General features: G+C 67.0%; 49 protein-coding genes. 22 read left to right on the top strand and 27 right to left on the bottom strand.

From position 1 onward, the window contains the following. Positions 1-75: 75 nt before the first annotated feature. The 8 genes from EII42_RS07575 (at position 76) to EII42_RS07540 (ending at position 7105) form a co-directional block, all read left to right on the top strand. On the top strand, positions 76-630 hold the full coding sequence (locus EII42_RS07575; protein ID WP_125171518.1) for a hypothetical protein: 555 nt from the start codon (positions 76-78) through the stop codon (positions 628-630). Between the two features lie 112 nt (positions 631-742). After that, positions 743-1075 carry a hypothetical protein gene (locus EII42_RS07570; RefSeq protein ID WP_125171517.1) on the top strand — a complete coding sequence of 111 codons (333 nt, stop codon included), beginning with the start codon at positions 743-745 and terminating at the stop codon, positions 1073-1075. After that, positions 1072-2253 (top strand): hypothetical protein, encoded by a 1182-nt coding sequence (locus EII42_RS07565; RefSeq protein ID WP_125171516.1) that lies wholly within the window; start codon positions 1072-1074, stop codon positions 2251-2253. The genes EII42_RS07570 and EII42_RS07565 overlap by 4 nt, the downstream gene beginning before the upstream one ends. Beyond that, the gene (locus tag EII42_RS07560) at positions 2253-2648 is read left to right on the top strand and encodes a hypothetical protein (RefSeq protein WP_125171515.1); all 396 of its coding nucleotides are present in this window, start codon (positions 2253-2255) and stop codon (positions 2646-2648) included. Before EII42_RS07565 ends, EII42_RS07560 begins: the two co-directional genes overlap by 1 nt. Positions 2649-2806: 158 nt before the next feature. After that, the gene (locus tag EII42_RS07555; RefSeq protein ID WP_125171514.1) at positions 2807-4192 is read left to right on the top strand and encodes an extracellular solute-binding protein; all 1386 of its coding nucleotides are present in this window, start codon (positions 2807-2809) and stop codon (positions 4190-4192) included. 1 nt (position 4193) lies between these two features. Continuing rightward, positions 4194-5063 (top strand): carbohydrate ABC transporter permease, encoded by an 870-nt coding sequence (locus EII42_RS07550; RefSeq protein WP_125171513.1) that lies wholly within the window; start codon positions 4194-4196, stop codon positions 5061-5063. Between the two features lie 10 nt (positions 5064-5073). Then, positions 5074-5883, top strand: coding sequence for a carbohydrate ABC transporter permease (locus EII42_RS07545; RefSeq protein WP_125171512.1), 810 nt, complete (start codon positions 5074-5076; stop codon positions 5881-5883). 10 nt (positions 5884-5893) lie between these two features. After that, on the top strand, positions 5894-7105 hold the full coding sequence (locus EII42_RS07540) for a glycoside hydrolase family 32 protein (protein ID WP_125171511.1): 1212 nt from the start codon (positions 5894-5896) through the stop codon (positions 7103-7105). Between the two features lies 1 nt (position 7106). Here EII42_RS07540 and EII42_RS07535 read toward each other — a convergent pair whose 3' ends face one another. Both EII42_RS07535 and EII42_RS07530 read right to left on the bottom strand, forming a co-directional pair. Further along, a complete protein-coding gene (locus EII42_RS07535; protein WP_125171510.1) occupies positions 7107-8189 on the bottom strand; it encodes a LacI family DNA-binding transcriptional regulator in 1083 nt (360 codons plus the stop codon). A gap of 146 nt (positions 8190-8335) precedes the next feature. Then, a complete protein-coding gene (locus tag EII42_RS07530; RefSeq protein ID WP_125171509.1) occupies positions 8336-10132 on the bottom strand; it encodes an ABC transporter ATP-binding protein in 1797 nt (598 codons plus the stop codon). 145 nt (positions 10133-10277) lie between these two features. Here EII42_RS07530 and EII42_RS07525 point away from each other — a divergent pair, with 145 nt between their 5' ends. Both EII42_RS07525 and EII42_RS07520 read left to right on the top strand, forming a co-directional pair. After that, entirely contained in the window at positions 10278-11423 is a 1146-nt protein-coding gene (locus EII42_RS07525) for an acyltransferase family protein (RefSeq protein ID WP_125171508.1), read from the top strand. Then, on the top strand, positions 11416-12009 hold the full coding sequence (locus tag EII42_RS07520) for a TetR/AcrR family transcriptional regulator (RefSeq protein WP_125171507.1): 594 nt from the start codon (positions 11416-11418) through the stop codon (positions 12007-12009). The genes EII42_RS07525 and EII42_RS07520 overlap by 8 nt, the downstream gene beginning before the upstream one ends. Positions 12010-12053: 44 nt before the next feature. Here EII42_RS07520 and EII42_RS07515 read toward each other — a convergent pair whose 3' ends face one another. The 10 genes from EII42_RS07515 to EII42_RS07470 all read right to left on the bottom strand — a co-directional run bounded on the left by EII42_RS07515 (position 12054) and on the right by EII42_RS07470 (position 22947). Continuing rightward, positions 12054-13172, bottom strand: a complete 1119-nt coding sequence (locus tag EII42_RS07515; protein WP_125171506.1) for a glycosyltransferase family 2 protein — start codon at positions 13170-13172, stop codon at positions 12054-12056. After that, positions 13166-14146, bottom strand: a complete 981-nt coding sequence (locus EII42_RS07510; RefSeq protein WP_125171505.1) for a 3-oxoacyl-ACP synthase III family protein — start codon at positions 14144-14146, stop codon at positions 13166-13168. Before EII42_RS07510 ends, EII42_RS07515 begins: the two co-directional genes overlap by 7 nt. 3 nt (positions 14147-14149) lie before the next feature. Further along, positions 14150-15466, bottom strand: coding sequence for a F390 synthetase-related protein (locus EII42_RS07505; RefSeq protein WP_125171504.1), 1317 nt, complete (start codon positions 15464-15466; stop codon positions 14150-14152). Then, on the bottom strand, positions 15447-17279 hold the full coding sequence (locus EII42_RS12915; protein WP_158676438.1) for an NAD-dependent epimerase/dehydratase family protein: 1833 nt from the start codon (positions 17277-17279) through the stop codon (positions 15447-15449). Before EII42_RS12915 ends, EII42_RS07505 begins: the two co-directional genes overlap by 20 nt. A 241-nt stretch (positions 17280-17520) precedes the next feature. Continuing rightward, a complete protein-coding gene (locus EII42_RS07495) occupies positions 17521-18804 on the bottom strand; it encodes a citrate synthase (RefSeq protein ID WP_125171503.1) in 1284 nt (427 codons plus the stop codon). Positions 18805-18959: 155 nt separating this feature from the next. Then, the gene (locus tag EII42_RS07490; RefSeq protein ID WP_125171502.1) at positions 18960-19310 is read right to left on the bottom strand and encodes a hypothetical protein; all 351 of its coding nucleotides are present in this window, start codon (positions 19308-19310) and stop codon (positions 18960-18962) included. Beyond that, the gene (locus EII42_RS07485; protein WP_125171501.1) at positions 19307-19627 is read right to left on the bottom strand and encodes a hypothetical protein; all 321 of its coding nucleotides are present in this window, start codon (positions 19625-19627) and stop codon (positions 19307-19309) included. The genes EII42_RS07490 and EII42_RS07485 overlap by 4 nt, the downstream gene beginning before the upstream one ends. After that, entirely contained in the window at positions 19624-20883 is a 1260-nt protein-coding gene (locus tag EII42_RS07480; RefSeq protein ID WP_158676436.1) for an amidase domain-containing protein, read from the bottom strand. The genes EII42_RS07485 and EII42_RS07480 overlap by 4 nt, the downstream gene beginning before the upstream one ends. A gap of 490 nt (positions 20884-21373) precedes the next feature. Next, on the bottom strand, positions 21374-21691 hold the full coding sequence (locus EII42_RS07475) for a hypothetical protein (RefSeq protein WP_125171499.1): 318 nt from the start codon (positions 21689-21691) through the stop codon (positions 21374-21376). Then, positions 21688-22947, bottom strand: a complete 1260-nt coding sequence (locus EII42_RS07470; RefSeq protein ID WP_125171498.1) for an amidase domain-containing protein — start codon at positions 22945-22947, stop codon at positions 21688-21690. Before EII42_RS07470 ends, EII42_RS07475 begins: the two co-directional genes overlap by 4 nt. Before the next feature lie 181 nt (positions 22948-23128). On the opposite strand from EII42_RS07470, the gene EII42_RS07465 reads away from it, so the two are divergent. Further along, the gene (locus tag EII42_RS07465; protein WP_233558311.1) at positions 23129-24469 is read left to right on the top strand and encodes an MFS transporter; all 1341 of its coding nucleotides are present in this window, start codon (positions 23129-23131) and stop codon (positions 24467-24469) included. Positions 24470-24597: 128 nt separating this feature from the next. On the opposite strand, the gene EII42_RS07460 is transcribed toward EII42_RS07465, so the two are convergent. The 3 genes from EII42_RS07460 to EII42_RS07450 all read right to left on the bottom strand — a co-directional run bounded on the left by EII42_RS07460 (position 24598) and on the right by EII42_RS07450 (position 28840). Continuing rightward, entirely contained in the window at positions 24598-25770 is a 1173-nt protein-coding gene (locus tag EII42_RS07460; protein WP_125171497.1) for a Fic family protein, read from the bottom strand. Between the two features lie 172 nt (positions 25771-25942). Continuing rightward, positions 25943-26866, bottom strand: a complete 924-nt coding sequence (hemH, locus tag EII42_RS07455) for a ferrochelatase (RefSeq protein WP_125171496.1) — start codon at positions 26864-26866, stop codon at positions 25943-25945. 36 nt (positions 26867-26902) lie between these two features. Continuing rightward, positions 26903-28840, bottom strand: a complete 1938-nt coding sequence (locus EII42_RS07450) for an alpha-glucosidase (RefSeq protein WP_125171495.1) — start codon at positions 28838-28840, stop codon at positions 26903-26905. A gap of 148 nt (positions 28841-28988) precedes the next feature. Between EII42_RS07450 and EII42_RS07445 the strand changes: the two genes are divergently transcribed. From EII42_RS07445 to EII42_RS07430, 4 genes are all read left to right on the top strand, one after another. Then, entirely contained in the window at positions 28989-29882 is an 894-nt protein-coding gene (locus EII42_RS07445) for an ABC transporter ATP-binding protein (protein ID WP_125171494.1), read from the top strand. Then, positions 29863-30834 (top strand): hypothetical protein, encoded by a 972-nt coding sequence (locus EII42_RS07440; protein ID WP_125171493.1) that lies wholly within the window; start codon positions 29863-29865, stop codon positions 30832-30834. Before EII42_RS07445 ends, EII42_RS07440 begins: the two co-directional genes overlap by 20 nt. A 2-nt stretch (positions 30835-30836) precedes the next feature. Beyond that, complete coding sequence (locus EII42_RS07435) at positions 30837-31697, top strand: hypothetical protein (protein WP_125171492.1); 861 nt, start codon at positions 30837-30839, stop codon at positions 31695-31697. 154 nt (positions 31698-31851) lie between these two features. Continuing rightward, a complete protein-coding gene (locus EII42_RS07430) occupies positions 31852-32247 on the top strand; it encodes a glyoxalase (RefSeq protein WP_125171491.1) in 396 nt (131 codons plus the stop codon). A gap of 273 nt (positions 32248-32520) precedes the next feature. On the opposite strand, the gene EII42_RS07425 is transcribed toward EII42_RS07430, so the two are convergent. From EII42_RS07425 to EII42_RS07410, 4 genes are all read right to left on the bottom strand, one after another. Beyond that, the gene (locus EII42_RS07425; protein ID WP_125171490.1) at positions 32521-33921 is read right to left on the bottom strand and encodes an ATP-binding protein; all 1401 of its coding nucleotides are present in this window, start codon (positions 33919-33921) and stop codon (positions 32521-32523) included. A 95-nt stretch (positions 33922-34016) separates the two neighbouring features. Continuing rightward, positions 34017-37046, bottom strand: coding sequence for a glycine--tRNA ligase (locus tag EII42_RS07420; RefSeq protein ID WP_233558313.1), 3030 nt, complete (start codon positions 37044-37046; stop codon positions 34017-34019). 64 nt (positions 37047-37110) lie between these two features. Beyond that, positions 37111-38415 carry a nitrate/nitrite transporter gene (locus EII42_RS07415; RefSeq protein WP_125171488.1) on the bottom strand — a complete coding sequence of 435 codons (1305 nt, stop codon included), beginning with the start codon at positions 38413-38415 and terminating at the stop codon, positions 37111-37113. 216 nt (positions 38416-38631) lie between these two features. Further along, entirely contained in the window at positions 38632-39024 is a 393-nt protein-coding gene (locus EII42_RS07410) for a hypothetical protein (protein ID WP_125171487.1), read from the bottom strand. A gap of 584 nt (positions 39025-39608) precedes the next feature. Here EII42_RS07410 and EII42_RS07405 point away from each other — a divergent pair. From EII42_RS07405 to EII42_RS07395, 3 genes are read left to right on the top strand one after another with little or no spacing between them, the layout of a single operon-like run. Next, positions 39609-40673 carry a peptidoglycan-binding domain-containing protein gene (locus EII42_RS07405; protein ID WP_125171486.1) on the top strand — a complete coding sequence of 355 codons (1065 nt, stop codon included), beginning with the start codon at positions 39609-39611 and terminating at the stop codon, positions 40671-40673. Positions 40674-40675: 2 nt separating this feature from the next. Beyond that, positions 40676-41314 carry an ABC transporter ATP-binding protein gene (locus EII42_RS07400; RefSeq protein WP_125171485.1) on the top strand — a complete coding sequence of 213 codons (639 nt, stop codon included), beginning with the start codon at positions 40676-40678 and terminating at the stop codon, positions 41312-41314. Beyond that, entirely contained in the window at positions 41311-42408 is a 1098-nt protein-coding gene (locus EII42_RS07395; RefSeq protein ID WP_125171484.1) for an FtsX-like permease family protein, read from the top strand. Before EII42_RS07400 ends, EII42_RS07395 begins: the two co-directional genes overlap by 4 nt. 65 nt (positions 42409-42473) lie before the next feature. Here EII42_RS07395 and EII42_RS07390 read toward each other — a convergent pair whose 3' ends face one another. From EII42_RS07390 to EII42_RS07370, 5 genes are all read right to left on the bottom strand, one after another. Then, positions 42474-43517 carry an NAD(P)-dependent alcohol dehydrogenase gene (locus EII42_RS07390; RefSeq protein WP_125171483.1) on the bottom strand — a complete coding sequence of 348 codons (1044 nt, stop codon included), beginning with the start codon at positions 43515-43517 and terminating at the stop codon, positions 42474-42476. 16 nt (positions 43518-43533) lie between these two features. Beyond that, positions 43534-44283 (bottom strand): succinate dehydrogenase/fumarate reductase iron-sulfur subunit, encoded by a 750-nt coding sequence (locus tag EII42_RS07385; RefSeq protein ID WP_125171482.1) that lies wholly within the window; start codon positions 44281-44283, stop codon positions 43534-43536. After that, the gene (locus tag EII42_RS07380) at positions 44280-46271 is read right to left on the bottom strand and encodes a fumarate reductase/succinate dehydrogenase flavoprotein subunit (protein WP_125171481.1); all 1992 of its coding nucleotides are present in this window, start codon (positions 46269-46271) and stop codon (positions 44280-44282) included. The genes EII42_RS07385 and EII42_RS07380 overlap by 4 nt, the downstream gene beginning before the upstream one ends. Beyond that, positions 46268-46981, bottom strand: a complete 714-nt coding sequence (locus tag EII42_RS07375; RefSeq protein ID WP_125171480.1) for a succinate dehydrogenase cytochrome b subunit — start codon at positions 46979-46981, stop codon at positions 46268-46270. The genes EII42_RS07380 and EII42_RS07375 overlap by 4 nt, the downstream gene beginning before the upstream one ends. Positions 46982-47057: 76 nt before the next feature. Beyond that, entirely contained in the window at positions 47058-47888 is an 831-nt protein-coding gene (locus EII42_RS07370; RefSeq protein ID WP_125171479.1) for a hypothetical protein, read from the bottom strand. Between the two features lie 259 nt (positions 47889-48147). Between EII42_RS07370 and EII42_RS07365 the strand changes: the two genes are divergently transcribed. After that, positions 48148-49224 (top strand): branched-chain amino acid aminotransferase, encoded by a 1077-nt coding sequence (locus EII42_RS07365; RefSeq protein WP_125171478.1) that lies wholly within the window; start codon positions 48148-48150, stop codon positions 49222-49224. A 7-nt stretch (positions 49225-49231) separates the two neighbouring features. On the opposite strand, the gene EII42_RS07360 is transcribed toward EII42_RS07365, so the two are convergent. Beyond that, complete coding sequence (locus EII42_RS07360; protein WP_125171477.1) at positions 49232-49687, bottom strand: hypothetical protein; 456 nt, start codon at positions 49685-49687, stop codon at positions 49232-49234. A gap of 21 nt (positions 49688-49708) precedes the next feature. Further along, on the bottom strand, positions 49709-50611 hold the full coding sequence (gene mshB / locus EII42_RS07355) for an N-acetyl-1-D-myo-inositol-2-amino-2-deoxy-alpha-D-glucopyranoside deacetylase (RefSeq protein WP_158676434.1): 903 nt from the start codon (positions 50609-50611) through the stop codon (positions 49709-49711). Between the two features lie 123 nt (positions 50612-50734). On the opposite strand from mshB, the gene EII42_RS07350 reads away from it, so the two are divergent. From EII42_RS07350 to EII42_RS07340, 3 genes are all read left to right on the top strand, one after another. Then, the gene (locus EII42_RS07350) at positions 50735-53056 is read left to right on the top strand and encodes a glycogen-debranching protein (RefSeq protein ID WP_125171475.1); all 2322 of its coding nucleotides are present in this window, start codon (positions 50735-50737) and stop codon (positions 53054-53056) included. 85 nt (positions 53057-53141) lie between these two features. After that, the gene (locus EII42_RS07345) at positions 53142-55418 is read left to right on the top strand and encodes a transglycosylase domain-containing protein (protein WP_125171474.1); all 2277 of its coding nucleotides are present in this window, start codon (positions 53142-53144) and stop codon (positions 55416-55418) included. 28 nt (positions 55419-55446) lie between these two features. Continuing rightward, on the top strand, positions 55447-56769 hold the full coding sequence (locus EII42_RS07340) for a hypothetical protein (protein ID WP_125171473.1): 1323 nt from the start codon (positions 55447-55449) through the stop codon (positions 56767-56769). Positions 56770-56800: 31 nt separating this feature from the next. Here the strand turns inward: EII42_RS07340 and EII42_RS12910 are convergent. Then, positions 56801-57309: hypothetical protein (locus tag EII42_RS12910; protein WP_199729828.1), on the bottom strand; the 509-nt coding region annotated here is incomplete at its 5' end.

Raw genomic sequence — 57309 nt, 5'->3', positions numbered from 1 at the left:
GGACACGCGCTGAAGTCTCCCACCTGACGCGATGTCAGCCGCTAGAGTGGGTCAGAGGCGACCGGAGGCAGGTAGATGAATCGAAAAGTCTTCAATTCTGAAGGCTGGGATGCATCCCGTAGCGTCGCCGTATCTGTGAACGGTAGCCAGGTGTTGGATGTGTTGATCCGCCGGTTGCCAGAGACCCCGCAAGCACAGGACCAGTTCGGCGTCTCAGTGATGGATGCGTTCTACAACGCTCTGGAGACCCACTGCGATGCGTTGATGGCCGACGTGGAGGTACCCCACGGCGACGATCGCCTGCTCGCGGAACTGGACTCGCTGATCGGGGATGTGTTCGGGGAGGCTGCGGAGCAGCCGCAGCCGGTTGCGGCGACGACGCCCGTCGCACACAGCGACGGTGTGATCGTCTACGGTGGAAACGGTGTGGTGAGCGGCATCGGATTCGGGCGGCAGATCGACTGGACCCAGCGTCGCGCCCTTGAACGATCCATTAAGGAAGCGCTCAACGACTTCCTGGCCAGCGTTCCGCCGCTGCCCAGGATCGAGGTGGCGTCCAGCGACGTGGACCCGCTCGACGCCATGCTTGCGGAACTGAAGGCTACGGGGGGATTGTGGCTGCCCAGCTGATTAACGGACACGATTGGCAAAAATCCTGCCCATTTGGCCGGGGTTGGTGCACTGATCGTCTTGTAGTGTCAGTTCGAGGTAATGAGTTGCGCTGTGTTGTGGCGTACTCAGCATGGGAAAGAGAGTTAAGGTGACCGTCGAGTTCAACCCCGCATCCTGGGAGAACGCCTCCCAGGTGATGGCCGAGCTTGCCGCTCGGCTGGAGGGTGCCTCGGGTTGCTTTGCTGTCCCCGGCGTCGGCGGCCCCTCGGCCACGGATCGGGCCGCGCTGCAAGGCAGCGATCTGGTTTTTGAGCGCGCCGCGGAGGTGCTACCCATGCTGAGCGAGACCGTGTCGTCGGAGAGCCAGAGAATGGCTGAGACGGCACGCTCCTACCAGGCAATTGAGGACGTCAACCAGCGCATCGCCCACATGGTTCAACAACTGATGGGGGAGCAATCTTGAGTGTGATACTTCAGCTCACCGGGGTGAGTCTCCCCACGACCGCAGACCTGCTGTCCGCGCGCGCATCGGCTCTCAACTCGGCCCTCCAGGTGGTCAACGAGGTCAAGCAGGGGGTTCGAGGGGTAGGCGGGAGCCTACTAGCGAACAACAGGGGCCCGACGGTTGATGCCTTCACCCGGTACTTCGGCACGGGAATTGCGTCGCCGGCCAGGCTGGAACGGTTTGCCCGCGAGTTGGCGCGCGCAGCCGAGGCCGCTCGGCAGGCGGCAGCGATTATCCGGCAGACTCGGATCACGATGCTGGCGGTGGCGGCGCGGGCGGAGATTCAGCTTCGCCGGATGCTCAGCGCCCCGGCCCCCGAGGTGATGCAGCGCGCGCTCATCCACCGCCTGGTGGAGCGCACCCAGCGGGAGTTGCACGCGGTCGACAACCTGGGCGCGGCGAAGGCTGCGCAGGCTCTCTCTGCGGCCCCGGTCACGCTTCCGGGGGAGGCCGGCTCCGAAGATCAGAACGGTTATGGCGGGTTCAAGTTTGGTCCGCCGGAGCGCCCCGACATCGAGTGGCCCGAGGACTACGAATACGGGGTGCGTATGCCCACCAGGGCGGATGAGGATAGGTGGCTGGCCGCCGGGGAGCAGCGTCGTGCCTTCCAGTATGTGCCGCCCGGCGCGGCCGAGACATTGAAGTACTACGACCACTTCATCGCGAACGTGGGCGGCGAGGAGCAGTTCGATTACGAGAGCGGGGCTCGCCAGGATCCGGCGTTGGCGCGCAACATCGAATCGGAGGTGGTGCGCACCGCTGCGGCTGCCGATCGCATGGTTGCGGAGGGTGGCGCATCGTTCAGCATCACCGGAGTCGACAACCCCACCCCGCACTATCCGGCGACGGAGGACTGGCAGAAGGTCATCGGCGGGTATCGGCAGTGGAGTTCCGCCGACGTCAAGGTGGAAAATGGCATGGTCAACATGAGGGTGACGGTCCATGCCGAAGACCGGTACCGCTTCGTGCGCGGGGACGAGTTGCGTGTGGGTGGCGGCGACGCCGTCAACGGACGCTTCCAGGAGCTGGGCTGGGCGAAGCCCTATAATCTGCGCGGTCAGGTTACCCGCGAACTGTCCTGGCCGGTGGGCCACCCACCCGGGGAGTATTCTTTCGACCCCAATCCTCAACGCTGATGGAAAGGATCACCGTGTGCGCACCGGTGAAGAACGGTGGCTCCGCTCTGAACATTGATCTCGGGCCACTTCGGCAGGCGATCCCTGCGCTGGAGCGGATGGAGCGCGCGAGCTGGACCTCCGGCACGCTGGGCGACGACCGGCTCCCGGGGCGCGCGACCTATTGGGTGGATGCGGTCGTGCAGCTGGATCCGGAGATGGCGGTTCAGGCCCGGGCACTCGCGGATACGCCTTCGGAGCCCGTGGTGCATCCGACGCTTGAGCGACGGTTGCCGTCTGCGACTTTCCTCACCTCGCCGAAGTTGGATCAGCTATTCGGTGGCCCCAACTGGTGGGCGACGGCCCACCTGGTCGAGGGGCGGCCCATCCTGGTGCTGAATCTCGTCGGGCGCTGAGCCCTCCCTCGCTGGCGATCCCGGCTATCGACGGTGGGGCGGCGCGGCTGGCTGGTTCTCCCCGGACGGACAGCGATTTTGTGGCATACCCCTTGACTGGAGCCCACGTCGGGCGCAGACTAGGTGCTACCTAAATCGAATTAGGCCGGAGGTCAACGATGACTCAGATCACCCGACGCGGAGTGCTGACGGGAGCCGTTGGTGTGGGTACGCTCGCGCTCATCGGCAGTCAGTGGCCCCGCCTCAGCGGCGCAGACATCCCGGGACGTCATGACGACTCCCTGTCCATCGCCATACTAGGCACCAACCAGGACGCCGAGGCCCGGCAGTCGCTGGTCAAGGCGTTCAACGTCCATCATCCCGACATCCCCGTCCGGCTCCAGGCCATCCAGGGCACGGACTGGGCTGACTTCTTCGCCAAGATCCTCACCATGGTCGCGGCAGGCACTCCACCAGATGTCTGCGTCGTCGCCACCGAGGGCGCCCAGCTGTTCGCCGAGCGCCTGGCCGAACCCCTCGACGCCTATATCCGGCGCGATGCCGACCAGGTGCGGGACTACTTCGACGACGTGCACCCGAGCCTCATCGAGGCATTCATGTACAAGGGATCCTTCTACCAGATGCCCATCGACTTCAATGCCGCAAACATCTACTTCAATACTCAGGCGATGAGGCGTGCTGGAGTGGAGTATCCCCCCGACGACTGGACCCATGACGACTTCCTCACCGTGGCTCGTCGGATGAGGCAGGCCAGCGTCGGCAACTTCGTGCCATTCTACTGGACGAACCGCCTGTGGGGTGGCATCGTCCCTTGGCTCTATATCAACGAAACAAGCTTCCTCACCGAGCAGAAGTCTCCCGGCGGCGAGTGGCTGTGGGAACGCTTCTACCCCGATCGTGTGGGTCAGCTCTCCGGCGGTTTCCTCTGGGAGCACTCGAACGCCACCGATCCGAGAGTCGCGGAATCGTTCGAGTTCGTCCGGGCGCTGGTCGAGGAAGGCCTCGGCACCAGCCCCGCCCAAGGCGGTGGCGGAGAACTCGTCGGCCAGTTCTCCGGCGGCTCCATCGGCATGACCCCCGCTGGCGGGTTCTGGGTCCAGGGACTCAGCGAAGCCGGGCTGAAGCCCGACGACTACGACGTCGGCTACTTCCCGAAGTGGCGCAGCCAACGCCACCAGTTCGGCGCAGCCGGATACGCCATCCTCAAGACCTCGAAACGCAAGGACGAGGCCTGGGAATGGGTGAAGTTCTGCACCTCGCGGGAGGGCATGCGGCTCGCATTCCCTGGCCCAAACACCACCCCGACCCGCCGATCGATGTGCAACGAGGCCCTCTACTCCGAAAAAGGGCCCAAACACTGGAAAGTGTTCTACGACACCTTGGAGAATCACCCCTGCGCCCCGATCCCGGCCCCGCCGCAGCAGGCCGCCGTCGAGACCGCCCTCATCAAGAATGTCCTCGGCGCCGTCACCGGCTCCGCTGCGGCGCTGCCCGCTGCACTCGCGCGCCTCGACGAGGACCTGACCCGCGCCCTGGAGGTGTGACATGCAACGTACGGTTCTGACCTGGTTGTTCCTGACCCCCACCCTCATCGGGCTCGGGCTGTTCACCTTCCTGCCCATCCTGGCCTCCATCGCCCTGGCCTTCTTCCAGTGGGACATCATCACCGACCCGCAGTTCGTGGGCCTCCAAAACTTCGCAGAGATCGCCTCGGACCCGACGATCCGCGTCTCCTTCCTGAACACCATCGGCTTCGTCGTCGTCGCGGTAACGCTGCAGCTGGCGCTTGCGCTGGGGCTCGCGGTGCTGGTCAACACGAAAATGCCTAATGTGCTGAAGTCGTTCTTCCGCTCCGTGCTGTTCTTCCCGCTCATCCTGTCCGCCGCTTCAGTGTCGATCATTATGAGCTACCTGTTCAACGAGAACTTCGGGCTGGTCAACCATTTCCTGAACAAGCTGGGCATCGGGGACGTGCCGTGGCTGACCTCCTCCGGTGGAGCGACGGCCGTCGTGGTGCTGGTCTACGTGTGGCAGAATTTTGGGTTCTCGTTCCTGCTGTTCCTCGGCGGGCTGGCGTCGATCCCCAAGGAGGTTCACGAGGCCGGGCAGGTCGACGGAGCGACGAGCTGGCAGCAGTTCTGGCGGATCACGTTCCCGCTGGTCAGCCCCACCACCCTGGTGGCCTCGGTGATGGCGATCATCTCCGCCCTGCAGATCTTTGACCAGCCCTACGTTCTCACCCGGGGCGGGCCGGGCGATTCCACCCGCACCGCCGTCATGGTGATCTACGAGTCCGCATTCAAGCAGTTGGAGTTCGGGAAGGCATCGGCCATCGGCATCATCCTGACCATTCTCATCATGCTGGTCACTGCGCTGCAGTTCCGGCTGTCCCGTCGCTTCGTGTTCTACGGCTGAGGAGCCAGAGATGAAGAAGATCGCAACCTACGTCGTGCTGGCCCTGGCCAGCCTCCTGACCCTGGCACCGGTGATCTGGACCGTGCTGTCGTCAATGCGGCCCCCGGCCGAGTCCCTGTCCGCAGATGGCTCGTTCATCCCGACCAGCCTCGACCTCTCCTCCTACCCTGCGGTGTTCGAGGAGGTGGATATGTGGCTGCTCATCCTCAACTCGGTGCTGGTGACGGTCATCATCGCCGTGGGACAGATGCTGTCCTCGGCGATGGCCGGATACGTGTTCGCCCGCTTCGAGTTCCGGGGCAAGAACCTCTTGTTCGCCCTCATCCTCGCGACGATGATGGTGCCGATGCAGGTCACCATCGTCCCGGTCTTCATGCTGATCCGGGGCATGAACCTGGCCGACACCCTCCTGGCCCTGATCCTGCCCGCCATCCCCACGGCTTTCGGCACCTTCCTGATGCGTCAGTATTTCATGGGCCTGCCGGTCGAGCTGGGGGAGGCCGCCGAGATCGATGGTGCGAGCCCATGGCGGACCTTTTCCTCGATCTACGCGCCGCTCGCCACTCCGGGCATGGCCATCGTCGGAATCCTCGCGTTCAACTACCACTGGAACGAGTTCTTCCGCCCGCTCATCCTCACCATCAGCGAGCAGAACTTCACCCTCCCGCTGGGGCTCGTGTCGCTGCAAGGCAACATGGGGACCGGGTCAGTGGCGACGGTTCTCGCAGGCGTGGTCATCTCGATGATCCCCGCTTTCCTCGTCTTCGTCTTCGGGCAGCGGACGCTGCGCGAGGGCCTGACCGCGGGCTCGCACCGCTGAAAGGAGTGTCATGACCGCGCCCACCACCTCCTACCACCTGCGGCCCGTCCACGGCTGGCTCAACGACCCCAACGGCATGACCCGCGTCGACGGGGCGTGGCATGTGTTCTTCCAGCACAACCCGGCCGCACCTGCCCATGCGGCGATTGCCTGGGGGCACGCCAGCAGCGACGACCTCGCCCACTGGCGGCTCCACCCCGTCGCCTTTTCCCCGACCCCCGGTGGTCCGGATGCGTTCGGCTGCTGGTCGGGGGTGTACGTCCCCGGCCACGACCGCCCCGCCGTCGTCTACTCAGGGGTCGCGGATGCCTCCGGCCAGTCGACGGTGTGCCTGCGCTGGGGCAGCCCCGACCTGAATCAGTGGGGGCCGCCCGTCGTCGTCGGGGCGACCCCGTGGGACGACGGAGTCGCCATTATGCGGGACCCGTTCGTATTCGAGCATGGGGGGCGCAGGTTGGCGGTGCTGGGCGCGGGACTCAGTGACGGGTCTCCCGCAGTCCTCCTCTTCGACCGCTCCGACGAGCTGGCGTGGCGCTACCTCGGGGTGCTCGTCGCGGGGAATGCGGTCCTTTCTGATGCCGGAGCGGCGGATGTCTGGGAGTGCCCGCAGTTGTTCCCCCTGCAGGAGAAGTGGGTGCTGGTGCTCTCCCTCCACGACCGCGGGGTGCTCGGTCAGGTCATCGCGGCGGTTGGGGACCTCGTGCCCGACGGGGAGGGGCTGCGGTTCGTCGCCGAGTCCGTCCACTCCCTCGACGACGGCACCGACTTCTATGCACCCCAGGTGACTCTCGCCGACGGTGAGCCGCTGCTCATGGGCTGGGTCAGGGAGGCCGATCAGGACCCTGCGGTTCGGGATCATGCCGGATGCCTCACGCTGCCGCGTCGCCTCGGGCTGGCTGATGGGGTGGTGGTGAGCCGCGTCGACCCGGTCGCCGCAGAGGCCCTGACGGGGGATGTCAAGCATGTGAGGGCAGGGGAGACGCTGCTGGCGGATCGTCGCTGGTTGGTGAAGGTCGTCGGGGACGGGGTGCGGCTGACACACCCGGATCTCGGCGAGGTGCCAGTCGCGCCCGGGGATGAGCTGTGGGTTGACGGCGCGGTTCTGGAGCTGTACCGCCCCGACGGGATCCCGGCGACCTGGCGTCACGACGAGCCGTGGACCCTCACCGTCGAGGACGAGGGGGCGGTGGAGATCAGGCAGGTGGTGGCTTCGGTGCCGTGAGTCAGCGCTCGGTGCGCGGTGGGGCCGTCGAGTCCCGGACCACCAGAGGACAGGGCAGCACCAGCTGCTCCGCCGGGGTCGGGGCGTCCAGAGCCAGCCGCACGGCCGCCTCACCCATCGCCGCGTGCGGGAGGGCGATGGTGGTGAGCGCCGGGACCAGACGCTCGGCCAGCGCCTCCTGGTCGTCGAAGCCGATGATGGAGAGGTCACCGGGGACGCCGAGGCCCAGTTTCGTGGCGGCCAGCAGCGCCCCCGTCGCGACCCGGTCGCAGACCGCGAACAGCGCCGTGGGTCGCTCATCGGGGGGCACGTCCAGCACGTCGAGGGCCGCGGCATACCCTTCGTCGATCTCCCAGCCCCGCGTGTGGAGGCGAGCCGCGACGCCCCGTGTTGCTGCAGCCTGCCGGAACGCCGCCCAGCGGATCGGGCCGGACACGTTCCCTGCCTCGGCCTCCGGCAGGGTCGGCTCGTGGTGGCCGCCTAGCATGACGACGTCGCGGTGCCCGAGATCCGCCAGGTGCTGCAACGCGGCGACGGCGCCCCCCGCGTCGTCAGGGCGGACCGAACTGGTGTCGGGATCGGGTGAGGTGCAGTTTGCCAGCACCAGCGGGATGCGCGAGGTGGGGGCCTTCAGCAGCTGGGTGAACCCCATGGTGGCGTAGATGATGGAGTCAACCTGGCGGTGTTCGAGGTCGGCGATGGCATCCGCGACGCGTCCCGTGCGATGGCCGAGGTCCATCACGAGGAGCACGTGGCCGATGGCTTCGGCGGTCTCGGTGGCGGCGGCGAGCAGGCGACCACCGAAGGGCGACGAAGCGACCCCGTCCGTGACGAGGCCGATGGATGCGGTGCTGCGTTGCCTGAGGCTCCGCGCGACGTGGTCGGGGCGGTACCCGAGCTCCTTGGCTGCTTTGAGGACGTGGGCGCGGGTCTTGGCGGAGATGTTTCCGGCGTCGCGGCCGTTGAGGACGAGGGACACGGCGGTGGTGGACACGCCAGCGGCTGCAGCAACGTCGGCTGCCCGCACCCTGGAACGTCCCTTGTCTACCCGCACATGGTCATAGCACCAGCCGTCACGCGCCATGTCAATTCGGTTGCTCCCGACCTGGCGCACGGGTACGGGTCCCAGGGGCGATGCGCGACGTTTTTGCCGATTGCGCATCTAACCCGGCGGACGGGGACGGGCCGCGCCCGGGCTGCCGATGCCTCGGCGAGCGCTGGGTGCTCGCTTCAGGACACGAGGCCGAAGCGCTTGAGGATCTTGCGTCCCGCAGCGGAGTCGGTGGCCTGAAGGGCGAGGAGTTGTGCGTAGATGCCGTTAGTCCGGGCGAGGTCGGCGGGGCTGCCCACCTCGTCGATGCGGCCGTCGCGCAGCGTGACGATGCGGTCGACGGAGGAGATCGTCGACAGGCGGTGCGCGATGATCAGCGCCGTCCGGCCGCGCATCAACTCCTCCAGTCCGGCCTGTACTTGGCGCTCCGCCTTAGTGTCGAGCGCACTAGTGGCCTCGTCGAGGACGAGGATGGGGGCGTCCTTCAGCAGGGCCCGCGCGACGGCGAGCCGCTGCTTCTGCCCGCCGGATAGCTTCACGCCGCGCTCGCCGATCTCCGTGTCGAAGCCGTCCGGCAGCCGCTGGATGAAGCTCAGCGCGTTCGCGCGGCGCGCGGCGGCGCGCAGCTCGTCGTCGGTGGCGTCGGGTTTGCCGTAGCGGAGGTTGTCGCGGATGGTGCCGGAGAAGAGACTGGCTTCCTGGAAGACCATCCCGATCTGGGAGCGCAGCGCGCCCAGCGGCACGTCGTTGACGTTCTGGCCGAGCACTTCGATCTCGCCGGAGTCTGCGCGGTAGAGGCGCATGAGCAGGTTCACGATCGTCGATTTACCGCCGCCGGACTCGCCGACGAACGCTATTCTTTCGCCGGGGGCCACGTCGAGGCTGAAGTCGTGGATCACCGGGGCATCGTCGTAGCCGAAGGTCACGTCCCGGAATGCGACGACGGGTCCGGTCTGCGCCCACGCCGGCTCCGGTTGGTCTGCGGTGGCGAGGGCGTTGCGCGGCTCGTCGGGCTCGTCGAGCACCCGGAAGTACTCCCGGCTGCCGGTGATGGCGCGCTGCATGGAGTCAACGTAGTAACTCATTGAGGAGACCGGCTGCTTGGCGATGTGGATCAGCTGGATCAGAAGAACCATCGATCCGATGGTGAAGCTTCCGTCTAGGGTAAGCAGGAAGATCAATAGGTAGATGCCGAAGAAGACCAGGTCGAGCACGGAGCAGCGGGCCACATCCATCCAATGCCAGGCGGTGGATTGGCGTCGCGTGATTCGGATTGCTGCATCGTAGTGCTCGTCGAAGTGGGCCAGTTCGCTCGCCTCGGTGGTGAAGCTTTTCACCACTCTCGCCTGTCCCACCACCTCGGCGAAACGGCCGCCGGCGATGTCGTGATGCTCGTTCTTGAGCGTCTCGTAGCGCTGCCAGCGTCGGCTGGTGAGCGTTGTCAGGTAGGTGAAGACGGGATAGATGACGATGAGCAGCAGTGCCAGCCAGGGCGAGTGCCATCCGGCGACGAGCAGGGTGACCAGCACAGTCAGCGCCGTGGTGAACAGCGCATTGGAGAAGAACTGCAGGAAGTTCGTGATGCTGGTGATCGACCGGTCCAGTTTCGAGATGATCGTGCCGGTCAGCGTGGAGTCGAAGTAGTTCTGCGGTAGCCGCAGGAGTTTCTCGAAGTAGTTGTGGGACATCAGGCGGCGCACGCGTGCGGCCATCTGGTCGCCGAGGAAGCCGCCCACGTTCGTCGCGACGGTGTGGGTGAGCATCGTCGCGAGCAGGCCGATGGCCAGCCAGACGAGCGGCGGTGCCGCCGGGTCGCGTGCTCCGGAGGTCATGGCGACGACGGTTTCGGTGGCTTGGGCGATCAGGAACGGCGCCAGCAGCGTGGTTGCGGTGGCTGCGAATGCGGAGAGCACGATCCCCAGGTAGAGCGGCCAGAGCTGGCGGGCGTCGGACAGGATTCGCAGGATGCTTCTCACCCCTCGACTCTAGGCCCTGGTATGGAGGTCGTGCTGGGCTGCGGCGTGTGGGGCCCGTCGGTGGGGGTGGCCGGGCGCGTGGGTGGTTTTCGAAAATCTCGGGGAAAACCTCCCGGCCTGACCAGTTGCACAGTAAACTGACTGTATGGTCAAGAATCTTGGTTTGGTAAGCAGCTCCCGGGTGCACGGGCTCGACGCGCTGCGTGGCTTCGCCCTCCTGCTCGGCGTCGTGCTGCATGGGCTGCTGCCCTTCGCGCCCGGCGAGCTGTGGCTCGTCAACGACCGCTGGGAGTCCTTCTGGGCGGTCGCGGCCATCGGCCCCATCCACATGTTCCGCATGGCTCTGTTCCTGATGCTCGCCGGCTACCTCGGGCGAGGGGCGCTGCGGCGTCGCGGCCCGAAGGGCTACTTCTGGGACCGATTCCGCAGGCTGCTGCTGCCGCTGTTCGCCTTCTGGCCCATCGCGGTGCTGCCGCTGGCCTTCTTCGCGGTGCAGGACGCGGCCCGACGCGGCGTGGAGGTGCAGTCGCCCGAAGGCGGCGGATTCCCCACCGCGCACCTCTGGTTCCTGTGGGTGCTGTTCGAGTGCGTGCTGCTCGCGCTGCTGGCTCACAGCGTCGTCGCGCTGCTGAGGCGCGCACACACCGTCGAAGCGGCCATGCAGCGGCTCGCACACCTCATGCTGCTGCCCGGCGGGGTGCTGCTCGCCGCCGCACCCTACGTCGCATCGATGTGGCTGCAAGACACCACCCAAGGGATCGTGGCACCCGTCGGCCTCACACCGGAGCCTGCGGGGCTCGTCGGCTACGGCGGCGCCTTCCTCGTGGGCTGGGTACTGTCCACCGCCCCCGACGGGCTGGCCCGGCTCGCCAGGCAGTGGCCCGCCCACCTCGCGGTGGCAGTGGCCTGCAGCGTCGCCCTAGTGGCCCACGACGGCTGGCCGCATCCGCTGATCTGGGCGCTCTACGGGGTGGGCGGCTGGTGCTGGGTGTATGCGCTCACCGGGATCGCGGTGCGCCACCTGGACGCGGAACGTCCCTGGGTGCGCTACCTGGCCGACGCCTCGTACTGGATCTACCTCCTGCACCTGCTGCCCCTGCTGGGGCTGGAGCTGCTCGTCGCCGACCTCCCCTGGCCGATGGTGGTGAAGCTGGCGGCGGTCTGGCTGCCCAGCCTGGCCCTGCTGCTGGTGACCTACGACCTGCTGGTGCGCTCCACCTGGGTAGGCACGTGGTTGTCGGGAAGACGACACCCGCGGGTGCTGCTGAGGATAGGGTCGGTACGTGAATGAAACCTTCATCGAGCGGGCCAGACGCAAGCAGATCGTGGCGGCCACCATCGACGTGATCGCCGACGAGGGTTTCCGCGCGGCTTCGGTGGCGCGCATAGCGGAGCGGGCGGGAGTGTCGAAATCGCTCGTGCTCTACCACTTCACCACCAAGGACGAGCTGCTGCGCCAGACCGTGTTCGACACCTATGCGGCCCTCGCGGAGGCGGTGACGAGCCAGCTGGACTTCACCCGGCCCGTGGCCGAGACGCTGCCCGAAGCCGTGCGCCTCACCGCCCGCGTGGGCATTGACCAGGCCCGCAGCCGTAGAGCGCTGGACCAGATCATCGCCAACCTGGGCCGCTCCGGCACCCCCCAGGTGCTCACGCCCGCCGACGCGGACCCCATCACCCTGGGGCTACAGCAGATGTTCGAGGCGGGGAAGGCCGACGGCTCCCTGCGCCCCGACCTGGACGCGCACGCGATGGCGGTGGCCTACCAGGCCGTGATCAACGCGATGCACACCCACCTAGACGCACACCCGGAGACCGACGTGGACGCCTTCGCCGACGCGCTGACCGACGTGCTGCTGCGCGGAGCCGCACGCTAGGCCTGGCGCGAAAGCGCGGGCGGAGCCGGGACGCTTCGCCCGGTTCAGCGTGAGTCGGGCCTCGCGGCCGACTGCGGGTATCGTCGGCCCTTCCAGCTGAGCTCCCGACGCAGCCCCACCACGGCCCCGGGGATCGACAGGATCGGCGTAATCGGCCCCAGCAGGCCCTCCGCCAGGTCGGCGGGCGCCCGGCGCCCCGCGGCCACCGCCACCACGGAGCGGTCCAGCAGGCTCGCCGCCCGCAGCGCCCACACCCAGCGGGAGCCGCGTACCAGCCACGGCAGCGTGTGCGTCAGCCCGAAGGCCAGCAGGCTCAGGCAAGCAGCGACACGGGAACCTTCGTGCGTCGCCACCACGGACTTACCGAGTCCCCGGACCGACTCGCGGTAGGTGCGGTAGAAGACGGCCCCCAGCAGATCGCCGCCCAGCGCCAGACGTGACCGGCCCCGCCTGCCCCGCACCCGGGTGAACTGCACCAGGCGGGCCAGCAGGATGTCCTCCTGAATGCGGTTGGACAAGGCCCGATGGCCGCCGCAGGCCTCGTAGGTGGCGCGGTCGATCGCGATTAGCGCGCCGGAGGCGCTGCCCTTACCGAGCCGGTCCCAGCTGAGCAGCGGCCAGGGAGCCATCGTCAGCACGATGTTCTCCACCAGCGGCGACAGCAGCCGCGCCGATGGCGAAAGCTCACGCAGCCCGGGAAGCACGCTGAACAGATCGGCACCCAGCCGTGATTTCAGCTCCAGGATCGCGTCCAGGGCGCCCGCCTCCCAGCGGGTGTCGGCGTCGGTGAACACCAGAATCTCGCCCGACGCGGCCCGCGCCAGTTCCCAGCAGGCCCAGTTCTTCCCCATCCAGCCCTCGGGCCGCTCCGACGAAATCACCCGGACACCCAGGCTGTCAGCCTCCGCCAGCCCGGCGCCGTTCAGGCCGTCGTCGAAGACGATCACTTCGTTGGCACCCTGCCGGGCGAGCGCCCGCAACAGCCCGGGTAGGTTGTGCTCCTCGTCGCGGGCCGGAACCAGGATCGACACGCTCGGCCGCTCCTCGCGACGTGGCGCGGGCCGCAGGCGGGGTATCACGGCCGAGTTGAGGGCCAGCGTCGCGGCCCTGGCGGCGAAGATGGCCGTCGCCGCGCCCAGCGCCAGCCTCCGGAGCCTCACCATCGCACGATCATCCCCGTCGTGGTGAGGCCCGCTCCGGTGCCGACGAACAGCACCCGGTGGCCCGCGGAGATCCGGCCGGTGGTCAGCGCCTGATGCAAAGTGAGCGGGATGCTGGCCGCGATCACATTGCCGAGGCGTTCGAGCGTCGACTCGATGCGTTCGCTGGGCCAGTTGTAGCGCTGCAGCAGCTTCATCCCGGCCGCGCTCGCCTGGTGCGGGATGACGAGATCGATGCCATCCAGGCCGCTGGACAGCCCCGGCTGCAACTCCTCCAGGAGGCGGGGCACCAGCTTGTGGCCCAGCATCAGCGCCCGCCGACCATTCATTCGGAACGTGAAATCCTCCGGCGGGCACTGCGCGTCGAGGCGCGGGCGCCGGTAGCCGCCGGCGCGAATCTCGGTTGCCCCGCCGCCCTCGGGCCACATCTGCGCCACGTAGCGTTCGATCCCCTGATCCGGCCGCTCGGCCTCCCCGACGATCACCGCCGCCGCGCCGTCGCCGAAGAGCAGCGACGACTCCGGGTCGGCCAGGTTCAGGCCCCGGCTGGACACCTCGCAGCTGACCACCGCCACCCGTCGCGCCTGCCCGGCGGCGACGAGCAGCGCGGCCTGATGGATGCCGACGAGCGCGCTGACGCACGTGGAATGCACCGAGAAAGCTGGTCGCCCACGGAACCCGACGGCCTCCGCCAGGTGGGACGAGCCGTCGGGAATGGGCTGCGGAAAACTGCCGGAGGCGTGGATGAGCACATCCAGCTCGGTTATCTCCATATTCGCGGCGGCCAATGCCTGGTCAAGGGCCGCGGCGCCAAAGGTGACCGGGTCGTCGTCGGGGGCCACCCAGCGTCGCTCGGCAACCCCGGTGGCCTCCAGCACCCGCTGGGCATCCAGCCCAGCGCGGGCCGCTAATTCGGTGGTGGTGACCACCCGATCAGGTAGCGCGTTTCCGGTGGACAAAACCCGCATATTCAGCATTGTTCACTCCTTGTTCGTGTTGCGGAAAACACGTCGGAGTTTAACGCCGGGCGGGAGCGGTTGCCACGGCCGATCGGTCAGACTGACGCCGCGCACACCGTGGCGGTCCAACTCCGCCAGCACGTGGTCCCGCACGGTGGCGCGCAGCCCCGCGAGCCACGGCTCCACCTCGACGCAGAGCGCAGCCGGTCCGGTTTGGATCAGCCGGTACTCCCTCAGCTCGGGCACCCGGCTGAGCGCGGCGCGCAGGAAATCGGGCCAGATGGTCACCTCGCCGTTCGCGCCCGGCAGGAGCAGCGCATCATCCTGGCGGCCGACGATGCGCACGATCCTCCGGGTGGCGCTGCCGCAGCCGCAGCCGTCGCCCAGCTTCAGCAGGTCGTTGAGCCGGTGGCGCACGACGGGCTGCGCACGGCGACGCAGGTCGGTGATCACCGGGCGCACCAGCCCCTCGCCCACCGGTTCCGCCTCGATGTGGACATGCTCCTCGGCAAGGTGCAGCTGTCCGGCCGCGCACGGCAGGCCCAGCAGACCCTCCGTCGCCTGATAGATCTGGATCACCGGCGCGCCGAACCAGCCGGCCAGGAAGGCCTCCGTCTGCCCCTCCAGCACCTCGGCGACGCTGACCACCCGGCTCGGCCGGGCTCGACCGCCGGCGTCAGCGACCGCGCGCAGCACCGAGGGCGGGCCGACGATCACCGTCGGCGACGTGCGCGTCAGCCGATCCGCCAGCTCCTCGACGGGGCGGAGGATGTCGTAGAAGTCGATGCTCACCCGGCGGGAGGCGGCCGTGCGATAGAGCCCGCCGTCGGCCCGCAGGAAGAAGGCGACGCGCTGGGGTGTTTGGAGAGCCCACGGGAAGGGGCGGAAGATGGCCGCGAGCACGCTGCCCGCCCAGCGCAGCCGGTCGGCGCGGCTGACGATGAACGCGCCCTGGGTGCCGGAGGTGCCGGTGGATAGCCCGACGGTGATCTCGCCGCCTCGCGTGGTGAGCTGTCCGGTGAAGTCGCGGGTGGCTTCGGCCTCGCGGGCGAGGGCGAGCACGTCGTCGAGCCGGGCCCCGACCGTGTTGAGCTGATCGAAGTTGCCCATCATGTCGGGTTTCTCGACGGGCGGTAGCTCCCGCCACCGCCCGGGAGGCAGCCCCGCGTCGGAGAAGCGACGCGCCGTCCAGGCGGAGTGCGCGATCAGCCAGGGGATCTGCGTGCGGGCGAGACGATCCTGACGGCGTTCGACGGCGGCGCGGGTACGGAGCCGTCGACGCGCGGCCGCGATGCCCTCCGCCGCGATCACCGCGAGGTCAGCCGGCCGGGAGGTCATGCGACACCACCACCTTCGCCTTCGGGTGCTGGGCGAGCCAACGTCGCCACGCGGCGGCGCTGCGGCGCGCGTCGGGGAGGCTGTGTGCCACTATCCGCCGGGTGAGCCAGTGCGGTTCGAGGCCGTCACGCAGCGCCCGCTCGCTCCACGCGACATCCCCGGCGATAAGGGTGAGCCCGGCGCCGTCGCGGTTGTCAGTGGCGGTGCGGGCCACGACACTCACCGAGCCGTGGGTGTGGCCGGGGGAGGGCACCACCCACAGGCTGCCGTCGCCGAAGAAGTCCATCGCCCGGGTGAAGGGGGCCAGCCAGGCCGGGGCTGCGGTGTAGCCCAGCGGGCGGAGTCGTTCGCGGGCGGGCACCACGTCGGGGACGATGCCGTGGCGCACCGCGGCAAGTCCGTTGTGGCGGCTGAGGGCGGAAATCTCTGCCGGGTCGAGCCAGACCGGCGCGTCCGGGAAGTCGGCTGTCCCCGCGAGGTGGTCGAGGTGCAGGTGAGAGCAGAGGATCGCGGTGACGGATGCGGCGTCCTCGCCGCGCGCCTGGAGCTGCTCGACGAGCGCCTCGCCCGGTGGTAGGTGGATCGGCAGCAGCTTCCCGTACAGCCAGGCGGGCCAGCGGCGAACGGCTTCGACGGCGGCGCGGGAGTAGCCGGTGTCGAAGAGCACGAGGCCGCGCTTGGGGTGGCGGATGAGCGTCACCCCGGCGGGAAAACGTCGTTGGCGCCAACTTTCGCCGCGCTGCGCCAGCGCGCCCGGGGCCACGCACCAGCCGGCCGCCAGGTGTTCGAGCTGCACCGTCGTCGTGGATGTGCTCTTGGCCGGGAATCGGGTGGTGGGCGCGAGGTCGTCGAGCACCGAACCCAGGCCTTCGGTGTTGATGGGGCGGTAGCCCAGCTCGTCGCGGGCGCGGGTCAAGTCCAGGCGCAGACCGTGGGTGAGGAGGCGGATGCCTGCCGCGGTGAGCTTCGGCTCCGAGCGGCCGAGTCCGCGGGCGAGGAGCTCGGCTGCGGACGCCGCGGCTTCGACGAGTGGCGCGGGCACGCGTCGGCTGGGGCGGGGCACGCCCAAGGCGTCCGCCACCTGATTGATGCTGGCCCAGATGGCGATCGGGTCGCCGTCGGCGATGTTGACGGGTCCGGTGACCGTGCTTTCCACGGCCAGCCGGGCGGCATGGGCGGCATTGTCGACGTGGGTCAGGTCGGTCAGCACGTCGCCCGGCACGAGCCGGGGCAGCCTGCCCGCGCGTAGCGCGGCGACGATGCGCGGCATGATTGCCGAGTCCCCGGGGCCGTAGATGCCGCGTGGGCGAAGGCAGCAGGCGTCGGGGTGCGCGTCGAGGACGGCGCGTTCGGACAGCCACTTGCTTCTCGCGTAGGCGCTGTCGAAGCGCGGTCCGACGGGCAGGGTCTCCGGCACCGGCCGGGCGGGGGTTCCCCAGCTGGGGTCTTCGTGCACGGCGCGGTTGTAGATGCTGGGGGAGCTGATGTGCACCAGTCGGGTGCCGCGGGCGGCGCAGGCCTCGGCTAGGCGGCGGGAGGTGTCGATGTTGGTTCGTTTGAGGTCCGCCCAGCGGCCCCACAGGGTGGAGAGCGCAGCGCAGTGAACCACCGCGTCGACTCCGCGCAGCAGGCGGGCCAGTTCGTCGGGGCGGGTGAGGTCGGCCGGCAGGATCTCGACGCCCAGCCCTGTGAGCGCGAGGTGGCGCCGCTGGGAGAACGTGCGCCCGGAGGCCACCACCTCGTGTTTCTCGGCGAGCAGTTGAGCGACGCGCCCGCCGAGGAAACCCGACGCGCCGGTGACCAGTATCCTCATGGCCCCCATCATCTCAGGAGATACCGGCCCGCTCGGCCGGGCCGCCCAGCGGTCGCCGGGCCAGCGTCGTCGGGTGGTCTCGGCCGAAACGGTTCAGGGCCGGTAAATCCTCCTTGTGCTAATGCCCCGGGTCGTGGGTAGTCAACCAAGCCGTCCGGTCAGCACATCCGTGTGGAGGTCAGACGTCCCGAGCCCGGAAAAGCGTCCGGGGCCCGCCAGCGGCAGGCCCCGGGGCTGGGAGTCAGCGTTCAGCGATGGGCACGTAGTCGCGCTCGGTGGCGCCCACATACACCTGGCGTGGGCGGCCAATCTTGCGTGCCGGATCCTTGTGCTCCTCCTGCCACTGGGCGATCCAGCCGGGGAGCCGGCCGAGGGCGAACAGCGCGGTGAAGTGCGTTGCCGGGAAGCCCATGGCCTCGTAGATGAGGCCGGTGTAGAAGTCGACGTTCGGGTACAGCTTCCGTGCGATGAAGTACTCATCGTTCAGCGCGGTCGCCTCCAGCTCCAACGCCATGTCCAGCAGCGCATTGTTCTTGCCGGAGTCGCGCAGCAGTCGGTCGGCGTGGCCCTTGATGATCTTCGCGCGCGGATCGTAGTTTTTGTACACCCGGTGGCCGAAGCCCATGAGGCGCACGCCGGACTGCTTGTCCTTCACCTTGCTGACGAAGTCCTTGATGTCCATGCCGTGCTCGCGGATCTCGCGCAGCATCTCCAGCACCGCCTGGTTGGCTCCGCCGTGCAGCGGACCGGACAGCGCGTTGACGCCAGCGGACACGGAAGCGTAGAGGTTGGCGTCCGACGAGCCCACCATGCGCACCGTGGAGGTGGAGCAGTTCTGCTCGTGATCCGCGTGCAGGATGAACAGCGTCTCGAACGCGCGCACGGCGGCGTCGGAGATCTCGTATTCCTCCATCGGGGTGCCGAACGACAGGCGCAGGTAGTTCTCGACATAGCTCAGGCCCCGCTTCGGGTACAGGAAGGGTTCGCCCACGCTCGACTTGTAGGCCGACGCGGCGAGCGCGGGCATCGAACCAATCAGACGCAGCGACGCCTCCTCGACGTGCTCCGGGTCGTGCGGGTCCAGGTATTGGCGGTTGTAGGCGCCGAGGGCCATGATGCCCGCGGAGAGCACCATCATTGGGTGGCCGCCGCGCGGGAAGGAACGGAACAGCTCGCGCAGCCGCTCGTCGAGCATCATCCGATTTGTGACTTTGGCCGAGAAGTCGTCGAGCTGCTGCTGCGTCGGCAGTTCACCGTGGAGCAGAAGGTAGGACACCTCAAGGAAGGAAGCCTTCTCCGCCAACTGCTCGATCGGGTAGCCACGGTAACGAAGAATGCCCTTGCCGCCGTCGATGTAGGTGATCGCGGACTGGCAGGAGGAGGTGTTCACGAATCCAGTGTCGAGGGTGGTGTAACCAGTCTCAGCCAGCACTTTCGCGATGTTGAGGCCGCTACTTCCGTCGGTCGCCTCCACCACCGGCAGTTCCACCTCTACATCGTTGATCTTTAGGACCGCTTTGGTCATGTGTGTCCCTTCCTTGGGTTGCGGCGGCTACGGCGGCGCCGTCATGGATGTCGTAGCTAGATATTAACCGCAACTCAGGGTGCGGAAAAGAGCGGAAGCTCTGGCGAGGCCAGCCACCGCCGCCCGACGTGCCCGGCCGGGCGGCGGCGGCTGGATCAGCCTGAGCAGTTCGTCCCCGTCTTCGACGGCACGTCCCTGAGAAGGGAGTACGCGCCGAGGCCCCACACCGAGGCGGGCAGCAGCAGGCTCAGCGCCAGGACGACCGCGGCCACGGTGCGCCGGGTAGCCACCAGCCAGATGGCCAGCCCAATTCCGAGCACAGCCAGCGCAGCGGAGGCCCAGCCCGCGACGTGAACCCAGATCGGCGCGACGAGGCTCAGGTCACAGGCCTGAGCGCGCTGCCTGACGGTAGCGTTCGCGCCCGAACTGGCGACGAGCACCAGCACGACAGCCCCGACGAGCGAGAGCGCCGACAGGGTCGGGGCCAACCACCTGTACCTCATCACTCGACAAGCGCCCGAGTCTCGCCGCCAAAGTAGCGGTTGACCGCCCCTTGCGCGTCCGCCTCCATCTGCGCCAGTGACTGGGCCGTCTCCGCGAGCTTCTCGCCGGTTTGGTCTACGCACGTAGCAACCTGACGAATCTGCCGCGCCAGGGTGGCCGAAAACTCGTTGCACGCCGCCGTCGTCGCGAATCCCTGAGACGATACGGAAGTCTTAGCGGCTTCGGAGGCCGTGCGCCCCAAGTCCTCAGCGATGCCGGAAACCTTGGAGGAGAGGGCGGCGACGCCCCCGTAGTTCATGTCGATGTTTGCGGTGCTCACCAGGTCTCCTTAGGCCGAAGAATAACGATTTTTTGGTCGCCCTCGCGGATGTTGTTGTACGGCTGGCGCGCGTTGAGCGACACGTTGTCCTGGGAGCTGGTGTGCTGCGTGTAGAGGATGTCCCCGTTGGGTGTCACGGCGGTGACGATTGCCGCGTGGTGGGACATCCCCTTGTCGATCTCGGGGTTGTGGCCGTCCTGCTCCCAGTAGATGATGTCGCCCGGGCGCACATTGCCCGGCGCGACCACCTCGGCCCCGTTCCTGGTGAAGAAATTCTGGCTGGCTTCCGCGTTCACCCAACTGTCGGTGTGCGAGGGTCCCCAAGTCCGCATTGGGGTGTCAAACTGCGAAATCAGGTTATGCCCCCAAGCGTCTTCCTGGATCGTGAGCCACCCCTTGGAATCCAGGCCGGCGGCTTCAAGGGCCGAGGAAACGAAGTGGGTGCAGTTGTTGTCAAAGTAGTCCAGATCTTTGTTGTAGGCGTTATCCAGAGCGTACTGCACCAGTTTCATGCGGTTGTAGCCGTCGCTGCCCGCGAGATCACGCTTCACGTCGTCGGGCACGCCGGCCATGTTGTACACCTCGAGTGGCAGCGCCCGCTTGAACTGCTCCCGCTGCTCCTCGGTGAGGCTCGTCCACCACTTGTGCTGCTCCTCCTTGGAGGCGTTGAGCGGCATGGATTGCTTCATCAGGTCGAGAGAGGCCTGGGCCGGGGCGTCCAACACCTCGTTACGCATTTTGTTCACGTCATCCCCGTCGACATCGCCGTCCTTGTCCACGTCAACGCCGTGTTGGTCGAGCTGCTTCAGCTGTGCTGCCGCCTCCTGGTCGATGCGCGCCGCGTCGGCCAAGATGGTTCGGATCAGTGGGGTGAACGTGTCGGCCTCCGCCTGCTTGGTTGGGTCGTAGGCGCGCACCGTGCCGTCGTCGTTCACGTGGAAGGCGCGCGCCCGTGCCTCCGCCACGGTCAGTTGCAACTCCCGCTGCTGGGTCCGCATGGCGGCGGTGAAGCCGTCCAGCACGGAAACCGATCCTCTGGCTTCCATCGCGAGGATCTCGCACGAGCGGGCCTCGCGCTCCAACTCGTCCCGCGCCCCCGCCGCGTACTTGTCTTTCCAGTTGTCGGCCAGGGCACCCCCCGATCTGTCATATATCTCTTCCGACTGCTCAACGAGGCTCTTCGCAGTCCGGACGTGGCTCTGAGACAGTTGGTCGAACTGACTGATATTGATACTTTCAAGTTCGCTGACCAGCATCTCGCATCCTCTCGTTGGTCTTCGTAGCGCCAGATGTGTTAGCATCTTCGATGCTAAATCCGTCACGGGTTCACCTTCAAGGGCCGACGCGGTGGACCCCTAGGGGGTGGAAGAGGTTCGCGGGCGAGATCTGCGGACGCGACCCGTGATGCGGGGTCGCGATCGGCTTGGACCTGTCTCGATAGTCACGCAGGGGCCGTGCCGCGTCGGATCGGGTGGAAGATACATTCAATATCTCGCTCCGCACATCCAGTGCAGAGGCGGCCGCCGGGCACTGGCTCTCCTCAGCCGAAATGTGTCCCTTGCTCCGCGGTGAGCCCGGAGTGTGCCCCGGCGCGGAACCTTGACGATTCGGGCAAGCGCGCGACACCGGTCGTGCGAGGTCTTCCCAGTCAGAGTGCGCTGCTCCGGCGCTTAACCCAATCGCTGCAACTGAGCCACGGTGGCGTGGTCGGTTACGCCCGAGTGAAAGGAAACACCAGGGACTCAGTCAGCTATCTGCCCCTCCCAGCGAAGAGAAGAACTTCTCAATGGACTCCGCCGCTTCCTGCTCCATCTGAGAAACGGAGTTGGCGGTTTGCGAGAGCTTGTCCGCGGTGTTCGAGACCTCGGAGGAGACGTCGTTGATTTGCTGTGCCACGGTGCCCGAGAAGCTATTGCAGCCGTCGGTCATCTGAAATCCTGAAGATGAGACGCTCACGGAGGAGACCTTGGTGGCCGACTTAGCCAAGTCGCCGGAAACTTCGGAAACATCCACGGAAAGCCCGGAGATTGCTCCGTAATTGATGTCGATGTTTGCAGTGCTCACCAGGTCTCCCTCGGTCGAACTATCACGATATTCTGGTCCCCCTTGGTGACGTTGGTGTGCGGCAGGCGGCCGTTGAGCGACACGTTGTCCCGGGAGTCGGTGTGCTGCGTGTACAGGATGTCACCGCTGGGAGTGACGCCTGTGACAATCGCGGCGTGACTGGTTTCTCCCTCCGCGAGGGTGGGGTGGTCGCCGGCCTGTTCCCAGTAGATGATGTCGCCTGGGCGAACATCCGATCGGTCGACTCTTTCTCCACCGTTGTTCAGGAAGAAGTTCTGGTTCGCCTCCGCGTTCACCCAACTATAGGTATGAGAGGGACCGAAATCTCGCCAAGAGGTGTCCCATTGGGAAAACTCGTTGTGCCCCCAGGCGTCGTCTTGGAGGGTGACCCATCCCTTGGGTTTCATGCCGGCAGCCTCAAGAGCCGACGAAACGAAATGGGCACAGTTGCTGTCGAAGATATCCATGTCCCGGTTATTGGCGTTGTCGAGCGCGAATTGCAGCATCGTCATGCGGTTGTAGCCGTCGTCGCCCTCCAACTCCCGTTTGACCTCCTCAGGCACACCCTCCATGCCGTATACCTCGAGAGGCAGAGCCAGCATGAACTGCTGCCGCTGTTCGTCGGTGAGGCCCTCCCACCACTCCCGCTGCTCCTCTGCGGAAGCGTCGGTTGGCATGGACTGTCTCATCAGATCCAACGTCGCCTGAGCAGTGCCGTCTAGCACTTCGTCACGCATCGTGTTCACGTCGTCCTCGTCAACGTCTCCGTCCTTGTCCACGTCTAGCGCGTGTTGCTCAAGCTCCCCAAGCAGTTTCGTCGCCTCGCTATCGATGGCGGACGCGTCACTCAGGATTCCCTGGATGACAGGGGTGTAGGCATCGGCTTCGGACTGTTTCGTCGGATCATGGGCTCTTACCTGGCCATCATCATTGACGTAGTAGGAGTGAGCCTCTGCTTGGATGACGGCCAACTCCAACTCGCGTCGTTGCGTCTGCATAGCCGCAACAAACCCGTCGAGAATGGACACAGCCCCACGCAGCTTCATCGCGAGGATCTCGCAGGAGCGGGCTTCCCGCTCCATCTCGTCTCGCGCCTTGCTCGCGTACTTGTCCTTCCAGTTGCTGGACAGCTTCTCAGAGTCGCGGCCATAGATTGTGTCTGCCTGTTCAGTCAGGTCTTGGGCGGAACTGGTGTAGGCCTGGGACAGGCGTTCGAACTCACCTGCCTTAAACCCAAACAGCTCACTGACTAGCATGTTCCATCCCCCTCGGTCCGATAAACCAGATGCCGGCTAAACCGTTTTACTCATGCTAGATCCGTCACGGGTTCACCTTCAAGGGCCGACGCGGTGGACCCCTCAACGGTAGAAGGGGCTCGCGGGCGAGATCTACGGACGCAACCCGCCATGCGGGGCCTCGATTGGCTAGCGTTGGACCGTGGCGAAACGAGCAAACGGTCAGCACCGGCCGGGTGAGGCCCTCCGGGCCAGGGCGGCGCGCTGGAGCAAGGTCATCTCCTGGGCGATGTGGGACTGGGCAACGCAGCCCTTCGCAACAGTGATCACCACCTTCGTCTTCGGCGTCTACATCACCAGCAAGGCCTTCGGCGACAAGGACCAGCTGTCGATCAACTACGGGTGGGCGATGGCGGGTGTCGGCGTGATCATCGCGCTGCTCGCTCCCGTCCTGGGGCAGGGCTCCGACCGCTCCGGGCGAAGGATGCGCAACCTGCTCATCACGACGATGCTGCTGGCCGTCATCTCCGCGTCGCTGTACCTCGTCGCGCCCGACCCTGGCTATTTCTGGCTCGGTGTCGCGCTGCTCGGCGTGGGCAACGTCGTCGCAGAGATAGCCAACGTGAACTACTACGCCGCCATCGACCAGGTGTCCACACCGGATAATGTCGGGCGCGTTTCCGGGCTCGGCTGGGGCATGGGCTACCTGGGCGGCATCATCATCATGTTGCTCATCGTTGCGCTGTTCGGCACCGACCTCGGCCCGGACGAGATCCGAATCTCGATGATCCTCTGCGGAGTCTGGACCGTGGCGTTCTCCATCCCGATCTTCCTGTTCATCCGCGACCGCAAGCCCCGGCCCAAGGTGAGCCGCGTCGGCCCGCTCGGCTCCTACCGGGAGCTGTTCCGCTCCATCCAGGATCTGTGGCGCACCTCCCGCCAAACTCTCTACTTCCTGATCGCTTCCGCCATCTTCCGCGACGGCCTGGCTGGGGTGTTCACCTTCGGCGCCATCCTCGCGGGCGGCACCTTCGGGTTCACCTTCGGCGAGGTGGTGATCTTCGGCGTGGTGGCCAACATCGTCGCCGGAATATCCACCGCAGTATTCGGCATCCTCGACGACCGCTTCGGCCCCAAGCGGGTGATCATGGCGTCGCTGATCGCGATGATCCTGGCAGGCTTTGCCATCTACCTGATGCACGCGCAGGGCAAGACGGTCTTCTGGGTGCTCGGCCTGGTGCTCACCATGTTCGTTGGGCCGGCGCAGGCGGCGTCGCGCTCCTTCCTGGCGCGGCTGGTGCCCGCCGGGCAGTCGGGGGAGGTGTTTGGGCTCTACGCCACCACCGGTCGCGCCATCAGCTTCCTGTCCTCGACGGCGTGGGCCGTCTCGATCTCCGTCGCCGTGTGGCGCACGGGCTTGGACAAGGAGTCCGCGCAGTACGCGGGCATCCTCGGCATCGTCCTCGTGCTGCTGCTAGGTCTGCTGGTGCTCATCCCCATCCGCGACCCGAAGCCGGCCGACGCGGCCGCGGCAGCCGAGTAGCCCGACGCCCGCCAGCGGCGGGCGCAACGCCTCGCCGGTCGGCGCTTTCCCCGCCCCGGCGTCGCCGCACGCCTTGCGGTCGGTGCGGCGGCGCCGATCCATGACTCGCGGACCGGGTCGCTGATCTCTCAGCCCGCGGGCAGGATGGGCTTGAACGCGTCAATGGTCCGAATGTTGGCGGCCCACTGACCCCGCTCCAACTTCCGCACTAGGCCGAGATCGAGCAGCCGCTTCAGGTCACGGCTCAGCATGCGTTCCGAGGACGCGTAGGCCGCCGCCAGGTCGACGTTCAGGCGGGGCAGGAGGGCCCGCGGCGTGGGCTCCTCTGGCAGCGCGAGAGCCAGCTCGCGGCGGCGGTCCTTCGTCTTGCCCGATGGCTCCCCGCGCATGGTCTCGTGAACGTAGTTCACCCACGCCGTCCGTCGCTGGACGGTCTGCACGTCGCCGATCTGCTCTCGCAGCATGTCGACGAAACCGGCCGCGCTGTAGAGCAGGAACTCGTCCACTTCGCCGCGCTTCGAGGCGGCATCCAGGCGAGCGTAGTAGTGCTGACGAGTACGGTTGTAGAAGTCGGACAGCAGGTTGGCTGACACCCACGGGACCGCACCGGAACGACTCAGGATGGCCACCTGCGCGAGTCTCGCGGTGCGGCCGTTGCCGTCGCCGAACGGATGAATCCAGGCGATGTACAGATGTGTGAACGTGGCCGCCAGGAACGCCAGGTAGAAACGTAGGTCGTCAGCGGTGTCCGGCTTGGCCGCCTGGACGAGGAAGGCGTCGTTGATCCACTCGCACAGCCGGTCAATGAGGTACGGCACGTCCTCAGGCGGCGCGCTCCGGTAGGCCCCGACGACGGTCTGAGTTTCGGTGTACCGACCCGGTGCCGCGTGCTCCTCCAGCTCAAGCCCGTCGAGGATGAGCCGGTTCTGCTCCTGCAACCACTCAGGCGTGAGGCGGAACGGTTCAGCCAGAGTGGTGCCGTCGAGCACCATCAGGGCGCGCAGGACGTTCTCCACCTCCTGCTGAAGGTATGCCTGTGAGCGGGGAAGACTACGACCCCGATCGAGTACGTCGTCGAGTTGTTCTTCGCTCAGGGTGTTGCCCTCGATGGCCGTTGTGGCCAGCGCGCCCTTGCGCAGGTAGACGCTCGCCAGCCGATCGGCTAGGCCCGGCTGCAGCGGGGTGCCGAACAGGTGCTGACACTTCGAATGTGCCTCACCCATGTGCGCCCACAACTGGTTCAGCTCCACCTTGTGCTGGAACGTCAGCCAGGGATTTTGCTGTTCATAGCGCCGCTCCATGCCCAGATTCTACAACTTGGGCCTATTTTGTCCGTAGGTAGCGCCATAAAGGGAGGTCTGTGTTCCTGTCCGGGCTGCCGCCAAAGGGGGTCGTTCGGTCGGCCACGGGGCCGGTTGGTCGCCGACGATCAGGGCGCCCGTCGTCGCCCAGCGGTCACCTCGTCGACGTGGGTCAGGCGGTGCGGAACACCTCGGCCAGCACCGCGCCCACCTCCGGGTGGTCGTTTAGCGGGGCCAGCCGTCGGAAGGACTCCCCGCCCGCGGCCAGGAACGTGTCGCGGTTCAGCAGATCCAGCTCGTCCAGGGTCTCGATGCAGTCGGCGACGAACCCCGGGGTGAGTAGCAGCAGCCGCTTCACCCCCTCGCCGGGCAGCTGAGACATGCGGTCCACCGTCGCGGGGGAGAGCCACGCGCCGGGCCCAAACTTCGACTGGAAGGACACCTCGTGGGGGATGTCGAAGCCCGCCATGATGGCCTCGGTGGTGGCCAGGCACTGGGCGCGGTACTCGTCGGGGCCGTGCACCTTGCGCTGCGGCACCCCGTGATACGAGAAGACCACCCGGTCCACGTCCTCGGCGGTCAGCTCGTCGCGCAACCGTGAGCGGTACCAGCCGATGAAGCCCTCCGCCGTGCCCCAGGAGCGCACCAGCTTGTGCCGCCAGCGGGCGTTCTCGGCAGCTGCATCGACCTGCTCGATGATGGTGTTGGTGGTGGAGGGCGCGTAGTGCGGGTACATCGGGATCACCGTGATGTGGTCGACATCCCAGCCGGCCACCGCCTCCGCGACGCTCGGGGAGGTGTAGCTCATCGCGTGGCGCACTTCGATGTCGGGCAGGGCCGCGGCGAGCAGGTCGCGCTGCGCGCGGGTGTACACCTCCAGCGGGGAACCATCCTCCAGCCAGATGTGCCGGTACAGGGGGGCCACCTTTTTGGGCCGCACCCGTAGCACGATGCCGTGCAGGATCGGCTTCCAGAGGAAGCGCGGGAAGTCCACCACCCACCTGTCGGAGAGGAAGCTGCGCAAAAACTCCCGGATGCGCTCCGGGGTGGGCGCGTCCGGGGTACCAAGTGCGACGATCAAGCATCCTTGCTTCATTGCGGAGCAGTCTATTGCCTGGGAGGGCGTTTTTACCTAATTCGCCTTCCTGGCGGGAACCACGCGGCTGACCGTCGCCTCGTAGGGGGCCATCGTCGGGCCGCGCCGCTCACAGGTGCCCGCGAGGACCGCGCAGGTCAGCGCCCGTTTCGGCCGGCTCAGCGGCCTGTCGGACAGATTCAACTCGACGAGGAAGGTCTCGTCGCCGAGACGGCGCAGATAACCGAAATAATGCCTGAGCCGCACGTCGAGGAACTCGATCTCGCCCACCGTGAGCGCCGGGTGTTGCCTGCGCAGCCGGATCAGCTGCCGGTAGTAGCTGAGCACCGAGTCTTCGTCGGCGGCCTGCTCGGCGACGGTGTAGCCGCTCGACTCCTCATAGAAGCCGATCCAGGGCTGCCCGGTGGTGAAGCCGTGCGTCGGGGTGTCGTCCCAGCGCATCGGAGTGCGCGCGTGGTCGCGGCTGCCCGTGATAACCCCGGCGAACGGATCCTCCCCGGCCGCTTCCAGCTCGCTCCACCGGTTCAGGGTCTCGATGTCGCGGAAGTCGTCGCGGGAGCGGAAGTCCTGGTTGGCGGCCCCCAACTCCTGGCCCTGGAAGATGAACGGGGTGCCGCGCATGGTGAGCAGCAGCGTGGCCAGGAGTTTTGCGACGGGGGTGCGCGCCTCGTCGCGGCCATCAACCTTGGACGTCATGCGCGGGTTGTCGTGGTTCTCCCAAAACACTGCGATCCAGTCGTTACCGGTTATCGCCCGGTGGTAGTTCACGTAATGCTGTTTCAATGCTTCCAGATCAAAGCTGGTTTCAGTCCAGCGAGTGCGGCCGGGCGAGTTCAGGTGATCGAACAGGAAGGTGAGGTCCAGCTCGGCGCGGTCCCAGCCGGTGAGGAGTCGCGCGCTCTGCACGCCGACGCCCGGGGTTTCGCCGATCATGACGCCGACGGGGTCGCGCCCTGGTGCCGGGGCCCAGCCATCACCGGGGCGGGTGAAGCCGTCGCGGCGCAGCTCTCGCAGGAACTCGTGCAGCCGGGGCCCGTGGAAGTAGTGTTCGATGCCGGGGTAGCCCGACAGCGCGCCGATCGTCGGATCGCCGTCGGCCAGCCCGGGCCGCTTGGAGATGAAGTTGATCACGTCGAGCCGGAAGCCGTCGATGCCGCGCGCCAGCCACCACTGCACCACGTCGGCGATTTCGCGTCGGACGGCGGCGTTCTCCCAGTTGAGGTCGGGCTGGCCGGGGGCGAACAGCCTGAGCGCCCACTTGCGCGGGCCCGGCAACCAGCGCCAGGCGGGGCCGGAGAAGTAGGAGACCCAGTTGTTTGGCGGGGTGTCCGGCGTGCCGTCGCGGAAGACGTAGTAGTCGCCGTAGGGGCCCGACGGGTCTGCCGCGGCCTGCTTGAACCACTCGTGTTCGGCGGAGGTGTGGTTGGCGACGAGGTCGAGGATTATGCGCATTCCGCGCTCGTGGCAGGCGGCGATCAGCTCATCGACGTCGGCGAGGGTGCCCATCTCGTCCATCACCGCGCGGTAGTCGGACACGTCGTAGCCCATATCCTCGTTGGGGGAGGCGAAGATCGGGGAGAGCCAGAGGCAGTCAATTCCCAGGTCGTGCAGGTAGTCGATCCGCTGAATGATGCCGCGAATATCGCCGATGCCGTCGCCGTCGCTGTCGAGGAAGGAGCGGGGATAGATCTGGTAGAACACCGCAGAGCGCCACCAGGGATGCTCGCCCGGGCCGGGTCCGTCGGAGGGCCGCTCGTCAATGGTGTTGAGCAGCCCGAGCAGCGCGGGCAGCACCCCGGTGCCCGCGAGGCGCCGCTCCAGCCACGCGAGCGCGGAGCACGGGAGGCGGCGCACGACAGGGTTGTCGACCAGCCAGCGGGGTTTGCGCAGGTCGAGGAGGATCTTGTTGATGGCGTCGCGCCCGACCGGGTGGTCGTAGAGGTCACCCAGCCTGGCCTTGCTCGTGAGTTGCATCCCACCATCGTCGCACCGCGACCGCGCAGCGACAGCAGCGACGCGCGGCCGTGTCGGGCGGGCGGGCGCCCATCGGCCGCGGCGCGGCGGCGCCTCCCGGGGTTCCTGCTAAGATTCGGCCCACGTCAGCAAACGCTCAAGGAGGAACGTGGCCGAGGGAAACTGTGCGTGTGGGGGGGCGCCCGCGATCATTGAACTGTCCGGCGTAACGGTCGGTTATTCGCCCGAAAGCATCATCTTCCGGGATGTTTCGCTTTCGGTGCGGGGCGGCGTGGTGAGCGCGCTGCTGGGCCCGAACGGTGTGGGGAAGACCACGCTGTTCCGGCTCTTCTGCGGCCTGCTTCGACCGATGAGCGGAACCGTTCGGGTGCCGGACGGCAGCGAGATTGGGGTGACGCTGAACCAGCCCGCGCTGCACCCGTGGCTGACGGTCACCGACGAGCTCGCGTTCTGGTGCAAGCTGCGAGGAGTCGACGTGGCTCGGGTCCCGGAGCTGATCGAGATGCTGGATCTCGGCGACTACGCGAAGGTGCGCTGCGCGAAACTCTCCCAGGGCACCGGACAGCGGGTGGCAGTGGCGTCGGCCCTGGTGACCAGGCCCAAATTGCTGATCCTCGACGAGCCGTTCAACGGCCTCGACCCGGACCAGGCCGCCAGCTTGCAGGACCTGATCAAGGACTACGTCGAAAAGAACGGGGCTTCGGCCGTCGTCTCCACCCATCTGCTCGACGACATCCAGTACCTCGCACGCGACGTTTTCATCTTCAACAAGGGTGAACTTGTGGCGGAGGCTCGCGACGTGCTGCCACCCAACCTGACCAAGGTGCTGGTCGAGGGCCCCGGCGACGGACTGGTCGCCGCCGGCTACGAGGTGGTGGAAACGGCGGGCGAGCGCTACGTCGCGGTGGACAACGACGAGCTGAGCGCTTTCCTGGCGCGTGCCGAGCAGCTCGCGGTGCGGGTGGTGGATGTGTGCCCGGCGCAGGGCGCGCTGACCAAGCTGTGGGGCGAGGCGGTGAAGCATGCGCGGCGCGGTAGCTGAGGTGGTCAGGGCGCAGCTGTTCGCGCTTCGACGCTACGCCGTCGCGGTGTTCGCCGTGCTGTTCGCGGTGGCCACCTTCATGGGGGTGGCGAACGGGATAGCCGTCACCAGCCAGGTGCGGGTCACCGCTGGAGAACTCGAAGCCTCGCGCGGCGCCGACCTCTCCGGGCCGTGCAATTTCTATGCCGAAGGTTTCACCTTCGATGCCTGCCAGGCGCACCTCAACACCCTGGAGAGCGCCCAGCTGGATGGCACCTGGGGAGACCCGATACTTGACCCGGTTCGCGGCGCGGCACGCACGAAGGACACCTTCTCGTCGCCGCGCGCCCTGGTCTCCGGGGCTCGGCTCGCCGCGACGGTGCTGGGCATGCTGGCCCTCCTGGTGCTGCTGGCGCCGGTCGTCGTCGGCGCGGTGAAGCGGCGGCCGCAGCCGCTGATGAAGGTCTACGTGGGCAGCCGGTCCCTCTTCCTCGGCAACACTGTGGTGGCGCTCGTGTGCGCCGTCGGGGTGTGGCTCACTTGCACGCTGGGTTGGCTCGTCGGCGGAAATGCTTGGCTGCTCACCTCGACCCCGGTACACGTGGCACACTCCGAACCCTTCCTGCTGCCGCTGGCGACCGGTGTTGCTGCGGTCGCTGCGGTGGCCGTGGGCATCAGTTCGGCGCTGCACTTCTTCAGCGACGCGGGCAAGGCCTTCTACGTGGTGCCCGGCGCGATCATCGTCGTGGCGGTCAGCGGCATCATCCCGGTGGTGCGCTACCTCAGCCCCGGCTTCTACCTGGCGGACAGCCTCGGGCTGGAACCCAGGGAAGATGTGACGCCCACCACGGACTACATGTGGGCGCCCAACTACTTCGGCGTCGGGTCAGGGATTTCCCTCCTCGTGCTGCTGCTGGTGGTGGCGGGGCTCAGCGTCGGGGCCTACCTGGCCACCCAGCGGAAGGTCGGCTAACGGTGGCCCTGGCGTCTGCCCTGTGGCAGCGGGTTTCGCCCGTCGCGGCGGTGGCTTTGCTGACGATGTTCGCGACGGTGGGGGCGCTCCTGCCGGTGGCCGACCACTACCTGCTGCTGCAGGAGACCGCACGCCTGGAGTTCTGCCTGGGGGCCGTGGACGAGTTCTGTCAGAATGCGCTTGGGCAGCTGGAGACGACGACGGCCGCCACGCGCTACGCCTTTTCGTTCAGCGGCGGCTGGCTCTCCGGTTCGATCGCCGGGGCCTCCTGGCTGGCTCTGGGCCTGGTGAGTGCCTTTGCCGCGCTGTACGCGCGCTCTTTCGGCGAACTGGGGCACTTCAGCCTGATGTGCGCCTACCGGGGAGCCAACCGCACGGTGGCCGGCATCGTCGCCTCCAGCGTCTTGCTGGGGGCGGCCGTGGTGACCGCGCTGTCCATCGGCGCCGGGGCGGCCGGTGCCGTGGTGGGCGCGGTGGGCGGGCTGGGGGAACCCGTCGGGGCGGAGGCATTCGGGTACTACGGCAGGGCGCTGCTGCTGAGCGCGGTGGCGGCCACCCTGGGCGCGCTGCTGGGGCTGGTGGTCACGCAACGCGGCTTCGCTTTCCTGCTGGCGTTCGCCTATCTCGGCAGCCCGGTGATCATCCGAACGCTGCCTCTGCTCACCAGATACACCCCCGGCGGTCTCGCGTCGGACTTCTTCGGGTGGCGGCCCGGCGACGGGGCGCTGAACATCAACAGCTTCGGCACCATGACGCCGAGCAGCTACTCCCCCGACGCCGCGCTGGCCCTGCTGCTCGCAATCACGGGGGCGCTGGGCGGCTACCTGTGGTGGCGCAGCATCCGTCGCATGAGCTTCCAGTAGTTGGCCAGCGCGTGCAGGCGGCACCCGCGCGTGCCGGGCCGGCTGGGCGGGCCAGCCGTGGAGGCCGAGGCCCCCGACGGTGCTCCCGGCGGACCCGGCTGAGGGCACCTTACCTTTCCGGGGGTGGGTGGCGGGGGCTCGGTAGGGTATCGGTATGCGCCCCGCGATTCATCATGTCGAGCTGTGGACCACGAGCCTGGCCGTCAGCGGTCCAGAGTTCGACTGGTTGTTGACGGCCCTCGGGTGGCGGCCGGAGCCGGTCGCGGGATGGGAGTCCGGGATGATGTGGCGTGCCGCGACGGGGGAGTACGTCGTGCTGGAGGAGTCGCCGGCGGTCTCCGGTGGCCTCGACCGGATGAACGCCGGCCTCAACCATCTGGCGCTCGCCGTGGCGAGCCGCGCACTGCTGGACCGTCTCCGCGACGATGCCCCCGCCCACGGCTGGAGACAGCTGTTCGCCGACCGGTATCCGCACGCCGGGGGCCCGGACAGCACCGCGCTCTACCTGGAGAACTCCGAGGGCTTCGAGGTCGAGATCGTCGTGCCGTGAGCCAGGGCTTCCGCAGGTTCGCGCCCGGGAGGAGCGTCTCCGGAACGCGAACAAGGGGCCGACGCGACGACGCCCCGCCCGGGAGACCGCCGAATCGTTCGTGTGCCGTGGTGGCCGGGCGGTGCCGGTTGGGGACGCCCGCGGTGCACCGGGGAGTCGGGGTGAGGCCGGGGACGGTTCACGTGGAGACGGCAACGCGGACCGAGACTGCGCCGAGCTATAACTCTAACATTGTTAGAGTACGTTACAGCTGGGGTGTGGCTGCTGGAGCGCTCACAGCGGCCGCCACGTCGCCCGTGGATCCCTGGGGGAGTCGCCCTCCCACACCACGAGGTTGCTCTCACGTAGCTTGTTGAGGCTGCGCAGGACGGTGGGGCGTGCGAGTCCGACCAACTCGACGATCTGTCCCGTGCCCAGCGGGCGCTGGACCACGCGGAGAGCATCCCAGACCCGCATGGCGGACGCCCCTAGGGCCTGCTCGGTTTCCCGTGAAATCGCGTTGCTGGCAAGAAGCGTCAGCCGCACCGCGGACGACGACTGGGTGTACAGCGGATCGGTTAGGCCGGCGACACGCATCTCGCTGAATATCCGGCGAATCCCCTCGCCCAGTTCCTGGGTGATTCCCAGATCTGCCGCCACACGGGTGATGCGTGGATTGCGGGCGTTGCGGCTGATGGATTCCGGGTCTGCGGTGTCGGCGAGGCCGGGGAAACGTCCCGGGCTTGTGATTTCCATGCGATTAGGGAAGATCTCCACCCGAATATGGTCGCCGCTGATGCTGTACGAGCGGTGCACGACAGCGTTGACGAGGCCCTCCAGCCAAGCGTCGCGCGGAATGATCGGTGTGCTCTCGAATCGGCCGGAGGAACCAAGAACTTTTCTCCTGGGCAGCAGCTCCTCTACGGCGGTCAAGGCAAGCTCGATTTGTTGCGGCAAAGGGCCCTCGCACCGGATGTCGGCTCCCGCCTCAAGATTTTGGTGACGTCCAGCGCCTCGCTCGTTTTCCGCGTAACGCAGCACCCGCACCTGTGCATTTGGGTATATCACCTGCGGGCGGGCGGAGAACAGCAAGAAGCCCGCCACTGTGATGTCCCCGCTGCGCGTCAGGAGGTCCCGCGCACGGAGGGCTCGTTCGGTGGAAGAAGAGCCCAAGGCGAGTTGATAGTTGTGCAACTGCTTGGGGTCGAGGTCGGCTACCGTTGCGCCGGGCGCGGGAGTTCCGTCGAAGCTGGCGACATTCCGGTCCCATTCGAGTTCCTGGCGCTGGGCGTAGGTCAGGCGACGAGACTCGTCGCCGATGCGTTGGTAGCACTCCCCCCGATGGGTCTCGTGGACATGGTCGCTCGGCGGTACGTGGAAGACCAACACCCGGCCCTGGCTGGTGCTCAGCTCGTGGACCATGGCGCGGACGTTTGGTGAGGTGAAGTTCATTGCCGCCTGGCGAAGCTGGTTGTCAGCCGAATCAGAGACCGCGTCAACGCGGCCATCCGTCAAACCCACGACGATGGTGCCGCCCTCAGCATTGGCCATCGCGACCAACGGGACGGCGAAGTCCTGGGGTTTGACCCGGCCGGATTTCCGCTCGAACCACTGGTTCTCGGGCAGCGTACTGAGGCGCGCGGCAGCTTCATCGGGAGGAAGCGTGAGAGCTTGATCAACTTGCGCCGGAATCATGACCTAACTCTAACATTGTTAGAGTACGTTACAGCTGGGTCGGGTTGGGCGGCCCAGCGCGGAACCACGCATGGGCCGCCCCCGGCCGAAACGCATCACCCGAGGGCGACGTCGAGCATCTTCCAATCCACCCCGGCAGGAGCCGCCGCCAGCACCGCGCCCAGCAGGCCCTGCCGGGAGGCGCGCACGGCCGGATCGTCGGCGTTGACCAGGATGTCGTCGAAGAACGCCTGAGCAGCCCCGACGATGGCGCGAGTCCCGGCCACCACGTCGGCCAGGCGCCGCTCGGCCAGGTCGGCGGGCAGCTGCTCCACCGCCTCGCGCAGCCGAACCTCCGCCGGCTCCGTCAGCAGGGCCGCATCGTAGCCGGTCGGTGCGTCGTCGGGCAGGATCCGCTGGATCCGCACCAGCACCGCCACCAGCTCCGCCAACCCCTCCGGCTGGTCGGCCACCTCGCGCAGCAGCCGGGCCGCGCGCCCCGGAGTGGCCGCGGACGGCAGGATCGCCGACACCAGGTCGGCCGAGTTGCCCTCGTCGCGCAGCAACTGCGCGAAGCGCCCGACGGTGAACTCCTCGGCCTGATCCACCGCGCCGGTCGCCACCTCGACACCCTGCTGCGCGATCCGAGCCACCGCAGCCTCCAAACCCTGGCGGATGGTGATCGCCGACACGCCCGGCACCTCGCGCAGGATCCGCACCACGCCCAGCGCGGCCCGGCGCAGGCCGAACGGATCCGACGACCCGGTCGGCTTCGCGCCCAACGCGAACATCGCGGCCAGCAGGTCGAACCGGTCGCCCAGCGCCAGCAGCGCGCCCGGCAGGGTGGTGGGCACATCGTCGGCGGAGGTGTGCGGCTGCTCCATCTCGTACAGGGCATCCGCTACCGCCGGGGTCTCGCCCTTCAACAGCGCGTACTCGCGGGCCACGAACCCGGCCAGCGAACTCATCTCCACCACCAGGTTGGTGGCCAGATCAAACTTGGCGAGCTCGCCGGCGCGCGCCAGCGTCGCCCGGTCGGTCAGCCCGACGACATCCGCCAGGGCCGCGGCAACGTCGGCGATGCGGCGCGCCCGCTGACCAACCGAGCCCAAGCGGTCCTCGAACGTGAGCTTGTCCAGGCCGGGCACGAACTCGTCGACGCTCGTCGCCGCCAAATCCTGGTTCCAGAAGAACAGCGCGTCCTCGTAGCGGGCGCGCAGCACCGACTCGTTGCCGGCCGCCACCAGCTGCGGGTCGCAGGCGCCGTTCGCCATCGTCACGAAGTGGGGCAGCAGCTTGCCGGCGGCGTCGCGCACGGGCAGGTAGCGCTGATGTTTGGCCATCACGGAGGTGAGGATGCGCTCCGGCAGCTCCAGATAGCGGGCGTCGAACGAGCCCAGCACCCCGAACGGCTCCTCGACGAGGTTGGTGATCTCGTCGACGAGGGCCGAGTTGGCCTCGAAGTCGATGACACCCCCGACGGTGTGGGCCAGTTCGCGGGCCTGCTCCACCACGGCCGCGCGCCGTTCGGCGGTAGCGAGCATGATGTTTCCGGCCCGCAGCAGGCCGGGCAGATCGTCCGCGGAGGGTACCTCGTGGAGGCCGACGAGGGCGCCGTCGGCGCGTCGGCCGCTGGCCGCCGACGATGCGGTCACCCGCTGCAGATAGGTGGTGCGCCCGGCTTTGACGCCGGAAACCTCGGCGGGCACGACGGCGGTGCCCCACAGCGCCACCAGCCAGCGGATGGCGCGGGAGAAGGACAGCGACGGGTCGCACCAGCGCATGTTCTTCTCGGCTCGCAGCTCGGCCACGATACCGGAAATGATCTCGGCGGCGACGGTGCGCACGTCGCGGCCCGTCACCTCGATCTCGACGGCGGCGTGCTCGTTGCCGCCGAACTCGCCCTTCACCACCTGCTCCAGCGTCGCCTGCTGGCCGCGCACGAAGCCTTGCAGGGCCTTCGTCGGGTTGCCGTCCGCGTCGAATGCGGCCGCCCACTTCGGGCCCTTGCGCAGCTGTTTGGTGTCGGGCTCGGCGGGCGCCACGTCGGTGACGCGGGCGACGATGCGCCGCGGGGTGCCGTCGACGGTGACCTGGCCGTGCGCGAGCCGGGTGGCGGCCAGCCTTTCCGTGAGCTGCGCGCGGACGGCCTCCACCGTCGGGGCGACGACGTGCGGCGGCAGCTCCTCGACGCCGATCTCGAAGGCCAGGGTTTGGGGGGTGTCTGCCAGCTCGCCTGGGGCGACCGGCGCGTCGACGGCGGGCTGCGGCTCACGCACCAGGGGGAAGCCGAGCTCTTCGCGGCGCTCGATCCACAGGGCGGCGGTGTCGCGCATGAGGCGGCGCATCGTCGCGAACGCCTTGGCGCGCTCGGTGGTGGAAATGGCCCCGCGCGCGTCCAGCACGTTGAAGGCGTGCGACGACTTCAGAATGTAGGTGTGGGCGGGAACTGGGAGGCGGGCCGCCACCATGCGGGTGGCTTCGGCGACGTAGGCCTCGTAGAGCGCGCGGTTGGTCTCGACGTCGGCATCGTCGAGGTAGTAGCGGCTCATCTCGTATTCCTGCTGCCCGTATGCCTCACCGTAGGTGACCTCGCGGCCGTCGGCGGCGATGGCGTAGACGATGTCCTTGAAGTGGGTCTTGCGCTGCACGGCCATCAGGATGCGCTCCACCCCGTAGGTGAGTTCCACCGGGATTGGGTCGAGGTTTTGCCCGCCCACCTGTTGGAAGTAGGTGAACTGGGTGATCTCCATCCCGTCCAGCCAAACCTCCCAGCCGAGCCCCCAGGCGCCGATGGCGGGCTGGGCCCAGTTGTCCTCGACGAAGCGCACGTCGTGCGCGTCCAGGTCGATGCCGAGCGCCTCCAGCGAACCCAGGTACAGCTCCTGCGGGTCGCCGGGCTCCGGCTTCAGGATCACCTGGAACTGGGTGTGGGTCTGTAGCCGGTTGGGGTTCTCGCCGTAGCGGGAGTCGTCGGGCCGCACCGACGGTTCAACGTAGGCGACATCCCACGGTTCGGGGCCGAGGACTCGCAGCACCGTCGCGGGGTTCATGGTCCCGGCGCCAACCTCCGTGTTGAAGGGCTGCCAGGTGAGGCATCCCTTGGAGGTCCAGTAGTCCGAAAGCTTGCGGAGGGCATCTTGCATCGTCAGCACCCCGGCATTCTATCCCCCCGGCGACGATCCACCGACCTGCCTGTGGCTTCGCCAGCTAGCGGCGGGAGCGTCGTCGGCGGCCGTGCCAACGTCGGGCGATGGCGCTGCGCCACGGCGGCACGATCACGCCGGCCTCGCGCATCCGCTGTCGCAGCCGGGTGCGCGTCCAGTAGATGCCGACGATGCCTACCAGGAATAGCGGGATCTGCACCGACATCGCCCACTGCCACTGCTCGAACGTGTACTCGTTGGCGTGCCCGGAGAGCTGGTCCAGCACCAGCCCGATCAGCAAGATGGTGAGGGTGCCGCCGAAGAAGGCGCCGGAGATCACCACCCCGTTGGCCACGCCGAAGCGCGACGGCGGCAGCGAGGTGCGGGGGAAGTCGAAGCCGATCGCGGTGCCGGGTCCGCTCGCGGCGAGCGCCAGCACGAGCGCGACGATGAGCCACGTCGGCGCCTGGCCGGGCCAGAGCAGTACAGCGGCCCAGCCGAGCAGGCTGGCCCAGATGACGCCGAGCGCCAGGTTGGAGCGCCGCAGCGGGTGCCTGGCGGTGAGGATGCCGAGCAGGGGGCCGAAGAACACCCCGGAGACAGTGATGATCGTGAACATGGTGGCCGCCGCCGTCTGGCTGAGCCCCTGAGCCTGTTGCAGGTAGGGCAGCCCCCACATGAACACGAAGGCGGTAATCGAGAAACCGGACGTGTAGTGGATGAAGAACCCCAGCTGGGTTCCGGGGTGGCGCACGGTCTCCCAGATGTTGCTGCGCGTCTCGCGCAGGCTAACGGGGGTGCGGTTTAGGGGCTCGGGGGAGTCGCGGACGAATGCGAAGGTGAGGGCCGTCGTCGCCGCCCCCACGATGGCAGACACCGTCATGCCCCAATACCAGCCGTGGCCCTGCACCATCGGCAGCAGGCCGTAGATGGCGGCCAGCTGGCCGAAGACCGACAGGAATCCGGCGAGCTGCGCCATCAGCGGCACCATGCGCGGAGCAAACCAGTGCGGGATCAGGGTGAGGATAGATGTGTAGATGCAGGCATCGCCCAGGCCGACGAGGGCGCGGGCTACGTAGGCTAGTGGCAGGGCCTCCACAGAGGCCAGCAGGTATTGGCCGCCCGCCATCAGCGCGGAGCCCCACGTGAGCAGCGCCCGGGGGCCGAAACGGTCGAGCAGCGACCCGACGGGAATCTGCGCCAGCGCGTAGATGGACAGCTGGAGCACGACGAAGGTGGACACCACGCTGGGGGTGGCGTGGAAGTGCTGCGCGGCCTCCAAGCCCGCGACGCCCAGGGACGAGCGATGCATCATTGCGACGATGTACGCCAGCAACGAGAAGCCGAACACCACCCAGCGACAGTTCATCGTGCCTCCTGCCAAAACCGAAACCAGGTGGAAGGATAACCGTTGGTGGTGCGGGATCTGAACCGGGTGGCGCGCTGGTCAGGTTTCTCTTGTGCTGGTTGGGTGCTGTTGTGAAGGTCTTATCGGGTTGGGGTGCGCCGGGTCAGGCGAGGGCTTCGGTGTTCTCGGCTGGCGTGTGCAGGGGTTGACGTTGGCCGGGTTGTGGGGGTCTTGTTTTCAGTTTGGGGTGGTTGCGAGGTCGTAGAACTCTGGAGGGTAGTAGTCGCACTGTTTCTCGGCTGCCTCGTGGTCTTTGTCTGGTACGAGATCCCAGGGAACCCATCGGGGAGTCACGTCGTTTTCCCAGTCGCTGATGAACTTTTCCCGTGACGGGGGCTCTGGTACGTCGTGGCCGAGACTGCGTAGGCAATCGGTGACTTGCCCGGTGAAACGGTTGTGCAGGTATTCGAGTTGGGCACGGTTGAACGGCTGGTAGTACTTGGGCATCTCGGGATATTGGGCAGCGCACTGGAAATCCGCGACGTTGAAGTTGTCTCCCTGTCCTTCGGGCACGGAATACGCGTATTTGTCAGGGCTGGGGTCCTCGTCGACCCATCCGTAGGTGGCCATGCACTCGCTGTGCACCTTGAGGAATTCGAAAGCTGCTACCTCCCGCACTACTGGCAGCGGCTCCGGGGGGTCGCCTTCGCCCTGCCATCTGCTGGCGAGCCATTCCTCGTAGGAAATTGTGGTGGCCGTCGAGGTAGCTCCTGCTGTTGGGGTCGAGGATCCGGGTGTGTTGGCGGAGGGGTCCGGTGGGGGAGGTGAAGGGTTTGGGGTGCAGGAGACCAACATGGCGAGTGCCCCGGCAAAGAGCAGGTTAGCTTTTGCTCTCGGGCGGGAGGGTGTAGCACACGCGTCAGAAGGCGGTCGTTTGGTCGCCGGAGAAGTCTTGATGATCATCTGCCCGCTTCCCATCCCTGGGCGGCCGGGTGCGCGACCGCTCGGGTTCTGACCGCCACCGGGTATCGCAACATTGCCCCACCTCCCCGTGAAGCCTCGAACTCGCATCGGTGTGGCCCCGAGCGGCTTTTCCGTCAAGCACCACCCGCAGCACCGAACGGAGGCTACTTTGCTCCTGTCTAACCTAGGCCTCTTGAAGAGAACCACCACTAAGGTATCCGATAACAGTCCAACTCTGTGGGAGGTGTCCGATGTTGGACAAGATCAGGCCCGGCAACGTGGCGGTTCGGATCGGGATGCTCCTGGTTGGGCTGTTTCTCGTCGGCGCGATCGGATGGTGGGCTGGTCGGGCGACACTGTCCGAGGCCAGACTCGGTGCTCCCGAGGCTCCCGAAGCGTTGTGGGCGACGGCGACCCAATCGTCGGTTGGTCGCAGCCTCCCCCTGTCCACGACAGTAAAGCAGCCCTCCCGGCCCATCGCAGTAAACGGGCTGACCGGGATCGTCACGGAAGTCAACCCCGGTCAACGCAATCAAGGCGAAGTCGCCTACATCGTCGGGGATGTGCCGGTACGTGTGGTGCAGGCCTCCCGCCCATTCCACCGCGCCCTCTCCAACGGAATCGCGGGGGAGGACGTCAAGGCGTTGCAGTCCTTCCTCGCCAGCAGCGGCTATTTCGCGGGAGAGGCAGACGGCTCCTTCGGGCAGAGCACCGTCCAGGCCGTTCAGGCGTGGCAGAAGGCCGAGTCCCGACCCCAGACGGGCAGCGTCGAGCTGGGAGAACTGGTGGGGGTACCGACGCTGCCGATCAGCGTGACGCTGGGGGAGAACATCCGTGTCGGGAATCGGCTCAGCGGAGGAGAGGACGGGGTGCTTGCCCCGACCGGCGAGCGACGGTTCGTGCTGATCGTCAACCCCTCCCAAGCCGAGCTGATCCCGCAGGACTCCACCGTCGAAATCACCTTCGAAGCCCTCCAGTGGCGGGCCTCAATCTCCGAGGCGAGGCTGACGCCCGATAACGAGACCGAGTTCACCCTCGTCGGGGCGGACGGGGCCCCGGTGTGCGGGGAGGAGTGCGGGCAGCTCCCAGCAGCGGAGGAACTGGTGCTGCGTTCACAGGTCGTGGTCGTGCCCCCGATCGAGGGCGTGGCGGTGCCAGCGGCAGCCGTGACGACACGCCCAGACGGGACGACGTTCGTCGAGACCGAGCAAGGGCCCGCCGACGTGACCGTGCGGGGCTCCGGTCAGGGGATCGTCATCGTCGACGGGATCCCCGAGGGGACACGCGTCAGGCTGACCGGTGAGAGCGGGCGCTGAGCATGCTCGCGGTCAAGGAACTACGGTTCGCCTATCGCAAGGGCGGAGAGGAACTCTTCGACGGCCTCAGCCACGAGTTCGCTCGCGGCCGGATGACCGCGCTCACCGGGGCCTCGGGGCGAGGCAAGTCGACGCTGCTCTACGTGCTCGGCCTCATGCTGACCCCCACCAGGGGAGCTGTACTCCTCGACGGGGTGGACGTTTCCGCCGGTTCTGACAGGGTCAGGTCAGCGCTGCGGGCGACCCGCATCGGGTTCGTGTTCCAAGACTCCGCACTCGACCCCTCCCGTCGGGTCATCGACTCCGTGATGGAACCCGCACTGTACGGAGGGGGACATCCCGCTCAGATCCGAGCCCGAGCCAAGGAACTGCTGGACCGCATGGGCGTGAGCGCCCGCGCCAACCACCGCCCCGGCGAGATCTCCGGGGGGCAGGCGCAGCGCGTGGCCGTGTGCCGAGCGCTGGTGAACGAACCCAGCGTGGTGCTCGCCGACGAACCCACCGGCAACCTCGACCGAACCAACGCCGCCGAGGTGCTCGACGCGCTCAGGGCCGCCAGCGTCGACGCCGATCGCACCGTCGTCATCGCCACCCACGACCCCTTCGTGCTCGACCGCTGTGACGAGGTGTTGTCGCTGTGAGATCGACGGTGTTGCTGCGTGAGATCACGCTCTCAACCCTGGCCGCCCGGGTCCCCACCGGGCTGGTCCTCGTCATCGTCGCTGCGATGGTTGCCGCCACCTTGGCGACCGTCGGCCGTACCGCCGCAGCAGAGGAAGCGATCAACTCGCGAATCAACGCCGCCGGCTCCCGACTGCTCGAAATCCACGACACGGGGCGCAAGGACCTCATCGGGGCGGAGATCGTGGCGCAGGCCGACGGGTTCACCACGGTCGAGAGGGCCGTCGGGGTCGACCTGCCGGTGGACGTGGTGAACGGCGTGGTGGGCGCTGGCGGCAACCCGGTCCCTGCCTGGGGCGTGGCGGGTAGGCTCGCGCACGTGGCCGAACTCTCCGCGGGTCGATGGCCGCAGGAAGGGGAGGCCCTCGTCTCCACCGCGGCGATGCGTCGGCTGGGATGGGACGAACCCTTCGGTTGGGTGCGGTCCACCGCCCCCGGGGACTTCGCCGAGTTCGCCGTCGTCGGCAGCTTCACCGCCCGGGAGCCCTTCGACGCGCAGGCCTCCGGGATCCTGATCCAGTTGGGCGACACCCCCACCCCGCAGCTCAGCGTCGTCCTCGCAGACGCTGCCGCCGCCGCAGCCACTCAGCCGCAGGTGATCGGCCTCATCGCCCCGAAGAGCACCGACGACCTGCGGGTGCAGTCCCCCGTGGGGCTGGCTGAGCTGCAAGCCCAGGTGCGTGAGGACTTCGGGTCCTTCGGCCGCGGACTGCTCGTCGGGGTCCTCGGCGGGGGAGGAGCGCTGGTGGCCATCGTGGTGCTGTCGGATGTGCTGATCCGCCGCGCCGACCTCGGCCGTCGCCGAGCGCTCGGAGCCTCCCGGGGAACCGTCGTCGCCCTCGTGCTGGGGCGGACCCTGGTGCCGGCGCTCTTCGGGTGCCTTCTCGGCGCCCTCACGGGACTCGTCGTGGTGGGCCGGATGGGCATCGCGATCCCGTGGACCTTCACTGCGGGAACCGTGGTGCTGGCGTTGCTTGCTGCGGCCGCGAGCGCTGTCCCGCCCGCGGCCTTCGCCGCCACCCGGGATCCGGTTCGGGTGCTGCGCACACCGTGAGCCGACCTGAGGCCGTCGCCGCTGGCGGCCCCGAGCGGGTCGAGAGCCCTAGCGGCTCCGGGCGCTCAGTCGAAGGTGGCGGTGTCGATCACGTAGCGGTAGCGCACTTTGGAGGCCACCACGTCGTCGTAGGCCGACGTGATGCGCTCCCCGTCGATGACCTCCACCCAGGCGCCGATGCCGTGCTGGGCGCAGAAGTCGAGGGCCTCCTGGGTTTCGCGGATGCCGCCAATGTTGGAGCCGGTGAGCACCTTGTTGCCGGAGATCAGCCGCCCAAGCGCGAGCGTTGCCGGGTGCTGGGGCAGTCCGACATCGACGAGCACCCCGCGCGGTTTGAGCAGCGAGATCAGCAGGTGCAGGTCCAGGCCGTCGGACACCGTCGTCACGATGAGATCGAAGGTGTCGCGCAGCCGCTTCATCATGTCCGCGTCGGTGGTGGAGACGTAGTCGGTGGCACCCATCCGGATGGCGTCGTCGCGTTTGGCGAGGCTGCGGCCCAGCCCGGTGACCTCCGCGCCCATCGCGGCCGCGATCTGCACCGCCATGTGGCCCAGACCGCCCACCCCGACGACGCCCACGCGCTTACCGGGGCCCGCGCCCCAGCGTTTCAGCGGCGAGTAGGTGGTGATGCCGGCGCACAGCAGCGGCGCCGCGCTCTCCAGGGGGATCGCGTCGGGAATGCGCACCACGTAGTCCTGTTCCACGGTGATGCCGCGCGAGTAGCCGCCCGCCGTGGGCAGCCCGTCGCGGCCGAGGCAGTTGTAGGTCCAGATCGTTTCGCGCCGTTCGCAGAACTGCTCGAAGCCGTCCCGGCACTCACCGCACTCGCGGCACGAGTCGACGAAGCATCCCACGCCCACCCGGTCCCCCACGCGGAACTTGGTGACGTCGTCGCCCACACGGGAGATGACACCGGCGATCTCGTGGCCGGGCACCAGCGGGTAGAGCACCTCGCCCCACTCGCCGCGAGCGGTGTGGATGTCGGAGTGGCAGATGCCCGCGTACTTGATGTCGATGTACACCTCCGTGGGTCCGGGGTCGCGTCGGGTGATCGTCGTTTTCGCGAATGCTCCGTCGGCGGCGTCGATGCTGTAGGCGGTGACTTCCATGGGGCTCTCCTCGTCGTTAGTTGTCCCGGCCGCGGAAGGCTCCGCGCAGCCGCTCGCGGTACAGGGCGGCGACTGCGGACAGCGGGATGCCCGCCGGGCACACCTTCACGCACTCGCCGTAGGTGGAGCAGGGGCCGAACTCGCCCTCTACCGCTTCGATGATGGCCTTCGCCCGTCGGCTGCGCTCGTTCTTGCCCTGCGGGATCAGGGCCAGGTGGGCGAGTTTGGCGCCGGCGAACAGGTGGGCCGCGCCGTTTGGGCAGGCGGCAACGCAGGCCCCGCAGCCGATGCAGGCGGCGAAGTCGAGCGCAAGCTCGGCGAGCTCGTGGGGCACCTGCACGGAGTCGGCGTCGGGCGCGGTGCCCGCAGCGACGTCAATGTGCCCGCCTGCGCGGATCACCAGGTCGAGGGCTCGACGATCAACCACGAGGTCGCGCACCACCGGGAACGCGGCGCTGCGCAGCGGCTCGATGCGCAGCTTGGTGATCCCGCCGAAGGCCCGCAGATGCTGGCGGCACGAGGGGGTGTTTGGCACGGGCCCGTGGGGCGTGTCGTTGACTTGGACGCCGCAGGCCCCGCACACGCCCTCGCGGCAATCCGACTCGAATTGCAGCGGCTCCTTGCCCTCGTCGAACAGCTGGTCGTTCAGCCGATCCAGCAGCTCCAGCAGGCTCATCTCCTCGGTGGCGTCATCGACGACGTGCCGCTCGAAGTGGCCGGGATCGTCGGGGCCGGCCTGCCGCCAGACTTCCAGTTCTACTCTCACTTGTAGTTCCTCTGCTGCAAGGGCACGAGGGAGAAGCTCAGCTCTTCCTTGTGCAGAATATGCTTGTCATCGCGGGTTTCCCAAGCGGAAACGCTGCACCAGTTCTCGTCGTCGCGTCGGGCTTCGCCGTCGGCGGTGGCGTACTCCTCACGGAAGTGGGCACCGCAGGACTCGGTGCGGGTCAGAGCGTCGAGCACCATCAGCTCGGCCAGCTCGATGAAGTCGGCGACGCGGCCCGCCTTCTCCAACTCCTGGTTCAGCCGGTCCCCGGTGCCCACCACGCGCACGTCGCGCCAGAACTCTCGCCTCAGGTCGGCGAGCTCCTGCTGCGCCTGCCGGAGCCCCTCCCGGGTGCGCGAAACCCCGCATCCTCGGTACAGGATTTCGCCCAGTTTGCGGTGGAAGGTGTGCGGCCTCACCGAGCCCTTGTTGCCCAGCAGTCGGTTGACCCTCTCGCGCACCTCGCCGACGACGCCGCTCACCTGGGGCGAATCCAGGGCAAGCGGCGGGTTCCCGACGAGGCCCGCCAAGTAATTCGGCACCGCCAGCGGAAGCGTGAACCACCCGTCGACGCAGGCGCTCAGCAGCGAGTTGGCGCCCAGGCGGTTGGCCCCGTGGTAGTTGTTGCCCGCCTCGCCGCCGACGAACAGGCCCGGGATGGACGTCATCTGGTTGTAGTCGCTCCACAGGCCGCCCATCGTGAAATGCGCCCCGGGCGCGATGCGCATCGGTACCCGGTACGGGTCCTCTCCGGTGGCGTCGGTGTACATCTCGAACAGGTTGCCGTAGCGCTCCGCGATCACCTTCTTCCCCAGGCGCGCGATGGCATCGGAGAAATCGAGGTAGACGGAGTTCTTGAGCGGGCCGACGCCGCGCCCGGCGACGATCTCGGAGCGCGCGGCCCGCGACGCGATGTCGCGGGGCGTGAGGTTGCCGTAAGCGGGATAGCGCCGCTCCAAGTAGTAGTCGCGCTCGTCCTCGGGGATGTCGCCGGGGGCGCGCGCGTCGTCGGCGCGTTTCGGCACCCAAATACGGCCGTCGTTGCGCAGCGATTCGCTCATCAGGGTGGTTTTGGACTGCCACTTCGAGCTGATCGGCAGCGCCGTCGGATGAAATTGCACGAAGGAGGGGCTGGCGAAGTACGCTCCCCGCCGGTGCGCGCGCCAGGTGGCGGTGGCATTGGAGTTCATGGCGAGCGTGGAGTGGAAGTAGACCGAGCCGTAGCCACCGGTGGCAAGCACGACGGCGTGGCCGGTCCAGGCGCGGATCTCGCCGGAGACGAGGTCCCGGGTGACGATACCTTGGGCCCGGCCATCAACGACGATCAGGTCAAGCATCTCGGTGCGGGTGTGCAGTCTGACTGTGCCACGCTCCACCTGCCGCAGCAGGGCCTGCGCGCCCGCGATCTGCAACTGCTGCCCGGTTTGGCCGCGCGTGTAGTAGGTGCGGGACACTTGTACGCCGCCGAAGCTGCGGGTGGCGAGCTGTCCGCCGTACTCGCGCGCGAAGGGTGCCCCGATGGCCTGCATGTGGTCGATGACCCGCACGGACTCCGTGGCCAGCCGCACCACGTCGGCCTCCCGGCCCCGGAAGTCTCCACCCTTGACGGTGTCGGTGACGAATCGTCGGATGGAGTCGCCATCCACTTTTCGCGCCCGGCCGGCATTGATGCCGCCCTGTGCGGCGACGGAATGGGCGCGTCGTGGCGCGTCGTGGAAGGTGAAGCACTCCACTTGGTAGCCGAGTTCGCCGAGCGCGGCGGCGACGCCGGAGCCCGCGAGCCCGGTGCCGACGACGATGACCGTCATCTTTTTCCGGTTGGCCGGGTTGACCAGCCGGTATTCCGCGCGGCGACGATCCCACGCGCTGAGCGGGTCGCCGTCGGGGACTCGGGCGTCCAGAGTGACGTTGGCGCGGGTGGGGCGCGGGAGTGGTTTCGGGCGTCGGAGGAGCCGGGTCAAGGATTTGCGGCTTGCTTCGCGTGTCATGCGATCACCCCGATCAGGACGAGTGCGGGAATTGCGGCGTTGCCCAGCAGTATGGCCAGGGCGATGAGGCCGCCGAGGATGGTCCAGAATTTTCGTAGGCGGCGACCGGTGGCGCCGACGTCTTGCAGGAGGGTTCGCCAGCCGTGCTCGACGTGGAGAGCCAGCACGAACATCACGGCGATGTAGAACAGCGCCATCAGGGGGCGTTGGAAGCTGGCCACGAGGTTTTCGTAGGCGTGGATTGCCCCATCGGGGTGGCGGAACCGCTCGGGGTGGACCAACGCTCCGACGGTCAGGTCGAGGATGTGTACAACGATGAAGGTGAACAGCACCGCGCCTCCGGGCAGCATCGCGCGAGCTGTGCTGGCGGTGAAGCTTTTGGTTCCTCTGCGGCGGTAGGGGCCGCGAGCTTTGCGGCCGCGCAGCCAGATGGTCGTGGCCGCGTAGACATGCAGCACCAGAGAGACGAGCAGCACGATCCTTAGGGCCCACAGCACTCCCTGCTTGGGCAGCAGTGGGTAGCCGACTTCGCGCAGCCAGCCAGCGTACGAGTTGAATGCTTCAGGTCCCTGATAGACCTTCAGGTTGCCGAACAGGTGCACGACGACGAAGCACACGAAGACGAAGCCTGTGAGCACCATCACCTGTTTGAGTAGGAACGACGACGGTGTCGGGGTCTTGGAAACGACCGGTTTCGATTGCCCTGCCATATACCTACGCTACGCCTTGGTCCTACCAGGGGCGACGGTGGGTCGGGTTAGAGGGGACTCGGGCTGCCGCCCGCGGCTATTCGGCGACGAGTTCGCGGTACCAGGGTGTCGTCGAGGTTTCCTCGGCGGTGGCGGGGGCGGGCTCTTCCGCGCCCTTCTTCGGCGCGGCGCAGTCGGGGGTCGTGCCTGGGGCGGGCCCGAACTCGCGGCCGTGGAAGACGTTCTTCTTCACGAACTCGTAGTACTTCTTGTGCTTGCCGGAGTTGTAGGGGTTCTCCAGGGCGCAGCGTCCGACGTAGTAGCCGACGGTGTCGGCGAACACTTCGGTGACGGAGCCGCCGGCGTATTCGGAGAAGTGGCCTTCGCGGGCGTGCAGGTCCTTGAACTCCTGCCAGTAGCGCGGGTTACTGTGGCGGTCGGAGTTGAAGGCGTGGCCGAACTCGTGGATGACGAGCCTGACGAGGCGGCCTTCGTCGTGGTTGTCGATGGCGGTGTGGAACTTGCTGAGGTCCAGGGTGACGTAGCCGGCTTTCGTGAGTGACCAGTCGCCCCAGGCCCAGCTTCGGGTTTTGGCGGCGTTGAGGCCGACGCGGCCGTGATTCTTGCCTAGCAGCGTGGGGAAGTAGTCGGTGCAGGAGACAGCGTCGATGGTCTCCCAGACGATCTTGATTGCGCGACGGTTCTGCTCGGTCCACTGGTCGCCCTGCACCCGGATGCCGAACTTCTCCTCGAACTGCTTGCGCACCTTGTCGATTGGGGCCTTGGCCGGCCACGGGTTGGTTGTGGTGCAGGGAGTGGGCACGCCGGGGATGGGCGGTGCCGGCGCGGGGGCGATGGGTAGGGCGACTGCGGTGGTGGTGCTGCCCAGCGACAGCACAGCGATCAGCCCCAGCAGCAGTTTGCGCATTACACCTCACAGTTTCGACAAATCTGAACCTGAAACTTAGAAAATCTCAGGAAGCTATGGAAGAGGATACCGCGCTCCACGGCCGCGCCCAAGTTTATTGGCAAAACCGACAGATGTTCTTTGAAGTCTCAGCGGGGCCGCGTCGATGCTGTCTCCGAGCCCTTGAGTGGTTGGTACACGTCCCGGGCGGTGTTGTCCCGGGGTGTGTCGCCAGATGGTCGGCCAGCCAGCGCCGCCAGCAACGGGCTAGGCTCGGCCTATGACCGAGTATGTCCTGCACCGAAATCCCCACCCGGCCAGCGCCGAGGAACGAGCGAAAGTGCTTGCCAGCCCGGTGTTCGGCTACTATTTCGTCGATCACCAGGTGCTCGCGGAGTACAGTGAGGGCGGCTGGGCCAACCACCGCATCGAGGCGATGGACACCTGGCAGATGCACCCCGCAGCTGCCGTTTTGCACTACGGGCAGGAAATCTTCGAGGGGCTCAAGGCCTACCGACGGGCCGACGGTTCGGTGTGGTTGTTCCGACCCGACATGAACGCGAACCGTTTCGTGCGCTCCGCCGAGCGTCTCGGCATGGCCCCGCTGCCCCCGGAGGACTTCGTCGAAGGGGTTCGGGCGCTCGTCGAGCTCGAAGCCGACTGGGTGCCGAGCCCGGAGGGCGAGCAGTCGCTCTACATTCGCCCCTTCATGGTGGCGGCCGAGCCTTACCTCGGGGTGCGGCCCGCTTCCGGCTACACCTTCTGCATCCTCGCCTCGCCCGTCGGGGCCTACTACGACGAGCCGGTCACCCTCTGGCTGACCCCTAACTACACCCGGGCCGCTCCCGGCGGCACGGGCGCAGCCAAGTGCGGCGGAAACTACGCGGCCAGCCTGCAGGCCGCACTTGAGGCGGAGGCGAACGGCTGCGGCCAGGTGCTCTGGACCGACGGAGCCGAGCGGAAGTACATCGAGGAGTGCGGCACCATGAACTTCATGTTCCTCACCGCCGACGGTGAGCTGGTCACCCCGGAGCTGACGGGCTCCATCCTCCCGGGGGTCACGCGCGACTCACTGCTCCGACTGGCTCCACGGCATGGTCTGAAACCGGTGGAGCGGCGCATCAGCGTCGAGGAGCTATTCGACGGGGTGGCCAGCGGTCGCGTGGTGGAGGCCCTGGCGTGCGGCACGGCGGCGGTGGTCACCCCGATCGTGGGTTTCAAGGCACCCGGCGGCGTGCACCACGAGGTGGGCGACGGCACGCCCGGGGCGAAGACTCGTGAACTGCGTGCGGCGCTCGTCGATATCCAATACGGGCGCGCTGAGGACCCGTTCGGTTGGACGATGCGGGTGGCCTGAGACTGGGCTACTCCTGGGCGATGAACTCCGGGCGCAGCTCGGCCGGCCCCCAGGCAAGCACCTGCATCCCGGGCGATACTTCAAGCCGTACAGCCATTCCCCGGCCTTCCCAGACGGTGGCCTCGGGTGTGCGCGAGTAAACCCGGTATCCGGCTTGTTCCGCGCTGGATTCGAGGGCGGAGCGAATCTGCTCCGGGTTTCTCGCAGCCAGGAACAGCGCCACTTCGGTGGTGGCGGTGAGGGGGGCGTCGCCGGGGAGCGTGAGACCCTCCGGGATGAGCACCGTCTGGCCCGACACTTCGATGCGGTCGAGTTCGAGGGATGCCGCGAACTTGTCGTTCCACGGCCGGGTCAGTTTAGGCAGCGAAATGTGACTCGTTTGCTGGGTGGTCACCGGATCAGCTGAGGTGCAGGCGCTTAGCAGCAGGCATCCTGCCGTTACGGGGCCCAGTAACCTCATCATGCGTTCATCGTAGAAGGTCGACTAAAGCGGTTGGGTGTCCTCATCCAATCCGGTGAAAATGCACGGGTGGGGTGCGCCGTCGTCGGGCAGCGGAGTGCCGCTGACGAACACGTAGGCGTCGCCGCCGCCGTCTAGGCGGTTGACCAACTGGTGCACCTGCCAGAATGGGTCCGAGAGGTTCACCTGGGAGGCGTGTGCACCGAGCGCTGCCCGGGCTCGGTCGGCGTTGTCGGCGTAGGGGATCACGGCGACGATGGCCTCCTTGGGCGTGACCTTGCTCAGGCGGCGCGCGTGCCGCTCGTCGAACAGCCCGGGGAACCGCTCGTCGGCCATCTCGTAGCCGCGTTCCCAAGCGCCGGTGTTATAGACGCTCCACAGCACCCTTGGCACGCGCCAGGCGGGACCCAAATCCTCGCGGTGCTCGGCGACGGCGGCCAGCGTCACCGCGTACATCGTCACCCTGTGTGCTTGGATGTGGTCGGGATGGCCGTAGCCGCCGTGCGGGTTGTAGGTGCTGATGACGTGCGGTCGCCGATCACGGATGATGGCCACCAGGTGATCAGCAGCCTCAAGTAGGTCAGCTTTCCAGAAGGCGTTGTCTGGGAGAGTCTCCGGTGCCATGACCCGGCCCGCCTCATCGGTGGTCATCCCAGAGTCGTGGTAGCGGCCCGGCCCGCCCAGGAAGACGAGATCGTCAAGCCCTAGGAGACCGGTGGCGGCGCGGAGTTCGTTGGCGCGGTGCCTGCCCAGTTCGCTGGGGCTAAGGTGGCTGAACTCAGGCAGCAGGATCTCACCCTTCTCGCCTAGGGTGCAGGTGACCAGCGTCACCTGGGCGCCGGCCGAGCAGTACTTCATGATCGTGGCCGCAGACTGGCTCGATTCGTCGTCGGGGTGCGCGTGCACGAGCAGGAGGCGGTAGTTCACGGTGCCCAGTTTAGTGCAACGTTCAACGAGTTTGGCGGTGTGCCCGAGTGGCCTGGCGGCACCAATCCCGTTTTGTGCGGGAAATGCCGTTGAATGTTGGAGGAATTGGGCAAGATGGTTGCCATGCATGTTGTGCCGCTAGAACCGCAGACGTGGGCCGAAGCTGACTGGCCCCTGGGCGCCCACCCGCACGCCGAAGGCGTCACCTTCGCCATCTACTCCCCCGCCGCCACCCGGATCGTGCTGGAGATCTACACTGCCGCGCTCGGCGAGGACGCCTTCGCGTCATTCGAACTCGCGAAAAGCACCGACGGCATCTGGCGCGGCAAACTGCAGGGGCTTCCGCTGGGGTCCTACTACGGGTTCCGCGCCTGGGGCAGCAACTGGCCCCACGTCGAGGGTTGGCAGCCCGGCGAAGAACTGGGGTTCGTTGCCGACCTCGACGAGCACGGCAACCGCTTCAACCCGAACAAGGTGCTTTTCGATCCTTACGCGCGTGAGATCACGCACTCTGTCTACGCCGATGCCATCGTCGAGCATGGGTTCGACGACGGAGTGTTCGGCACGGGCGGTGACGACTACCACGGCCGTGCCCGCCGGCTCTGGGACACGGGACGGTTCGCGCCCAAGGGGGTCATCGTCGCGGAGGCCCCGGCGGTGAGCCGCAAGCCGCGCCTGCCGGAAGAAGACACCACTATCTACGAGGTGCAGGTGGAGCAGCTTTCGGGCCACGAGTCAACGGCGCGACTCACCGAGCTGCTGGCGGACGAGCCGGGCTTCGCCGACGTGGTGAACATCCCCGAGCAGTACCGGGGCACCTATAAGGGCGCTGGCATGATGGCCCCCTACCTGAAGGGCCTAGGCATCACCACGGTGGAGTTCCTTCCGATCCACGAGACAAACCATTCGGAGAGCTTGCGCGAGGGCAAGTCCAACTCCTGGGGATACATGACCCTCGGCTTCTTTGCGCCAAACCGGCGCTACTCGTCGGATCAGCGCCCGGGAGGACCCACCCGAGAGTTCCGTGACATGGTGGACGCGTTCCACGAGCACGGCATTGAGGTTTATCTCGACGTCGTCTACAACCACACCGCCGAGGGCGGCAACTGGTCGGGTGACGTGAACACCACGGGTTTTACGAGCCTGGGCGGCTTTGCGACGAGCGACTACTACTCGATGACCAACGAGTTCGTTCTCGTAGACGGGGCCACCGGCACATCCAATCAGTTGAATTTTTCCTCACCGGCCGCGATTCAGCTGGTGCTGGATTCGCTGGCCTACTGGACCTTCGACATGCACGTCGACGGGTTCCGCTTCGACCTGGCCACGGTGCTTGGGCGGAAGCCGGCCGAGGCGGATAGGGAGGATTGGCTGGCTCAGAAGCGGTTTTTCACGAACCATCCGCTGCTGATCGAGATCGCGCAGTTCGCTGAACGCAACGACATCGAGGTGATCGCCGAGGCCTGGGATCTGTGGGGCTACGAGGTCGGCAACTTCCCGCGCGGTTGGGGTGAGTGGAACGGGCGCTATCGTGATGCAATCCGTCGTTTCGCGAAGGGCGACGGCAACACGCGCGCCTTCCTGGACATGCTCAACGGCGACTACCATCATTTCCAAGACAACGGTGGGGCGCAGAAGTCGATCAACTTCATCACCGCCCACGACGGCTTCAACCTGGCGGATCTGGTGAGTTACCAGGAGAAGCAGAACTACTGGCCGTACCCGTTTGGCCCGTCCGACGGGGGCACCGACGACAACCTGTCGTGGGACTCGGGCGGCTCGCACGCGCTGCGGCGGCAGCGGCTGCGCAACTTCTGGGCGCTGCACCTTTTCTCACGGGGAGTGCCGATGATCGTCGCAGGCGACGAGTTCGGGCGCACCCAGAACGGCAACAACAATCCGTGGGCGTTGAGTTCGCCGGCCATGTGGAACAACTACGCGATGATTCCGACGAACAAGCCGCAGCAGGCGCCGCTCGGCCACGGCTTCGACGTGGGGTATCACGACAACCTGGGCGAGTTCCAGTGCGCCGAGAACGTCAACGGCCTGTTCCGGTTTGCCCGCTTCGTGTTGCAGCTTCGGCAACAGCACCAAGCGCTCAGGCAGCGCACCTGGGGCAATTTCGAGGTGGGCGACGGGGACGTCACCTACCTGTGGCTCTCGCCGGTGGGTGGCAAACCGTACGACGGCGATCGGGCTGTCGCGCTCGTTATCAACTCGCCCGACTCCGACTTCTTCCTGATGGTGAACATGGATTCGCAGACCCGCGACTTCGTCGCGCCAACCCCGAAGCCGGGGATGCAGTGGCGCAGGCTGATCGACACGTCGCTGCAGTACGAACCGCAGCACAACTACTGGTCGGAAGGCACCGGCGACGTGGTTGTGGGCGGGCAGCCGGTGCCGGCCTGGACGGTTGCGGTTTGGCAGGAGTGGCCGAAGGCATAGCGATCCACCGTCAGTGGGCGGGTGAGTTGAGCGGCGGTACTAGATTTGGTGCAGCCGCAGCGCGGGTTGCGTCGGGAGAGGAAACATGGCTGGTAAGGACAAGCCCAGGCGAGGTAAGCCGACGGGCCGGGCGCGCAGGATCGTCAAGCGGGTCAGTTTCGGTTTGCTGGTGACGGTGCTGGTGCTCGCGCTGGCGGGTATCGGCACCTTCTTCTACCTGTATCAGACGACGAAGCTGCCCGACCCGAACGGCGATTTTCAGACCAACACGACGTTTGTCAGCTACGCGGGCGGCGAGCAGCTGGGCTCGTTGGCGGTGCAGAACAGGCAGAGCCTCACCTACGAAGAGATGCCGCAGCTGGCGAAGGACGCCGTGATCGCGGCAGAGAACCGGTCTTTCTGGACCGATCCGGGGTTCGACGCGAAGGCGATCGCCCGCTCTTCGTGGTCGATCCTGACCGGAGGCGAACTGCAGGGCGGATCGACGATCACGCAGCAGTACATCAAGATTCTTTACCTGAACTCCGAGCGCACGATGAGGCGCAAGGTGAATGAGCTTTTCTTGGCGATCAAGATGGGCAAGGAACTGCCGAAGGAGCAGATCCTTGAGGGGTACCTGAACACCATCTATTTCGGTCGGGGAGCCTACGGCATCCAGGCAGCAGCGAAATCGTACTTCCTCAAGCCCGCCAGCGATCTGAGCGTGGCGGAGATGGCGACGTTGGCCGCCATCCTGAACAACCCGGCAGGGTTCAACCCGTCGGGTGGAGAACAGAAGCGCCAGCGCCTGCTCGGCCGCTACCAGTACGTGTTGGACGGCATGCTGGAGATGGGCTTCATCACCCCGGCGCAGCATGCCGAGGCGCATCCGGCGCTGCCGGAGTTCCCGGAGGTGCCCGTGAACAATCGCTACGGCGGCCCGAAGGGCTACCTGCTCAAGATGGTGGAGAGCGAGCTGGAGGGCATCGGCTTCCCCGAGGACCAGATTCAAGGTGGCGGCCTCAGGGTCACGACGACGGTTGAGTTGCCGCTGCAGGAGCACGCCGTCGCTGTGGCGCAGAAGTACACTGCGGAGGCGGCGGAGAAGAGCAAGGATGGCGCCAAGGCAGAGGATCTGCACATCGCGCTCGCCTCGGTGGACAACTCCACGGGGGCGATCAAGGCGCTCTATGGCGGCCCGGACTTCGTGGAGTTCCCCCGAAATTGGGCGACGACGCCGCGCCCGGCCGCCTCGACGTTCAAGACTTTCGCGGTGGTGGCGGGGCTGCGCGATGGCTTCACCTTGGAGACGCGGCTGAACGGTGACACGTTCACACCGCGTGGCGATTCGAAGCCGATCCACAACCAGGGCCGGAAGAACTACGGCCAAGTTTCGCTTCGGCGGGCGCTGGCGCAGTCGATGAACACCGCTTTTGTTGACCTGACGGAGAAGCTGAAGCAAGGGCCCGACGCCATCGTCACCGCAGCGAACGATGCCGGCGCCCCTGAGGGGCCGGGCTGGGATCGGCACAGCCGACTCGCGCTGGGTTTCGGCGAGGTGAGCACCCTGGACATGGCTAACTCCTACGCGACCTTGGCCAACGACGGCAAACGCAACGCGGCGCACATCGTCGCGAAGGTGGAGGACTCGCATGGCAACGTGCTTTATGAGGCGGCGGCGCAGCAGGAGCAGAAAGTCGAGCCGGAGATCGCCGCCACGGTGGTGGACGCGCTGACGTCGGTGGTGGACGAGGGAACCGGCACTAAGGCGTCGAAGCTGGGTCGACCGGTGGCGGGTAAGACGGGCACTAACGGCGTGGAGAAGGGTATCACCTCGGCGTGGTTCATCGGCATGACCCGGCAGGTGACGACGGCGGTGATGTATGTCGCGGGCGAGGGCGGAAACGATGACCTGATCCCGTTTAAGCAGCCGGGTGACCGCACTTTCTACGGGTCGGGCTATCCGCTGCGCACGTGGCTGGACTACATGACGGTGGCGGTGGAGGGACATCCGGTGGAGCCGTTCACGAAACCTAAGCGGGTGAAGCCGACCGCGGAGCCGGAGCCCACCGACTACCCGGTGGGGGAGCAGGGGGAGGTGGAGGAACCCGGGCAACAGCCTCCTGGCGAGGAGGGCCCGACGACGGATCCGGGACCAGCGTCTTCATCGGTCGCGGAGCCGGGGCAGAGCACGAGCCCGGCTGTGTCGAAGGAGCCGAAGCCCTCCAAGGAGCCGAAGCCGTCGAAGGAGCCGAAGCCTTCCAGGGAGCCGGAGCCGCCGTCGCAACAGCCGGAGCCGTCAGGCGATCCACAGCCGCCCGAGCCCCCGGATCCGCCTAACTCGGAGCAGCCTGGTCGCGCCCGGCAGCAGCCGGGGGGCTAGCCGATCCTCAAGCGGCTAGATTATGCACGTGAACAACGCTCTGCTCCCAGTTTTCGGCGGGCCCGCCGGACGTCACGCGCGTCCTGCTGGCCCGTTCTTCCAGCCGTTGCCGTGGGTGATCGGAGCGGCGACGGTGTTGTTTGCCGTTGTCTATCTGCGGCACTTGCCGTGTCTCACTTCTGATCCCAATAACCCGATAAACGCCTATATTCGCCTATGCTATTCCGATATCTCGGCGCACTACTCCTTCATGCACTGGTCAGGAGGGGTAAAGGTGCTGGGCGGGGATCAGCTAAGCTATGCGCCTTTGGTTGGGTTGTTGATCACTTTCTCGGTGTGGCTTGGGCAGGTGCTTGAGTGGCGATTTGAGGAGCCGCAGCACGATTATGTTGGCATGGCGGGCTACTTCGGCGCGACGACGATCCTGCTGTTCGCCTGCTTCCTGGTTTTGGTCATCTGCTCCGCGACGATCGCGCGGAAGGATGGCCGGGACTGGGACGCGTTGGCGCTCGCGGCGTCGCCGGTTGTGCTTGCCTCCGGGCTGCTGAGCTGGGATCTTCTGGGCTTGTCGCTCACGGTTGTTGCAGTTTTCCAACTGCGTGGGGGGCGGTACGTGGAGTCCGGGTTGGTGCTGGGGTTGGCGGCATCTGCGGCTTCTTGGCCGCTGGTGTTCGTCGTCGGGGCTGTCGCGTCTCTGGCGCTGGCGGCCCGCTGGGGGGAATTGGCCCGACTGTTCCTGCCGTTGGTGGGCATCTTGTCGCTGGTTCACCTGCCGCAGATCATCGCGCACCCGGGCAGCGTGTACGCCTATTACCGGGGTCTGGTTAATTCGAGGGTCAGCTATGGTTCGGTGCCCTATCTGTTTGAGATTGCAGGGTTGACGGTGCGGGAGTGGGGGCCGCTGCTTTTCGCGTTGGCGCTCATTTTGACGGGGGTCTTCCTTTCTTGGCTTTATGTGTCCCGTCGCCGTCCTTCTGCGGAGGATATTTCCTTTGTGGTGCTGTTGATCTTCGCGTTGCTTGCACCCGCCTATCCGCCGCAGACGGGGCTTTGGGTTGTGGTGGCTCTGTTTTTGTGCCGTCGGGTTGACGTATTGTTCTGGGTGTTCTCTGGGGTGCAGGTGGCGCACTATGTTGCGGTTTGGGCTCGGCTCTCGGGGCATCTCACGTTGGAGAAGTCTGGACCGGAGGCGCTCTACTTCTTGGCCGTGCTGGTTCGTTTTGCTTTCGAGCTGGTGCTGCTGGCGCTTGCCATACAATCGCTGTCGGACTCCCGCAGAGCGGGACTGGAATCACCGCACAGCGATACGGCAGCCGACGTCCCGTGTGCGGAGCCGGTAAAACAGGTTTAGCAGCTGCCTGGGCAGTCGTCGAGTTCCGGCTTCATCTGTTTTGTAGGTGGGTGATGTATTCGTTGAGTTCGGCTATGAGGGCTTCTTTGTTTTCGCTCATGTGCCATTCGGCTTTGGCGCGGATGAGGGCGTCTTCGCTGTAGGCCATGCATTCGATTCCGCCGAATTCTTTTTCGTGTCCGCAGGTGAGGTGGTCGACGTAGTGTGGGTCTCGCCAGCGTTCGATGTTGTTGTTGAAGTTGTTGTCTGAGGTGAGCTTGTTTCTGGTGACTGATAGTTTTAGTGCTGGGTTGTCTTGTTCGTCGTTGTAGGTTGCGGAGCCGAGCCAGCCGTCGCTGCTGCTCCATTTGGGGTTGAAGGTGAGGTTGCCGAGGGTTGGGGGGAAGGCATAGTCGTCGCGGGGCAGGCCGGCGTAAAGCGGCGGAAACCGATAAGGGGGCGGGATAACAGTCCAGTCCTTGCTATCACGCCAATGCGTGGGGCTCGGGCTAGGCGTCGGCGTGGGTGTCGGCTTGGGCGGGACAGTGATCGTGGTGGTCT

Source organism: Tessaracoccus sp. OH4464_COT-324 (genome assembly GCF_003932855.1).
GTDB lineage: Bacteria > Actinomycetota > Actinomycetes > Propionibacteriales > Propionibacteriaceae > Arachnia.
This window is presented reverse-complemented; position numbering and strand designations above follow the sequence as displayed.

Bases quoted from the DNA above. Each gene is read 5' to 3' on its own strand.
- EII42_RS07575 (WP_125171518.1), top strand. From the start codon at position 76: ATGAATCGAAAAGTCTTCAATTCTGAAGGCTGGGATGCATCCCGTAGC.
- EII42_RS07570 (WP_125171517.1), top strand. From the start codon at position 743: ATGGGAAAGAGAGTTAAGGTGACCGTCGAGTTCAACCCCGCATCCTGG.
- EII42_RS07560 (WP_125171515.1), top strand. From the start codon at position 2,253: ATGGAAAGGATCACCGTGTGCGCACCGGTGAAGAACGGTGGCTCCGCT.
- EII42_RS07555 (WP_125171514.1), top strand. From the start codon at position 2,807: ATGACTCAGATCACCCGACGCGGAGTGCTGACGGGAGCCGTTGGTGTG.
- EII42_RS07550 (WP_125171513.1), top strand. From the start codon at position 4,194: ATGCAACGTACGGTTCTGACCTGGTTGTTCCTGACCCCCACCCTCATC.
- EII42_RS07545 (WP_125171512.1), top strand. From the start codon at position 5,074: ATGAAGAAGATCGCAACCTACGTCGTGCTGGCCCTGGCCAGCCTCCTG.
- EII42_RS07540 (WP_125171511.1), top strand. From the start codon at position 5,894: ATGACCGCGCCCACCACCTCCTACCACCTGCGGCCCGTCCACGGCTGG.
- EII42_RS07535 (WP_125171510.1), bottom strand. From the start codon at position 8,189: ATGGCGCGTGACGGCTGGTGCTATGACCATGTGCGGGTAGACAAGGGA.
- EII42_RS07525 (WP_125171508.1), top strand. From the start codon at position 10,278: ATGGTCAAGAATCTTGGTTTGGTAAGCAGCTCCCGGGTGCACGGGCTC.
- EII42_RS07515 (WP_125171506.1), bottom strand. From the start codon at position 13,172: ATGGTGAGGCTCCGGAGGCTGGCGCTGGGCGCGGCGACGGCCATCTTC.
- EII42_RS07510 (WP_125171505.1), bottom strand. From the start codon at position 14,146: ATGCTGAATATGCGGGTTTTGTCCACCGGAAACGCGCTACCTGATCGG.
- EII42_RS07505 (WP_125171504.1), bottom strand. From the start codon at position 15,466: ATGACCTCCCGGCCGGCTGACCTCGCGGTGATCGCGGCGGAGGGCATC.
- EII42_RS12915 (WP_158676438.1), bottom strand. From the start codon at position 17,279: ATGAGGATACTGGTCACCGGCGCGTCGGGTTTCCTCGGCGGGCGCGTC.
- EII42_RS07495 (WP_125171503.1), bottom strand. From the start codon at position 18,804: ATGACCAAAGCGGTCCTAAAGATCAACGATGTAGAGGTGGAACTGCCG.
- EII42_RS07480 (WP_158676436.1), bottom strand. From the start codon at position 20,883: ATGCTGGTCAGCGAACTTGAAAGTATCAATATCAGTCAGTTCGACCAA.
- EII42_RS07470 (WP_125171498.1), bottom strand. From the start codon at position 22,947: ATGCTAGTCAGTGAGCTGTTTGGGTTTAAGGCAGGTGAGTTCGAACGC.
- EII42_RS07460 (WP_125171497.1), bottom strand. From the start codon at position 25,770: ATGGAGCGGCGCTATGAACAGCAAAATCCCTGGCTGACGTTCCAGCAC.
- hemH (WP_125171496.1), bottom strand. From the start codon at position 26,866: ATGAAGCAAGGATGCTTGATCGTCGCACTTGGTACCCCGGACGCGCCC.
- EII42_RS07450 (WP_125171495.1), bottom strand. From the start codon at position 28,840: ATGCAACTCACGAGCAAGGCCAGGCTGGGTGACCTCTACGACCACCCG.
- EII42_RS07440 (WP_125171493.1), top strand. From the start codon at position 29,863: ATGCGCGGCGCGGTAGCTGAGGTGGTCAGGGCGCAGCTGTTCGCGCTT.
- EII42_RS07430 (WP_125171491.1), top strand. From the start codon at position 31,852: ATGCGCCCCGCGATTCATCATGTCGAGCTGTGGACCACGAGCCTGGCC.
- EII42_RS07425 (WP_125171490.1), bottom strand. From the start codon at position 33,921: ATGATTCCGGCGCAAGTTGATCAAGCTCTCACGCTTCCTCCCGATGAA.
- EII42_RS07420 (WP_233558313.1), bottom strand. From the start codon at position 37,046: ATGCAAGATGCCCTCCGCAAGCTTTCGGACTACTGGACCTCCAAGGGA.
- EII42_RS07415 (WP_125171488.1), bottom strand. From the start codon at position 38,415: ATGAACTGTCGCTGGGTGGTGTTCGGCTTCTCGTTGCTGGCGTACATC.
- EII42_RS07410 (WP_125171487.1), bottom strand. From the start codon at position 39,024: ATGGCCACCTACGGATGGGTCGACGAGGACCCCAGCCCTGACAAATAC.
- EII42_RS07405 (WP_125171486.1), top strand. From the start codon at position 39,609: ATGTTGGACAAGATCAGGCCCGGCAACGTGGCGGTTCGGATCGGGATG.
- EII42_RS07400 (WP_125171485.1), top strand. From the start codon at position 40,676: ATGCTCGCGGTCAAGGAACTACGGTTCGCCTATCGCAAGGGCGGAGAG.
- EII42_RS07390 (WP_125171483.1), bottom strand. From the start codon at position 43,517: ATGGAAGTCACCGCCTACAGCATCGACGCCGCCGACGGAGCATTCGCG.
- EII42_RS07380 (WP_125171481.1), bottom strand. From the start codon at position 46,271: ATGACACGCGAAGCAAGCCGCAAATCCTTGACCCGGCTCCTCCGACGC.
- EII42_RS07375 (WP_125171480.1), bottom strand. From the start codon at position 46,981: ATGGCAGGGCAATCGAAACCGGTCGTTTCCAAGACCCCGACACCGTCG.
- EII42_RS07370 (WP_125171479.1), bottom strand. From the start codon at position 47,888: ATGCGCAAACTGCTGCTGGGGCTGATCGCTGTGCTGTCGCTGGGCAGC.
- EII42_RS07365 (WP_125171478.1), top strand. From the start codon at position 48,148: ATGACCGAGTATGTCCTGCACCGAAATCCCCACCCGGCCAGCGCCGAG.
- EII42_RS07360 (WP_125171477.1), bottom strand. From the start codon at position 49,687: ATGATGAGGTTACTGGGCCCCGTAACGGCAGGATGCCTGCTGCTAAGC.
- EII42_RS07350 (WP_125171475.1), top strand. From the start codon at position 50,735: ATGCATGTTGTGCCGCTAGAACCGCAGACGTGGGCCGAAGCTGACTGG.
- EII42_RS07345 (WP_125171474.1), top strand. From the start codon at position 53,142: ATGGCTGGTAAGGACAAGCCCAGGCGAGGTAAGCCGACGGGCCGGGCG.